The 54328-nt window shown below is 71.8% G+C and carries 57 protein-coding genes and 1 tRNA gene (2 of these 58 cut by a window edge); 33 read left to right on the forward strand and 25 right to left on the reverse strand.

Annotated features, from left to right (window positions below; translation table 11 throughout):
• On the forward strand, positions 1 to 1371 hold the 3' portion of the coding sequence (locus RR3_RS07210) for a sigma 54-interacting transcriptional regulator (protein ID WP_010593030.1). Its footprint begins 15 nt before the window's first position; only the last 1371 of its 1386 coding nucleotides appear in the window; its start codon lies beyond the left edge, outside the window; it ends in the stop codon at positions 1369 to 1371.
• Positions 1371 to 3308 carry a vWA domain-containing protein gene (locus RR3_RS07215; protein ID WP_064065666.1) on the forward strand — a complete coding sequence of 646 codons (1938 nt, stop codon included), beginning with the start codon at positions 1371 to 1373 and terminating at the stop codon, positions 3306 to 3308. The genes RR3_RS07210 and RR3_RS07215 overlap by 1 nt, the downstream gene beginning before the upstream one ends.
• Positions 3309 to 3359: 51 nt before the next feature.
• On the opposite strand, the gene RR3_RS07220 is transcribed toward RR3_RS07215, so the two are convergent.
• From RR3_RS07220 to RR3_RS07230, 3 genes are read right to left on the reverse strand one after another with little or no spacing between them, the layout of a single operon-like run.
• Complete coding sequence (locus tag RR3_RS07220) at positions 3360 to 4526, reverse strand: MFS transporter (RefSeq protein ID WP_017679437.1); 1167 nt, start codon at positions 4524 to 4526, stop codon at positions 3360 to 3362.
• 3 nt (positions 4527 to 4529) lie between these two features.
• Positions 4530 to 4922 (reverse strand): hypothetical protein, encoded by a 393-nt coding sequence (locus RR3_RS07225; RefSeq protein WP_064065665.1) that lies wholly within the window; start codon positions 4920 to 4922, stop codon positions 4530 to 4532.
• A 23-nt stretch (positions 4923 to 4945) separates the two neighbouring features.
• Positions 4946 to 5872 carry an AEC family transporter gene (locus RR3_RS07230; RefSeq protein ID WP_029539917.1) on the reverse strand — a complete coding sequence of 309 codons (927 nt, stop codon included), beginning with the start codon at positions 5870 to 5872 and terminating at the stop codon, positions 4946 to 4948.
• Between the two features lie 170 nt (positions 5873 to 6042).
• Here RR3_RS07230 and RR3_RS24840 point away from each other — a divergent pair, with 170 nt between their 5' ends.
• Entirely contained in the window at positions 6043 to 6201 is a 159-nt protein-coding gene (locus tag RR3_RS24840; RefSeq protein WP_017679440.1) for a hypothetical protein, read from the forward strand.
• A 24-nt stretch (positions 6202 to 6225) separates the two neighbouring features.
• On the opposite strand, the gene RR3_RS07235 is transcribed toward RR3_RS24840, so the two are convergent.
• Complete coding sequence (locus RR3_RS07235) at positions 6226 to 6942, reverse strand: GntR family transcriptional regulator (protein ID WP_064065664.1); 717 nt, start codon at positions 6940 to 6942, stop codon at positions 6226 to 6228.
• A 96-nt stretch (positions 6943 to 7038) separates the two neighbouring features.
• Between RR3_RS07235 and RR3_RS07240 the strand changes: the two genes are divergently transcribed.
• Genes RR3_RS07240 through RR3_RS07265 form a run of 6 tightly spaced genes read left to right on the forward strand, consistent with a single transcriptional unit; the run spans position 7039 to position 13303 of the window.
• Positions 7039 to 8169 carry a TIGR03364 family FAD-dependent oxidoreductase gene (locus tag RR3_RS07240; RefSeq protein ID WP_040274403.1) on the forward strand — a complete coding sequence of 377 codons (1131 nt, stop codon included), beginning with the start codon at positions 7039 to 7041 and terminating at the stop codon, positions 8167 to 8169.
• 32 nt (positions 8170 to 8201) lie between these two features.
• A complete protein-coding gene (locus tag RR3_RS07245) occupies positions 8202 to 8879 on the forward strand; it encodes a phosphonatase-like hydrolase (RefSeq protein WP_048771993.1) in 678 nt (225 codons plus the stop codon).
• A 30-nt stretch (positions 8880 to 8909) separates the two neighbouring features.
• Positions 8910 to 9878, forward strand: coding sequence for a phosphate/phosphite/phosphonate ABC transporter substrate-binding protein (locus tag RR3_RS07250; protein ID WP_048771991.1), 969 nt, complete (start codon positions 8910 to 8912; stop codon positions 9876 to 9878).
• 1 nt (position 9879) lies between these two features.
• Positions 9880 to 10716 carry a phosphonate ABC transporter ATP-binding protein gene (phnC, locus tag RR3_RS07255; protein WP_017679443.1) on the forward strand — a complete coding sequence of 279 codons (837 nt, stop codon included), beginning with the start codon at positions 9880 to 9882 and terminating at the stop codon, positions 10714 to 10716.
• Complete coding sequence (gene phnE, locus RR3_RS07260; protein WP_017679444.1) at positions 10713 to 12314, forward strand: phosphonate ABC transporter, permease protein PhnE; 1602 nt, start codon at positions 10713 to 10715, stop codon at positions 12312 to 12314. The genes phnC and phnE overlap by 4 nt, the downstream gene beginning before the upstream one ends.
• Entirely contained in the window at positions 12290 to 13303 is a 1014-nt protein-coding gene (locus tag RR3_RS07265) for a zinc-binding dehydrogenase (protein WP_040274411.1), read from the forward strand. Before phnE ends, RR3_RS07265 begins: the two co-directional genes overlap by 25 nt.
• Positions 13304 to 13376: 73 nt before the next feature.
• Here the strand turns inward: RR3_RS07265 and RR3_RS07270 are convergent, their stop codons facing one another.
• From RR3_RS07270 to rpmB, 5 genes are all read right to left on the reverse strand, one after another.
• Positions 13377 to 14243 (reverse strand): type IV toxin-antitoxin system AbiEi family antitoxin, encoded by an 867-nt coding sequence (locus tag RR3_RS07270; RefSeq protein ID WP_040274417.1) that lies wholly within the window; start codon positions 14241 to 14243, stop codon positions 13377 to 13379.
• A 193-nt stretch (positions 14244 to 14436) separates the two neighbouring features.
• Complete coding sequence (gene rpsR, locus RR3_RS07275; protein WP_003937779.1) at positions 14437 to 14697, reverse strand: 30S ribosomal protein S18; 261 nt, start codon at positions 14695 to 14697, stop codon at positions 14437 to 14439.
• A 10-nt stretch (positions 14698 to 14707) separates the two neighbouring features.
• Positions 14708 to 15013 carry a 30S ribosomal protein S14 gene (gene rpsN / locus RR3_RS07280; RefSeq protein ID WP_017679447.1) on the reverse strand — a complete coding sequence of 102 codons (306 nt, stop codon included), beginning with the start codon at positions 15011 to 15013 and terminating at the stop codon, positions 14708 to 14710.
• A 3-nt stretch (positions 15014 to 15016) separates the two neighbouring features.
• Positions 15017 to 15181, reverse strand: a complete 165-nt coding sequence (gene rpmG, locus RR3_RS07285; RefSeq protein ID WP_003937781.1) for a 50S ribosomal protein L33 — start codon at positions 15179 to 15181, stop codon at positions 15017 to 15019.
• Positions 15181 to 15417, reverse strand: coding sequence for a 50S ribosomal protein L28 (gene rpmB, locus RR3_RS07290; RefSeq protein ID WP_017679448.1), 237 nt, complete (start codon positions 15415 to 15417; stop codon positions 15181 to 15183). Before rpmB ends, rpmG begins: the two co-directional genes overlap by 1 nt.
• A gap of 117 nt (positions 15418 to 15534) precedes the next feature.
• Between rpmB and mrf the strand changes: the two genes are divergently transcribed.
• From mrf to RR3_RS07335, 9 genes are all read left to right on the forward strand, one after another.
• Positions 15535 to 16749 (forward strand): ribosome hibernation factor-recruiting GTPase MRF, encoded by a 1215-nt coding sequence (gene mrf, locus RR3_RS07295; RefSeq protein ID WP_017679449.1) that lies wholly within the window; start codon positions 15535 to 15537, stop codon positions 16747 to 16749.
• The gene (locus RR3_RS07300) at positions 16746 to 17000 is read left to right on the forward strand and encodes a type B 50S ribosomal protein L31 (protein ID WP_017679450.1); all 255 of its coding nucleotides are present in this window, start codon (positions 16746 to 16748) and stop codon (positions 16998 to 17000) included. The genes mrf and RR3_RS07300 overlap by 4 nt, the downstream gene beginning before the upstream one ends.
• Positions 17001 to 17024: 24 nt before the next feature.
• Positions 17025 to 17198, forward strand: a complete 174-nt coding sequence (rpmF, locus tag RR3_RS07305) for a 50S ribosomal protein L32 (RefSeq protein ID WP_040274431.1) — start codon at positions 17025 to 17027, stop codon at positions 17196 to 17198.
• Between the two features lie 97 nt (positions 17199 to 17295).
• Positions 17296 to 17982 carry a response regulator transcription factor gene (locus RR3_RS07310; RefSeq protein ID WP_017679452.1) on the forward strand — a complete coding sequence of 229 codons (687 nt, stop codon included), beginning with the start codon at positions 17296 to 17298 and terminating at the stop codon, positions 17980 to 17982.
• A gap of 38 nt (positions 17983 to 18020) precedes the next feature.
• The gene (locus tag RR3_RS07315) at positions 18021 to 19409 is read left to right on the forward strand and encodes a HAMP domain-containing sensor histidine kinase (protein ID WP_017679453.1); all 1389 of its coding nucleotides are present in this window, start codon (positions 18021 to 18023) and stop codon (positions 19407 to 19409) included.
• A 102-nt stretch (positions 19410 to 19511) separates the two neighbouring features.
• On the forward strand, positions 19512 to 20759 hold the full coding sequence (locus tag RR3_RS07320) for a S1C family serine protease (RefSeq protein ID WP_010593013.1): 1248 nt from the start codon (positions 19512 to 19514) through the stop codon (positions 20757 to 20759).
• 74 nt (positions 20760 to 20833) lie between these two features.
• The gene (locus RR3_RS07325) at positions 20834 to 21331 is read left to right on the forward strand and encodes a MogA/MoaB family molybdenum cofactor biosynthesis protein (RefSeq protein WP_026137469.1); all 498 of its coding nucleotides are present in this window, start codon (positions 20834 to 20836) and stop codon (positions 21329 to 21331) included.
• A 784-nt stretch (positions 21332 to 22115) separates the two neighbouring features.
• The gene (locus tag RR3_RS07330) at positions 22116 to 22904 is read left to right on the forward strand and encodes an MspA family porin (protein WP_064065663.1); all 789 of its coding nucleotides are present in this window, start codon (positions 22116 to 22118) and stop codon (positions 22902 to 22904) included.
• 52 nt (positions 22905 to 22956) lie between these two features.
• The gene (locus RR3_RS07335; RefSeq protein WP_064065662.1) at positions 22957 to 23595 is read left to right on the forward strand and encodes an MspA family porin; all 639 of its coding nucleotides are present in this window, start codon (positions 22957 to 22959) and stop codon (positions 23593 to 23595) included.
• Between the two features lie 91 nt (positions 23596 to 23686).
• Here RR3_RS07335 and mscL read toward each other — a convergent pair whose 3' ends face one another.
• From mscL to RR3_RS07355, 4 genes are all read right to left on the reverse strand, one after another.
• Positions 23687 to 24118, reverse strand: a complete 432-nt coding sequence (gene mscL / locus RR3_RS07340) for a large conductance mechanosensitive channel protein MscL (RefSeq protein WP_064065661.1) — start codon at positions 24116 to 24118, stop codon at positions 23687 to 23689.
• A 102-nt stretch (positions 24119 to 24220) separates the two neighbouring features.
• Complete coding sequence (locus RR3_RS07345; protein WP_064065660.1) at positions 24221 to 24910, reverse strand: RcpC/CpaB family pilus assembly protein; 690 nt, start codon at positions 24908 to 24910, stop codon at positions 24221 to 24223.
• A 97-nt stretch (positions 24911 to 25007) separates the two neighbouring features.
• Positions 25008 to 25304 carry an FmdB family zinc ribbon protein gene (locus tag RR3_RS07350; RefSeq protein ID WP_017679459.1) on the reverse strand — a complete coding sequence of 99 codons (297 nt, stop codon included), beginning with the start codon at positions 25302 to 25304 and terminating at the stop codon, positions 25008 to 25010.
• 69 nt (positions 25305 to 25373) lie between these two features.
• Positions 25374 to 25979: a 5-formyltetrahydrofolate cyclo-ligase gene (locus RR3_RS07355; RefSeq protein WP_064065659.1), complete on the reverse strand. Its 606-nt coding sequence runs from the start codon at positions 25977 to 25979 to the stop codon at positions 25374 to 25376.
• 61 nt (positions 25980 to 26040) lie between these two features.
• Between RR3_RS07355 and RR3_RS07360 the strand changes: the two genes are divergently transcribed.
• The 4 genes from RR3_RS07360 to sepX all read left to right on the forward strand — a co-directional run bounded on the left by RR3_RS07360 (position 26041) and on the right by sepX (position 29953).
• A complete protein-coding gene (locus RR3_RS07360; protein WP_003937797.1) occupies positions 26041 to 26952 on the forward strand; it encodes a UTP--glucose-1-phosphate uridylyltransferase in 912 nt (303 codons plus the stop codon).
• Between the two features lie 32 nt (positions 26953 to 26984).
• A complete protein-coding gene (gene glp / locus RR3_RS07365) occupies positions 26985 to 28244 on the forward strand; it encodes a molybdotransferase-like divisome protein Glp (RefSeq protein WP_010593006.1) in 1260 nt (419 codons plus the stop codon).
• Positions 28244 to 28879 (forward strand): GNAT family N-acetyltransferase, encoded by a 636-nt coding sequence (locus tag RR3_RS07370; protein WP_010593005.1) that lies wholly within the window; start codon positions 28244 to 28246, stop codon positions 28877 to 28879. Before glp ends, RR3_RS07370 begins: the two co-directional genes overlap by 1 nt.
• A gap of 225 nt (positions 28880 to 29104) precedes the next feature.
• A complete protein-coding gene (sepX, locus tag RR3_RS07375) occupies positions 29105 to 29953 on the forward strand; it encodes a divisome protein SepX/GlpR (RefSeq protein ID WP_064065658.1) in 849 nt (282 codons plus the stop codon).
• 22 nt (positions 29954 to 29975) lie between these two features.
• On the opposite strand, the gene RR3_RS07380 is transcribed toward sepX, so the two are convergent.
• Both RR3_RS07380 and RR3_RS25265 read right to left on the reverse strand, forming a co-directional pair.
• A complete protein-coding gene (locus tag RR3_RS07380; RefSeq protein WP_064065657.1) occupies positions 29976 to 30767 on the reverse strand; it encodes a class I SAM-dependent methyltransferase in 792 nt (263 codons plus the stop codon).
• Entirely contained in the window at positions 30764 to 32413 is a 1650-nt protein-coding gene (locus RR3_RS25265; protein ID WP_282956229.1) for a LuxR C-terminal-related transcriptional regulator, read from the reverse strand. Before RR3_RS25265 ends, RR3_RS07380 begins: the two co-directional genes overlap by 4 nt.
• Positions 32414 to 32512: 99 nt before the next feature.
• Here RR3_RS25265 and RR3_RS07390 point away from each other — a divergent pair.
• The 3 genes from RR3_RS07390 (at position 32513) to RR3_RS07395 (ending at position 33815) form a co-directional block, all read left to right on the forward strand.
• Positions 32513 to 32588 (forward strand) — tRNA-Ala (locus RR3_RS07390).
• A gap of 110 nt (positions 32589 to 32698) precedes the next feature.
• On the forward strand, positions 32699 to 32842 hold the full coding sequence (locus tag RR3_RS24845) for a hypothetical protein (RefSeq protein WP_155621893.1): 144 nt from the start codon (positions 32699 to 32701) through the stop codon (positions 32840 to 32842).
• Between the two features lie 112 nt (positions 32843 to 32954).
• Positions 32955 to 33815 carry an SDR family oxidoreductase gene (locus tag RR3_RS07395; protein WP_064065655.1) on the forward strand — a complete coding sequence of 287 codons (861 nt, stop codon included), beginning with the start codon at positions 32955 to 32957 and terminating at the stop codon, positions 33813 to 33815.
• 3 nt (positions 33816 to 33818) lie between these two features.
• Here RR3_RS07395 and RR3_RS07400 read toward each other — a convergent pair whose 3' ends face one another.
• Both RR3_RS07400 and RR3_RS07405 read right to left on the reverse strand, forming a co-directional pair.
• Positions 33819 to 34481, reverse strand: a complete 663-nt coding sequence (locus tag RR3_RS07400; protein ID WP_010593000.1) for an ABC transporter ATP-binding protein — start codon at positions 34479 to 34481, stop codon at positions 33819 to 33821.
• Between the two features lie 35 nt (positions 34482 to 34516).
• Positions 34517 to 35587, reverse strand: coding sequence for an ABC transporter permease (locus tag RR3_RS07405; protein ID WP_064065654.1), 1071 nt, complete (start codon positions 35585 to 35587; stop codon positions 34517 to 34519).
• 112 nt (positions 35588 to 35699) lie between these two features.
• Here RR3_RS07405 and RR3_RS07410 point away from each other — a divergent pair, with 112 nt between their 5' ends.
• Together RR3_RS07410 and RR3_RS07415 are read left to right on the forward strand one after the other, a co-directional pair.
• Positions 35700 to 36881, forward strand: coding sequence for a sensor histidine kinase (locus tag RR3_RS07410; protein WP_064065653.1), 1182 nt, complete (start codon positions 35700 to 35702; stop codon positions 36879 to 36881).
• Entirely contained in the window at positions 36878 to 37495 is a 618-nt protein-coding gene (locus RR3_RS07415; RefSeq protein ID WP_017679467.1) for a response regulator, read from the forward strand. Before RR3_RS07410 ends, RR3_RS07415 begins: the two co-directional genes overlap by 4 nt.
• Before the next feature lie 3 nt (positions 37496 to 37498).
• On the opposite strand, the gene RR3_RS07420 is transcribed toward RR3_RS07415, so the two are convergent.
• A complete protein-coding gene (locus RR3_RS07420; RefSeq protein ID WP_010592996.1) occupies positions 37499 to 37966 on the reverse strand; it encodes a heme-binding beta-barrel domain-containing protein in 468 nt (155 codons plus the stop codon).
• Between the two features lie 115 nt (positions 37967 to 38081).
• Between RR3_RS07420 and arcA the strand changes: the two genes are divergently transcribed.
• Positions 38082 to 39314 (forward strand): arginine deiminase, encoded by a 1233-nt coding sequence (arcA, locus tag RR3_RS07425; RefSeq protein ID WP_017679468.1) that lies wholly within the window; start codon positions 38082 to 38084, stop codon positions 39312 to 39314.
• Here the strand turns inward: arcA and arsC are convergent.
• The gene (gene arsC / locus RR3_RS07430; protein ID WP_026137470.1) at positions 39311 to 39658 is read right to left on the reverse strand and encodes an arsenate reductase (glutaredoxin); all 348 of its coding nucleotides are present in this window, start codon (positions 39656 to 39658) and stop codon (positions 39311 to 39313) included. The two genes, arcA and arsC, sit on opposite strands and share 4 nt — an antisense overlap.
• A 114-nt stretch (positions 39659 to 39772) precedes the next feature.
• Between arsC and RR3_RS07435 the strand changes: the two genes are divergently transcribed.
• The gene (locus RR3_RS07435) at positions 39773 to 40135 is read left to right on the forward strand and encodes a GntR family transcriptional regulator (RefSeq protein ID WP_017679470.1); all 363 of its coding nucleotides are present in this window, start codon (positions 39773 to 39775) and stop codon (positions 40133 to 40135) included.
• Between the two features lie 36 nt (positions 40136 to 40171).
• Entirely contained in the window at positions 40172 to 40732 is a 561-nt protein-coding gene (locus tag RR3_RS07440; protein WP_017679471.1) for an SAM-dependent methyltransferase, read from the forward strand.
• Here the strand turns inward: RR3_RS07440 and RR3_RS07445 are convergent.
• Positions 40683 to 42191, reverse strand: a complete 1509-nt coding sequence (locus RR3_RS07445) for a dolichyl-phosphate-mannose--protein mannosyltransferase (RefSeq protein WP_174557556.1) — start codon at positions 42189 to 42191, stop codon at positions 40683 to 40685. The genes RR3_RS07440 and RR3_RS07445 overlap by 50 nt on opposite strands.
• Positions 42192 to 42262: 71 nt before the next feature.
• Between RR3_RS07445 and rsmI the strand changes: the two genes are divergently transcribed.
• The 3 genes from rsmI (at position 42263) to RR3_RS07460 (ending at position 48918) form a co-directional block, all read left to right on the forward strand.
• Entirely contained in the window at positions 42263 to 43123 is an 861-nt protein-coding gene (rsmI, locus tag RR3_RS07450) for a 16S rRNA (cytidine(1402)-2'-O)-methyltransferase (RefSeq protein ID WP_017679473.1), read from the forward strand.
• 33 nt (positions 43124 to 43156) lie between these two features.
• Positions 43157 to 44551 carry an alanine/glycine:cation symporter family protein gene (locus tag RR3_RS07455; protein WP_017679474.1) on the forward strand — a complete coding sequence of 465 codons (1395 nt, stop codon included), beginning with the start codon at positions 43157 to 43159 and terminating at the stop codon, positions 44549 to 44551.
• A 383-nt stretch (positions 44552 to 44934) separates the two neighbouring features.
• Entirely contained in the window at positions 44935 to 48918 is a 3984-nt protein-coding gene (locus RR3_RS07460) for an nSTAND1 domain-containing NTPase (protein WP_064065676.1), read from the forward strand.
• Here the strand turns inward: RR3_RS07460 and RR3_RS07465 are convergent.
• From RR3_RS07465 to metG, 5 genes are all read right to left on the reverse strand, one after another.
• The gene (locus RR3_RS07465) at positions 48857 to 50155 is read right to left on the reverse strand and encodes an aminodeoxychorismate synthase component I (RefSeq protein ID WP_010592987.1); all 1299 of its coding nucleotides are present in this window, start codon (positions 50153 to 50155) and stop codon (positions 48857 to 48859) included. The two genes, RR3_RS07460 and RR3_RS07465, sit on opposite strands and share 62 nt — an antisense overlap.
• A gap of 50 nt (positions 50156 to 50205) precedes the next feature.
• Entirely contained in the window at positions 50206 to 51126 is a 921-nt protein-coding gene (locus RR3_RS07470) for an RNA polymerase sigma-70 factor (RefSeq protein WP_010592986.1), read from the reverse strand.
• Positions 51123 to 52268 (reverse strand): NAD(P)/FAD-dependent oxidoreductase, encoded by a 1146-nt coding sequence (locus RR3_RS07475; RefSeq protein WP_234420168.1) that lies wholly within the window; start codon positions 52266 to 52268, stop codon positions 51123 to 51125. The genes RR3_RS07470 and RR3_RS07475 overlap by 4 nt, the downstream gene beginning before the upstream one ends.
• A gap of 93 nt (positions 52269 to 52361) precedes the next feature.
• The gene (locus RR3_RS07480; protein WP_010592984.1) at positions 52362 to 53540 is read right to left on the reverse strand and encodes a DUF2786 domain-containing protein; all 1179 of its coding nucleotides are present in this window, start codon (positions 53538 to 53540) and stop codon (positions 52362 to 52364) included.
• Positions 53541 to 53580: 40 nt separating this feature from the next.
• A protein-coding gene (gene metG, locus RR3_RS07485; protein WP_064065651.1) for a methionine--tRNA ligase crosses the window boundary here: on the reverse strand, positions 53581 to 54328 show its 3' portion. The gene runs 800 nt beyond the window's last position; 748 of the gene's 1548 nt are visible here — the last part of the coding sequence; its start codon lies beyond the right edge, outside the window; the stop codon is at positions 53581 to 53583.

Raw genomic sequence — 54328 nt, forward strand, 5'->3', positions numbered from 1 at the left:
CTCAGGCCGTCCACCGTCGGAGAGCTGCGTGCCTCGGGACACGAGCACCGCTCCGTCAAGGACGAGATCCGGCAGAACCTGCTCGCCGCCCTGCGCGACGGCCTCGACCCGTGGCCGGGCATCGTCGGATTCGACGACACCGTCGTTCCGCAACTCGAACGTGCGCTGCTCGCGGGCCACGACGTGGTGCTGCTCGGTGAACGCGGGCAGGGCAAGACCCGGTTGCTGCGCACCCTGCCGCTGCTGCTCGACGAGTGGACACCGGTGATCGCCGGTTCCGAACTCGGCGAGCACCCCTACGACCCGATCACCCCCGCCTCGATCCGCCGCGCCGCCGAACTCGGCGACGACCTGCCCGTCGCCTGGCGGCACCGCAGCGAACGCTACGCCGAGAAACTCGCCACCCCCGACACCTCCGTCGCCGACCTGGTCGGCGACGTCGACCCCGTCAAGGTCGCCGAGGGCCGCAGCCTCGGCGACCCCGAGACCATCCACTTCGGTCTCGTGCCGCGCGCCCACCGCGGCATCGTCGCCGTCAACGAGCTGCCAGACCTCGCCGAGCGCATCCAGGTCTCGCTGCTCAACGTCATGGAGGAACGCGACATCCAGGTGCGCGGGTACACGCTGCGGCTCCCGCTCGACGTCCTGCTCGTCGCCAGCGCCAATCCGGAGGACTACACCAACCGCGGCCGGATCATCACCCCGCTCAAGGACCGGTTCGGCGCCGAGATCCGCACCCACTACCCGACGCAGCTCGACGACGAGATCGCCGTCATCGAGCAGGAGGCGCAGCTGCAGGCCCGGGTCCCGGACTTCCTGCTCGAGATCCTCGCCCGCTTCACCCGCCTGCTGCGTGAATCCACCTCGGTGGACCAGCGTTCCGGTGTGTCGGCGCGCTTCGCCGTCGCCGGCGCCGAGACCGTCGCCGCCGCGGCGATGCGTCGCGGCGCCGTGCTCGGCGAGGCCGACCCCGTCGCACGTCCCGTCGACCTCGGCACCGTCGTGGAGGTGCTGCGGGGCAAGGTCGAGTTCGAATCCGGCGAGGAGGGAAGGGAATTCGAGGTCCTCGATCACCTCCTGAGGCGGGCCACCGCGGACGCCGCCCGCACCCGGCTCGCCGGGGTGAACCTCGGCCCGCTCGTCACCGCCGTCGAGCAGGGACAGCCGGTGGTGACCGGGGAACGGATCACCGCCAAGGCGCTGCTGGACGAACTGCCCGACCTGCCCGTCCTCGACGTCGTCGCCGAGCGGCTCGGCGCGGAGGACATCGGAACGCGGGCTGCCGCCGCCGAACTCGCGCTCGAGGGCCTCTACCTCGCGCGGCGGATCGCCAAGCACGCCGACGACGACGGCGCCGCGGTGTACTCCTGATGAGCCGGGGCGCGCGGTACGGGCCCTACGACGGCGGCGACCCCCTCGCCCCGCCGGTGGATCTGCGTGAGGCCCTCGCCGCGATCGGCGAGGACGTGCTGGCCGGCAGTTCGCCGCGACGTGCGCTGCGGGAACTGCTGCGCCGCGGTCACGGCTCGATGCGCGGGCTGGACCGCCTTGCGGCGCAGGCGAATCGGCGTCGGCGGGAGCTGCTGGACCGGACGAACCTCGACGGCACGCTGCGCGAGGTGCGTGAGCTGCTCGACCGGGCCGTCCTCGAGGAACGCAAGGCCCTCGCACGCGCACTCGACGACGACGCCCGGTTCGCGGAGATGCGGATCGAGGAACTGCCCGCCTCCACCGCGCAGGCCGTGCAGGAGCTCGCCGACTACGACTGGCGCAGCCCGCAGGCCCGGGAGGACTACGAGAAGATCCGTGACCTGCTGGGCCGCGAGGTGCTCGACCAGCGGTTCGCCGGGATGAAGCAGGCCCTCGAAGGTGCCACCGACGAGGACCGTGAGCGCGTGAACCGCATGCTCGAGGATCTGAACGATCTGCTGGACAAGCATTCCCGCGGGGAGGACACCCAGGAGGACTTCGAGCGGTTCATGGCCGAACACGGCGACTTCTTCCCGGAGAATCCCGGCAACGTGGAGGAACTGCTCGACTCGCTGGCCCAGCGCGCGGCGGCGGCGCAGCGCCTGCGCAACTCGCTCAGCCAGGAACAGCGCGACGAGCTCGACGCCCTCGCTCAGCAGGCGTTCGGTTCGCCGAGCCTGATGTCGCAGCTCGACCGTCTCGACTCGCACCTGCGTGCCGCCCGCCCGGGGGAGGACTGGACCGGGTCGGAGCGGTTCCGAGGGGACCGGGGAATGGGCCTGGGCGAAGCGACGGGGGCGCTGCAGGACGTCGCCGAACTCGACGCACTCGCCGAGCAGCTCTCCCAGCAGTACGCCGGCGCCTCCCTCGACGACATCGACCTCGACGCGCTGGCCCGCCAGCTCGGCGACGACGCCGCGGCCGATGCGCGCACGCTCGCCCAGCTCGAGAAGGAACTGCAGCGGCAGGGGTTCTTCGACCGGGGCGCCGACGGGCAGTGGCGCCTGTCGCCCAAGGCGATGCGCGAACTCGGCCGGACCGCGCTGCGCGACGTCATGGACCAGCTGTCCACCCGGGGCGGGCAGCGCGAGACCCGCCGGGCGGGGGCCACCGGTGAGCCCACCGGGGCGTCGCGCCCGTGGGAGTTCGGCGACACCGAGCCGTGGGACGTGGTGCGCACCCTCACCAACGCGACCCTGCGCGCCCCCGCGCAGATCCCGGTGCGGATGGATGTCACCGACGTCGAGGTCGTCGAGACCGAGCAGCGCACCCAGGCGGCGGTGGCGCTGCTGGTGGACACGTCGTTCTCGATGGTGATGGACGGCCGGTGGGTGCCGATGAAGCGCACGGCCCTGGCCCTCAACCACCTGGTCTCGACCCGGTTCCGCGGCGACGCGCTGCAGCTGATCGCGTTCGGCCGGCACGCCCGCGTCGTCACCGCCTCCGAACTCGCCGGACTGGACGGGGTGTACGAGCAGGGCACGAACCTGCACCACGCGCTCATGCTGGCCGGCCGGCACCTGCGCCGGCATTCCAATGCCCAGCCGGTGGTGCTGGTGGTCACCGACGGTGAGCCCACCGCGCATCTCGAGGCGGACGGCTACGCGGCGTTCGACTATCCGCCCAGCGCCCGCACGCTCGGCATGACGGTCCGTGAGCTCGACCATCTCGCCCGCGTCGGGGCGCACGTGACGATCTTCCGGCTCGGCGACGATCCCGGGCTGGCGCGGATCGTCGACCGGATGGCCCGCCGGGTCGGTGGCCGGGTCGTCGCGCCGGACGTCGACGGCCTCGGGGCCGCCGTCGTAGGCGACTACGTGCGGCTGCGCCGCCGCTGACCCGCCCCGTGCGCGATTCTGGTAGCGGGAACTACCGGAAACGCGCACGGGCTACCGGCGCAGCGCCCGCCAGGTGCTCACCGCGGCGGTCGAGAGCAGTCCCGCGGTCACCAGGAACACCGACGCCGTGCCGGCGACGCCGGCGATCGCGCCGGCTGCCAACGGCACCGACACCTGGCCGAGACGGTTGCCGGTGAGGCGCACGGCCAGCGCCGACGCCCGGTCCGCCGGTGCCACCAGCTCGACGACCCACGTCATGGTCAGTGGCTGCCCGAACCCCCAGAAGGCACCGCAGATCGCCAGGAGTATCCCCAGCGCCCACGGGTTCGGCAGGAACGGCAGCGCCGCGACGGGCAGGGCCGTGCACGCCGTCGCCGACAGCAGCAGACGTCGCCGCGGAATCGTCCGCAGTGCCCACGGCAGCACCGCACGCGAGACGATCGACGCGACGGTGCGGGCGGTGAGCAGGGCCGACACCAACAGCACCCCGAAGCCGAACTCCTCCCCGAGCAGCGGCAGGTACGCGACCACGATGTCGACGGACGCCAGCACGACGAGGCTCGAGAACATCGCGGGCTTCATCCCGCGTGTGCCCAGCATCGACCGCACCGACTGCGGTGGCGCGTCGCCCGGGGCGCGACCGGAGCCGGGCGGTTCGCGCAGGCCGACGACGAACGGCAGGGCTGCCGCGGCGAGGACCGTCATCACCAGCAACGCCGGGGTGGTCTCGACGGTGTCCCCGTTGCTCGCCGCGGCGATCACGCCGGCGAGCGGCACCCCGATCGCCTGACCCACCGACACTCCCAGGGTGATGCCCGCGAAGCCGCGGTCGAGTTCACCCGGTGGCGACAGGATCGACACGAACGCCTGTCCGGACACCGTCACCAGAAGCTGACCGAGACCCAGGACGGTGTTGCCGAGGCCGAGGACCCACAGGTCCGGGCTGACCGCGATGATCAGCGCACCGGCCACCGACACCACGACACCGCCCCGGAGAATCCCCGCCGCGTGCCGGCGGTCGACGGCCCGGCCCAGCTGCACCGCCAGGACCAGCGGGACGAGGGCGAACAGGGCCGTCACCACGCCGATCACGGCCGCGTCGCCGCCGAGGGCGAGCACGCGGTAGGAGACGAGGACGCGCACCGACTGGAACGTCGCATGCAGCAGCGCCGTCGCCGTGCACAGGAGCAGCAGCCAGTGCCGGGGGATGCGGGACATCGGTCAGCCGGCCGTCACGATCCGGTCGGCCAGCGGTGCCTGCAGCGTCAGCTCGAGCACACCGGTGACGGCGATCATGATGCACGCCCGGTCCACCGCCTCCGGCAGGGTGCCGCCACGCAACGCCACCGTCACGGCGGAGTCGGACTCGCCGACGGTGACGTCGACTCCGAAACACGCGGGTGTGCCGGTCTCGAAGTGGACGGCGATGCGGTCGTCGTCCACTCGGGTCCACGAGCGCAGCGGGATCGGGTGCGGCTCGACGAGGTCGTCGCGGGCGGTGAAGACCGTCGCCCCCACCGGTGTCGGTTCCTCCGGTAGGGCGGGGACGTCGGCGCCGCCCGGACCGCACGCGCCGGCCAGGACGCAGCACACGGCGAGCACCGGCAATCGCATGGCTCTCAACCTAGCCGCGCCCGTCATGCGAGGAGCGCGGCGACGACGCCGATCGCGGGGATCGAGGCGAGGGTGGTGACCAGCGCGGCGTCGCGGGCGAGCACCATGCCGCGGCCGTAGCGGCTCGCGTAGACGAACACGTTCTGTGCGGTCGGCAGCGTCGCCACCACGACGATCGCGAAGAGTTCGTGCCCGTCCAGGCCCATCAGGTGCCGGGCCATGACGTAGGCGAGGACGGGCTGCACCACGATCTTGAGCACCGATGCGAGCGCGACGTCGCGGCGCGGGCTGGTGCCCTTCTCGAGCACCCGCACCCCCTGGAGCGACAGGCCGAATGCGAGCAGGGCACCCGGTACGGAGGCGCCACCGAGGAGGTGGAACGGCTGCATCAGCGCGGCAGGCGGCGTCCAGCCGGCGACGGCGACGGCGAGTCCGGCCGCGCCCGCCAGCACGATCGGGTTCTTGAACGGGGCGGTGATCGTCTCCCGTCGTGACGCGCCGGGGCGCATCGTCGACAGGTCCAGCATCGTCAAGGCGATGGGGGAGAACAGCACGATCTGGAACAGCAGCAGCGGCGCGACGAACGAGGCGTCGCCGAGGACGAACACAGCGATCGGAATGCCGAGATTGGCGGAGTTGACGTACGAGGCGGCAAGCGCGCCGATCGTCAGCTCCGGCAGGGGCCGGCGCAGCCACAGCTTCGCGACGACGAGGTAGAGCGCGGCGACGGCGAACGCGGTGGCTGCGGCGACGTACAGGGTGGGGGAGAAGATCACCGACAGGTCGGAGGTGGCCAGCGAGTCGAACAGCAGCGCGGGGGTGGCGACGAAGAACACCATCCGGCTGAGCACGAACTGGGCCTCGGGCCCGAGCGTGCCCGTCCGGCCGAGTACGAATCCGATCGCGATGATCACGAAGATGACGCTGAATCCCGCGATCACGCCCGACACCGACACAACCCTTCGAAAGCACACGATATGCAGGCGCTGCACGCCAGACCGAGAACCTTACCGGCGGTAACGGCACGGGGCACATTCCGCCCTTGTCGCCCCGCCCGGTGAGACGCCCGTGAACGGACGCCGACCGGGCACCGGGGCCGGGAATCTGCGATGCTGAAAAAATGCCGACCGACCCGATTGTTCATCCCCCGGCCAACGTCATCGCGCTGGCCCAGCATCCGCGGTATCAGCACGCGGACTGGACGCTCTCGGAGCGGCTCGTACGGCGGCAGGAACTGGTCCTGCAGCATCTCGGCGTCTGGGGCGACGACGGTTCGTGAGGTCTGCCGGGCCCCGGGAACGGCTCAGGGCGTCACCGTGGCGACGAACGTCATCCGGTCCCCACGGTAGAGCGAGCGCCGCTGCTCGATCGGTGCCTCGTGCCGATCGTAGGAAACGCGGTTGAGCAGGAGCATGGGCGTGCGGATGTCGGCGTCGAGGAGCGCCGCCTCGCGTGCGTCGGGCAGGGTGGTCTCGATGTACTCGACCGCGCGCGCGAAGGCGATGCCGCGTGCGCGGATCGCCGCGTACAGCGACGACGTGGCGTCGAAGCTGTCGGCGAGTCCCGGGAAGCGGGCGGCGGGCAGGCGGGTCCGTTCCAGTCCGACGCGGACGCCGTCGGTGAGCAGGACGCGTTCGAGTTCGAGGACGGGATCGCCGACGGCGATCGCGAGGACCGCGGCGAGGTCGGGGTCGGCGGCGAGGTCGGTCCAGCCGACGAGGATGCGTCCCGCGCTCCGGCCCTCCGCGAGGGCCGCCTCGGTGTAGGAACCGATGATCAGCGGTTGCAGGATCTTGGGCTTCGCGACGACGGTGCCCCGGCCGCGGCGTTCGATGCGGCCGTCGACGAGGAGCTCGCGCAGCGCCTGGCGGACGGTTTCCCGGGCCACGTCGAACCGGCTGGCGAGTTCACGCTCGGAGGGCACCGGGTCGCCGACGGAGAGCTCGTCGAGCAGGGCGGTGACCTGATGCCGCACGATCTGGTGCTTGGGGACCCGGGTCTCGCGAGCGGTTTCTGGCACGGTCGAATCGTACCGGATTCTGGTCTATACCAATTGTTCACCGGGCGTTCGCCTGCCGTCCCATTATTGGTCTAGACCATCACTCAGGCTCGGGTCATGCGAATCCTGATCATCGGCGGCGGCATCCTGGGCACCGCCCACGCCGACGCCGCCGTCCGCCGCGGACACGACGTCGTCCACCTCGAACGCGAGCCGGAAGCCCGGGGCGCCACCGTCCGCAACTTCGGCCTCGTGTGGGTCTCCGGGCGCACCGAGGACGAACTGGCCGCCACCCTGCGCTCCCGCGAGCTGTGGGCCGACCTCGGCGCCCGCGTCCCCGGCATCGGTTTCCGGGAGAACGGTTCGATCACCCTTCTCCGCAGCGACGCCGAGGTGGCCGTCGCCCGGGCGGCCGCCGACCGCGCCGACGCCCGCGACCGGGGTTTCACCCTGCTCGAGGCCGAAGCGATCCGCCGGCTCAACCCCGCCCTCCGGGGCAAGTTCGCCGCCGGCCTGCACTGCAGCACCGACGCCGCCGTCGAATCCCGCGTCGCTCTGCCCGCGATCCGGTGGCACCTCGCCACCTCCGGGCGGTACCGCTTCCGGCCGGAGACCGAGGCCCGCAGCGTGACCCGCACCGCCCACGGCACGGTGCAGGTGCGCGACGACCACGGCACCGTCCACGAGACCGACCTCGTGCTCGTGTGCCCCGGGGCGACCCTGTCCGGTCTCGCCCGCGAACTCGGCGGCGACCTGCCCCTGCGCCGCGTGCGTCTGCAGATGATGCAGACCGCACCGCTCGGCGAAAAGCTCACCACGTCCGTCGCCGACGGCGACAGCCTGCGCTACTACCCGGGATTCGCCGGGGCCGCGCTGGACGAGCTGAAGGCGCGCGAACCGCAGGCGCTCACCGCCGAGCAGCACCGCATGCAGTTGCTGTGCGTGCAGCGCCTCGACGGCGGGCTCACCCTCGGCGACACGCACGAGTACGACGAACCGTTCGCGTTCGACGTCGACGAGGCCCCGTACGAGCACCTCGTCACCGTCACCGAGGAGCTGCTCGGACGCCGGCTCCCGCCCGTGGTGCGCCGGTGGGCCGGGGTCTACAGCCAGTGCCTCGATCCCACCGAACTCGTCCACCGTGCCCGCGTCGACGACGACGTCTGGATCATCGCCGGACCGGGCGGCCGCGGCATGACCCTCGGCCCCTACCTCGGTGAGTGCACCGCCGACCTCCTGAGTCTCTGAACATCCTCTCTCGCAACCATTCCGGAGTACCGATGACTGTCATCCGACTGGCCGTGCTCGACATGGCCGGCACCACCGTCGCCGACGGTGGCCTCGTCCTGCGCGCCTTCGACGCGGCCGCCACCGGCGTCGGACTGCCCACCGACGGACCCGAACGCGACGCCGCCCGGCGCTACGTACTCGACACGATGGGCCGGTCCAAGATCGTCGTCTTCCGGTCCCTGTTCGGCTCCGAGGAGCGCGCCCGCGCCGCCAACGCCGCCTTCGAACGTGCCTACGACGACTTCGTCGACGCCGGCGAGGTCGAGCCGATCCCCGGAGCCGCGGACGCGATCACCCGGCTGCGCGACGCCGGGCTCGTCGTGGCGCTCACCACCGGCTTCAGCCGCGCCACCCAGGACCGGCTGCTTTCGGCGCTCGGCTGGCAGGACCTCGCCGACCTCACCCTCGCACCGTCCGACGCCGGTCGCGGCCGGCCGTACCCCGACCTGGTGCTCACCGCGCTGCTGCGCGCCGAGATCGACGACGTGCGCGAGGTCGCCGTGGTCGGCGACACCGTGGGCGACATTCTCTCCGGGCGCCGCGCCGGCGCCTCCGTCGTCGTCGGCACCCGCACCGGCGCCCACGACGAACAGACGCTGCGCGACGCCGGGGCCACCCACATCGTCGGTTCCGTCGCCGACCTGCCCGATCTGCTCCTGCAGTCCTGACCGACACCTCCGACCCCGAGGACTCCCGACATGCACCCGTACTTCTCCCGCCGCACGGTCGCCGCGACCGCGCTCGCGACCGGCCTCGCTCTCACCCTCACCGCCTGCGGCGGCTCCGATCCCGACGCCGTCAATGCTCAGGGCTTCCCCGAGAAGCTCACCCTGGCCGCGATTCCCGCGGAGAACTCGGCGGATCTGCAGGCCAGTTACGATCCGCTCCTCGCGCTCCTCGAGCGCGAGACCGGCGCCGAGGTCGAGTTCGTGCAGGCCTCCGACTACGCCGGCGTGGTCGAGGGCATCATCGCCGACAACGTCGACCTCGCCTTCTTCGGTCCGTTCGCCTACGTCGTGGCCGGCGTCAACGGCGCCGCCGTCAGCCCGCTCGGCGCCGTCGTCCAGGAACCCGGCGGAGAGCCGGGTTACCGGTCCTACGGCCTCACCCGCTCCGACAACACCGAGATCGACGGCATCGACGACTTCGCCGGCAAGGACGTGTGCTTCGTGGATCCGGGCTCCACGTCCGGATTCCTGTACCCCTCCGCGGGACTCATCGAGGCCGGCGTCGTCGAATCCGGCACCGAGCAGGCCGTCGCCGCCGGTGTGAACCCGGTCTACGCGGGCGGCCACGACGCGTCGGCCCTCGCGATCGCCGCCGGCGACTGCGATGCGGGCTTCGCCTTCGACACCATGGTCGACGAGACCATGATCGCCAGCGGTGACCTGGAGGAAGGCGAACTGAAGAAGGTCTGGGAGTCCGAGACGATCGCCGGCTCGCTGTTCGTGGCGAGCAACTCGCTCGGTGCCGACGTCGTCGACCGGCTCCGCGCGATCTTCGTCGACAAGGCCAACGCCGATCACATGCGCGGCGCGGGACTGTGCGAGGGCGAGTGCCGTATCACCGACGAACGGGCATGGGGCGTCGTCCCCGCGACCGACGCCGACTACGAGGGCGTGCGCGAGGTGTGCGCCCTGACCGAATCCGACAAGTGCAAGGGCTGAATTGAACAGCGATCACACCGTCGTGGGCGACGACGCCCCGACCGTCGCGGGCGACGACGTCGTCGTCTCCGCCCGTCGCGTCACGAAGAAGTTCGGCGGCACCGTGGCTCTCGACGGTGTCGACCTCGCCGTGCACCGCAGCGAACTCGTCGTGCTGCTGGGCCTGTCCGGCTCCGGCAAGTCGACGCTGCTGCGCTGCCTCAACGGCCTGCACAGCGTCACCGACGGGGCCGTGGAGGTGGCCGGCACCCGCGTCGATCTGGCGTCGCGCGCCGAGCTACGCAACCTGCGCCGGGACGTGGGGTTCGTCTTCCAGCACTTCAACCTCGTCGGCCGGCTCAGCTGCCTCGAGAACGTCCTCGTCGGCGGACTCGGACGGCTGCGCGTTCCCCGCTACGGCGCCGCGACGTACCCGAGGCGGATGCGCACCGAGGCCCTCGCCCATCTCGACCGCGTCGGGTTGGCCGACCTCGCGGACCGTCGCGCCGACACCCTCTCCGGTGGGCAGCAGCAGCGAGTCGCGATCGCGCGGACGCTGATGCAGCGCCCCACCGTCCTGCTCGCCGACGAACCGGTCGCGTCCCTCGACCCCGAGAACGCCGGGGTGGTGATGGACCTGCTCTTCCGGGTGTGCATGGAGGACACGCTCACCGTCGTGTGCACCCTGCACCAGGTGGACCTTGCGCTGGGCTGGGCCCATCGGATCGTCGGCCTGCGCGGCGGGCGGAAGGTGCTCGACCGGCCCGCCGTGGAACTGAGCCGGGCCGACGCCATGGACATCTATCGACGGGTCGACCCGGCCGCCCAGCCGGCCTCGGCGCCGACGGGACCGTCGTGAGCACCGCCCTCGCGCCCGCGCCGCCCGACCGCGTCGGGCGGCACCTGCCGGGGTCGGCCGTCCGCCGCCGGCGTCTGCTGGGGACGTGCGGGGCTGTCGCGTTCCTCGCCGTCCTGGCCTCCGCCCGCTACATCGACTTCGCCCCCGCGGCGCTGCTCGACGGGCTCGACGACGTCGCCGGCCTGCTCGGCCGCATGCTGCCCCCCACCCTTGACGATCCGGGCCGGATCTGGAAGCTCGCCCTCGACACCCTGCTGATGGCGGTGCTCGGCACGGTGCTCGCGACCGTCGCGTCGGTGCCGCTGGCCTTCCTGGCCGCCCGCAACACCACCCCGCACCCCGCCGTGTACACGGTGGCGCGCGCGGTGATCACCTTCTGCCGGGCGGTGCCGGACCTGCTGTTCGCGGTGCTGTTCGTCCGCGCCCTCGGGATCGGCGTCCTACCCGGCGTGCTCGCGCTCGCCCTGCACTCCATCGGCATGCTCGGCAAGCTGTTCGCCGACGCCGTCGAGCAGACCGAGCCCGGGCCCCGGGAGGCGGTCCGCAGCACGGGGGCCGGGTACGTCCGCGAGATGATCAATGCCGTGTTGCCCCAGGTGGTTCCCGCCTGGCTGGGGACGTTCGTCTACCGCATCGACATCAACCTGCGTACCTCCGTCGTGCTCGGATTCGTCGGCGCCGGCGGCATCGGGTTCGCGCTCCAGGACGCCCTGCGCGGTCTGGTGTATCCGCGGGCGCTGGGCATCGTGTGCGTGATCCTCGCGATCATCGCCGCGATGGAGGTGCTCGCGGTCCTCGTCCGGCGGACCCTGCTGGCACCCACCGATCCGGATCCGCGCCGCGAGAAGGCCGCGCGACTCATCTTCTCCGGCGCGGTCGCCGCCGCCACCGTCGGTGCGCTGATCAGCCTGCGTATCGACCCGCGCGCGCTGCTCACGTGGATCGGCCCCTCGCTCGAGGTGTTCACCCGTCTGCTCCCGCCGGACTTCACCGCGGTCGGCGGCAAGCTGGTCGACGCCGTGCTCCAAACCCTCGCGATCGGTGCGGTCGCCACGGCCGCCGGCATCGTGCTCTCGCTGCCGTTCGGGATACTCGCCGCCCGCAACGTGTCCCCGCATCCGGCCGTGTACTGGTCGGCGCGCTCGGTGATCCTGTTCGTCCGCGCGGTGCCCGAACTGATCCTCGCGGTGATCTTCGTCGCCGCGATCGGACTCGGCCCCGTCGCCGGGGCGTGCGCGCTCGCTCTCGGATCCGTGGGATTCCTCGGCAAGCTCGTGGCGGACGCCGTCGAGGAGATCGACCCCGGTCCCGTCGAGGCGGCGCGGGCCGTGGGCTGCGGTTGGTGGAAGACGTTGTTCGCGGCGGTGATTCCGCAGGCGGTGCCGTCCGTGATCGGCTCGAGCCTCTACCTGCTCGACGTCAACATCCGCACCTCGACGGTGCTCGGCATCGTCGGCGCCGGCGGCGTCGGCTTCCTGCTCTTCGAGGCGATCCGGACCCTGAACTTCGAGTTCGCCGGAGCGATCGTGCTCGTCGTGTTCGCCGTCGTCTACCTGATCGAAAGGGTGTCGGGATGGATCCGGTCGCTGGTGGTCTGACGCGCGCGGCCGTGTGGACGGGCACCGGCGTCGACGTGCGCGACGTGCCCGTCCCGCGCCTCGGTGACCGGGAACTGCTGGTACGGATCCGGCTCGCGACGGTGTGCGGCAGCGACCTGCACACCGTCGCCGGACGACGGGCCGGGCCCCAGCCGTCGGTGCTCGGACACGAGGCCGTCGGCGAGGTCGTCGCGGCCGGACCCGGTGCGGGGACCGTCGTCGGCACGCGGGTCGTGTGGACCGTCACGGCCTCGTGCGGTGCGTGCGACAGGTGCGGGTCCGGCCGGACCGCCAAGTGCCGGACCCTGCGCAAGGTGGGTCACGAACCTTTCGACGGCGCCTGGGGGTTGTCCGGCACCTACGCCCGGCACATCGTGCTGCCGGCCGGAGTGGGCGTGGTCCGGGTGCCGGACACGGTGCCGGACGTCGTCGCGGCCCCGGCGGCATGTGCGACGGCGACGGCGCTCGCCGCAGTCGAGGCGGCCGGTGACGTCGCCGGACGGCGGGTCCTGGTGTGCGGCGCGGGCATGCTCGGGGTCACCGCGACCGCGTTGTGCGCGGAGGCCGGCGCCGATGTGCGCGTCGCCGACCCGGACGCGGAGCGGGTCGCGGTCGCCGAGCGGTTCGGGGGCGTCGGCGACGAAGGCGGCTCCGTCGACGTCGCGCTCGACTTCTCGGGATCCGTCGTCGCGGTGGGGGAGTGCCTGCACCGGCTCGACGTCGGCGGCCGCCTCGTCCTGGCGGGATCCGTGACGCCCGGCCCTTCGGTGCCCGTCGACCCCGAGGCCGTCGTGCGCGGGTGGCTCACCGTCACCGGAGTCCACAACTACGAGCCCGCCCACCTGCGTCGTGCCGTGGCCTTCCTGACCCGCACCGCGGGTACGTACCCGTGGGACGAGCTCGTCGCGGCACCGGTCCGGCTCGACGACGTCGCGCACGCCCTGCGTCGGCCCGCCGCGCCTGCCCTGCGGGCGTCCGTCGTCCCGTGAGGTCAAGTCCCGTGAGCGCGCACTTCTCGTGGCGACACGCCGGGCAGTGGCACGAGAAGTGCGCACTCGGCGGTCAGACCGGAGCGCCCGCCGATCGAAGTCGCGCCCGCACGCGTGCCACGATCGACGCGGGGCGCAGGCGAAGCTGCTCGGAGTTGACGCGGACGACGGACCAGCCCAGCGCCGCGAAGGCCTCGTATCGTTCGATGTCCTTGGTGCGCTGGCGCTCGTCCGTCCAGTGATGGATGCCGTCGTACTCGACGACGGTGCGCCATTGCTTCCAGCCCAGGTCGGCCCAGCCCAGAATGCGTCCGTCCACCCCTACGACCGGGACCTGGGTGCTGGGGCGGGGGAGGCCGCCGCGCACGAGAAGCAGCCGCACCCGCGTTTCCGGAAGCGACTCGGCTCCTGGGTCCACCAGCGCCAGGGCCTCCCGCAACCGCTGCACGCCACGGGCGCCGCTGTGCCGATCGGCCAGTTCGGCGACACACGCAGGATCGGAGCGAGTGGCACGACACAGTGCGTCGAGCTGTTCGACCGCGGCATCCAGGGCGAGGCGACGGCCGAGGTCGAACGCGGTGCGAGCCGGTGACGTCACTCGCATGTCTGCCAACTCGCACACCTCGTCGTCGGGGAGCGTCCCGGCGTGCACGACGACCCCTGCGGTGCCCCGGCGGCTACCGCGCCGGATCAGCTCCGCGGGCGCGGTCGCATCGATCCACCGGCTGCCGAACAGGGCCGCAGCCGAGTAGCCGGCCAGCACTCCGTCGCCCCCTGCCCAGAGCCATGCCGCTCGCGCGCGGCCGCTCGGTGTGACGGCCGCGTCCCGGTGGATGTACACATTCCGATGGACGCGCCGGAATCGCCGGAGCTGATGCGGCGTCAGAATGCCCGCCTGGACGGCGTGCGTCCCCAGGAACGGTTCGTCGAATTCCCCCATGATCGCCGAGAATGCCCGGTGGCCGTACCGGAGGGAACCGAGGTCACGGGGGCCTGTGGACAACTCGCGCGAGTGTGCACTTCTCGTGGCGACACGCCGGGCAGTGGCACGAGAACTGCGCACTCGACGGTCCACGAATGCGGCGAGGGCCGCGCGGGCACGTGCCCGCGCGGCCCTCGCCGCGAGTGGAGCTCTACTTGCTGGTGGTGGTGAAGGGCAGCAGGGCCATCTCGCGGGCGTTCTTCACCGCGGTGGCCACCTGACGCTGCTGCTGCGGGGTCAGGCCGGTCACGCGACGGCTGCGGATCTTGCCGCGATCGGAGATGAACGTGCGGAGCAGGTTCACGTCCTTGTAGTCGACGTACTCGATCTTCGCCGCGAACAGCGGGTTCTTCTTGGGCTTGCGGCCTTCCACGGCACGCGACTTCTTCGACGGGCCCCTCTTGACTGCCATGACTCGCTCCTCACCAGCTCGACTTGTGGACGCCGGGCAGCTCGCCGCGGTGCGCGAGCTCCCTCACGCGCACGCGTGAGAGCCCGAACTTCCGCAGGTGGCCGCGCGGACGTCCATCCGCAGCGTCTCGATTGCGCAATCGTACCGGACTGGCGTCGCGCGGCAGACGCTGCAGGGCGGTCTGTGCGGCGAGGCGCTGCGCGTCGGTGCTCGACGGTCGCCGCACGATCTCCTTCAGCTCCGCGCGACGTTCGGCGTAGCGGGCGACGACGAGCGCCCGCTGCTCGTTGCGTGCGATCTTCGACTTCTTGGCCATGACCTACTTCTCCTCGCGGAAGTCGATGTGGCGGCGCAGCACGGGATCGTACTTGCGCAGGACGAGCCGGTCGGGATCGTTGCGCCGGTTCTTGCGGGTGACGTACGTGTAGCCGGTGCCGCCGGTGGAGCGGAGCTTGACGATGGGCCGGATCTCGTTGCGGGCCATCAGAGCTTCACTCCCCGGGCGCGGAGACGGGCGACGACGGCCTCGATGCCGTCGCGGTCGACGGTCTTGATGCCCTTCGCGGAGAGCGTCAGGGTGACGCGGCGTCCCTCGGACGGCAGGTAGTAGGTCTTGCGCTGGATGTTCGGGTCCCAGCGCCGGTTGGTGCGGACGTGGGAATGGGAGACGGATTTCCCGAAGCCGGGCTTGCGTCCGGTCACCTGGCAGTGCGCCGACACGGCGGGCTCCCTTCTGTCGGCGCCCCGTGGGCGTAACGACAATCGTTTTCGACAAATGGCCCGAGCGACTGTACGCTCTCGGCGAGCTAATGACAATCGTTATCGAAAGGGGCTCCGGTGGACACCAGAACGCCGCTGATCGTCGTCTCCGGCCGGCGCGGACCCACCGAACGGACCGCGCGGGCCCTGCTGCGTCCGGGGACCGTCGTGGTGCATCACGACCTCGTCCACGTCGGTGAGGGCGTCGTGCGCCGCACCCTCACCACCGAGCACGATCACCGCCTCGACGTGCTCGAACTGGCCCACGGCTGCGTCTCCTGCACCCTCCGCGAGGATCTGCTCCCGCTGCTGCGCCGCCTGCATGCCCGCAGCAACGTCGACCGCATCGTCCTGCTGCTCGACCCGCTGCTCGAACCCGAGGCGTTGTGCTGGGCCGTCGAGCACGTCGTCGTCTCCGGCATCGTCGGGCAGATCGACGGACCCGCCGCCCACGACGTGCGGATCGAGGCCACCGTCACCTGCATCGACGCCGCCACCTGGCTCGCCGACGCCACCGGCGACGAGGAACTCGACGACGACCGCACCGTCGCCCAGGTCGTCGTGGGCCAGGTCGAATTCGCCGACGCTCTCGTCGTCCGGCCCGGCGCCGACGGCTGGCACCAGGCGAAGCTGCATGCGGTGCTCGCCCGGCTCGCGCCCGACGCCCCCGTCGCGTGGGGTGAGGACGTCGACGTCGAACACCTGCTCCGGCAGATCCCCGCCGGGGCGCGGCGCGGGACGGTCTCCGACGCCCACTCGCCGCTGCTGCGCGGCCAGCCACCGCTCGGCGAGGACTGCGGCGTGCGGCTGCTCGAGTTCGGTGCCCGCCGGCCCTTCCACCCGCAGCGCCTGCACGAGGCGATCGACGTCCTCCTCGACGGCGTCGTCCGGGCTCGCGGGCGGGCCTGGGTCGCGACACAACCGGACACCGCGCTGCTGATCGAGTCCGCCGGGGAAGGGCTGCGCGTCGCCCACGCCGGACCGTGGCTCGCCGCGATGACTCCCGAGCAGCAGCAACGAGTCTCCGGCGAACGGCGCGTCATGGCGGCGCTGCGCTGGGACGACACCTACGGAGACCGCGACACCTCGATGGTGATCCTCACCCACGACGCCGACCCCGACGAGATCCGTCGCGCCCTGGAGTGGGCGCTGCTCACCGACGAGGAGTTCGCCGACCCGGCGGCCTGGCCGACATGGGACGACCCGTTCGGCGACTACCACGAAGACCCGTGCGACGACCTCCCGGCACCCACAGCCGACGCCGCACCGACAGAAGGAGAAGGACGAGCATGAAGCCCGGCATCCACCCCGACTACCACCCCGTGGTGTTCCAGGACGCGAACACCGGATCGACGTTCCTCACCCGCTCCACCGTCACCTCCGACCGCACGGTCGAATGGTCCGACGGCAACACCTACCCGCTGATCGTCGTGGACGTCACCAGCGAGTCCCACCCCTTCTGGACGGGAACTGCCCGGGTGCTCGACGCCGCGGGCCGCGTCGAGAAGTTCGAACGCAAGTACGGCAAGCGCCGCCGTCCCTGACCGACCCACCCGAGGAGAACCACGATGGCAGTACCCAAGCGCCGGATGTCCCGGTCCAACACCCGCAGCCGACGCTCGCAGTGGAACGCGCAGGCCCCGGCCCTGGTGCCGGTCACCGTCGCCGGTGTCACCCACCACGTGCCGCGACGGCTCGTCAAGGCCGTGCGGCTCGGAGTGATCGACCCCAACGAGGTGTGACGGCCGGCGAGGGGATCGCAACCCCCCGCGATTCCCTCGCCGGACACGCCGCCCTCCTCTCAGACACCTCTCAGCGGTCGGGTCCACACTGGAAGCCATGCGCATTCTGGTGGTCGACGACGACCGGGCGGTGCGGGAGTCCCTGCGCCGATCACTGAGCTTCAACGGATACAGCGTCGAGCTCGCCACGGACGGGCAGGACGCCCTCGAACACGTCGCGGCCGAACGGCCCGACGCGATGGTCCTCGACGTGATGATGCCGCGGGTCGACGGCCTCGAGGTGTGCCGCCGACTGCGCAGCACCGGCGACGACCTCCCCATCCTCGTGCTCACCGCCCGGGATTCCGTCTCCGAGCGCGTCGCGGGCCTGGACGCCGGCGCCGACGACTACCTGCCCAAGCCGTTCGCGCTCGAGGAACTGCTCGCCCGGCTGCGCGCGCTGCTCCGTCGCGCCTCACCCGACCCGGCCGAGTCGGAGGAGACGCTGCGGTTCGCGGACCTGACCCTGAACCCGTCCACCCGGGAGGTCACCCGCGGTGCCCGGTCGATCAGTCTCACCCGCACCGAGTTCGCCCTCATGGAAATGCTCATGGCGAACCCCCGCCGCGTCCTGAGCCGCAGCCGGATCCTCGAGGAGGTGTGGGGCTACGACTTTCCCACCTCGGGCAACGCCCTCGAGGTCTACGTGGGGTACCTGCGCCGCAAGACCGAAGCCGAGGGTGAGCCGCGCCTGATCCACACGGTGCGCGGCGTCGGCTACGTCCTGCGGGAAACCCCGCCGTGACCCGACTCGAAGGCACCGACCCGGATTCCGGGCGCCCGATGCGGCCCCCGCTGCTGCTGACCCGGTCGGTGCCGCTGCGCCGTCGTGTCACGCTGCTGGCGGCCGGCGCCGTGGCGATCGCCGTCGCGGTCACCTCCATCGCGGCGTATGCGGTGGTCGCGCGCGCTCTCTACGCCGACGTCGACAAGCAGTTGCGGGCGCGAGCCGCCGCGCTCGTCGAGAGCAGCACCCTCATCACCTACGACCCCCGCTACATCGGTGGCGCCCAGCTCTACAGCTCCGACATCAGCGTGGCGCTCGTCTATCCCGACCTGGGGCAGTACGTGCCGCCCGGATCCTCCGTCCCGATCGGCAGCGCCGAGTTCGCCGTCGCGAAGGGCGAACGGGAGTCGTCGCTGCGCACCGTCGGTCATCAGCGGGTGCTCGCGCAGCGCATCCCCGACGGCAGCACCATCGTCATCTCGCAGCGACTGCAGCCCACCGCGGACATCCTGAAACGGCTCGCGAGCGTGCTGTTCGTCGTCGGCGGGTGCGGGGTGGTGCTCGCCGCGGCCGCCGGTGCGACGGTCGGACGCACTGGTCTGCGCCCCGTCGCGCGTCTCACCGCGGCGGCCGAGCGGGTCGCCCGCACCGACGACCTGCGGCCGATCCGCGTGACCGGGCACGACGAGCTGGCCCGCCTCACCGAGAGCTTCAACACGATGCTGCGCGCGCTCGCCGAGTCGCGGGAGCGGCAGAGCCGGCTCGTCGCCGATGCCGGCCACGAGCTGCGCACCCCGCTGACGTCGTTGCGCACGAACATGGAACTGCTCATCGCGGCGAGCCGGCCGGACGCCCCGAACCTGCCCGAGGAGGACATGGCGGAACTGCGCGCCGACGTCGTGGCGCAGATAGAGGAGCTGTCCACCCTGGTGGGGGACCTCGTCGACCTCGCCCGCGAGGACGCACCCGAGACGGTGTTCGAGCCGGTCGACATCTCCGACGTCGTCGAGCGCAGCCTCGAACGGGCCCGGCGGCGCCGCTCCGACCTCGACTTCACGGCCCACACGGAACCGTGGTTCGTCTACGGCGACCAGGCCGCGCTCTCGCGGGCGGTGCTCAACGTCCTCGACAACGCCGCCAAATGGAGTCCCGCCGACGCCGAGGTGCTCGTGTCGATGCGCCAGCTCGGGCCCGGCCTGATGGAACTGACCGTCGACGACGCCGGCCCCGGCATCCCGGAGGAGGACCGCGAGCTGGTGTTCGAGCGGTTCTACCGTTCGACCGCGTCGCGGTCGATGCCCGGATCCGGCCTGGGCCTCGCGATCGTGCGGCAGGTCGTGATGAAGCACGGCGGCACCATCGCGGTCGACGCCTCGTCGCGCGGGGGCGCCCTCGTCCGGATCGTGCTGCCCGGCGCGCCGCACCTCGAACACCCGGCGGATTGACAGGAAAATCGGCGTCGGGTCTAAGCGGACTCTCAGCCGCCGCGGGCATGCTGGAAGCCGACGAGCCACCGACCCGGCGGCCGTGTACACGAAAGCGATGAGATGAGCGAGGACCCCACCCAGGGTGGCGGCCACCGAGAGCCCCACCAGCCGATACCGCCCCAGCCGAATCCCTACCAAGCCCCCTCCGGTCCGGGGTACGGGCACACCGCGCCGTTCGGCGCCCCGCCCCAGCCCGCGCCGGGACCCCAGGGCGCACCGCGGTCCGCGCGGGGCCTGCTCGCCCTCGGCGCCGTCGCGCTGGCACTGGTCAGCGGCGGCATCGGCGGCGCGGTCGGCGCGTGGACCACGCAACAGTCGACCGGCGGTGCGTCCGTCACCAATGCTCTCGACGCGCCGAGGCCGTCCACGACGACGGTCGCCGCCGCGCCCGCGGGGTCGGTGCAGGCCGTCGCGCAGAAGGTCGTGCCGAGCGTCGTGCGCATCGAGGTGGTCGGCCGCACGGCACAGGGCGAGGGCTCGGGGGTGATCCTGTCCTCCGACGGCCTGATCCTCACCAACAACCACGTCGTCGCCGGCGGCGGCGCCGGCGCGCAGCTCACCGCATACTTCTCCGACGGAAGTTCCGCTCCGGCGACCGTCGTGGGGACCGATCCGATCTCCGACATCGCCGTGATCCGGGCCGAGGGCCGCACCGACCTCACGCCGATCGAGCTCGGCGATTCCGCCGCCGTGCAGGTGGGCCAGCAGGTCGTCGCGGTCGGCTCACCGCTCGGGCTCGAGAGCACGGTGACCACGGGGATCGTCTCGGCCCTCGACCGGCCGGTGTCGACCAGCGGGGAGACCGGGAACCAGAACACCGTCATCGACGCGCTGCAGACCGACGCCGCGATCAACCCCGGCAACTCCGGTGGCGCGCTCGTGGACATGGACGGCCGGCTGATCGGCGTCAACACGGCGATCGCCACCGCCGGTGGACAGTCCGGATCCATTGGTCTCGGCTTCGCCATCCCGGTCGATCAGGCCCGTCGCATCGCCGACCAGCTCGTCGACACCGGGAAGGCCACCCACGCCATCATCGGCGTGCAGGTGCCGTCGCAGAGCGACGTGCGTGGCGCCCGGGTCATGGAGGTCACCGCGGGCGGACCGGCGGAACGGGCCGGAATTCCGAGTGGCGTGGTCATCACCAAGGTCGACGACCGGCTCGTCACGGACGGGGACTCCCTGATCGCGGCCGTGCGCTCGTACGCGCCCGGCGATACCGTCCGCATCACCTACACCGACGCTCAGGGTGGCGGCGAGAAGACCGTCGAGGTGCAGCTCGCGGAGGCGGAGGCGGGTGGCCGATGAGAGCAGAATCGACCGCCGGGTTCATTCTCGGACATACAGCTCGTTCGACGGACAGGGGAACTACGGTGGGCATCATGGAATTCGAAACCCCCAGGACCGGACGAGCCCTCGTGGTGATCGTGGACGACCGGGTAGCGCACGGCGACAACCCGGACTCCGCCGGACCGCTGGTGACCGAACTGCTCGCCGAGGCGGGGTTCGCCGTCGACGGTGTCGTCACCGTGTCGGCCGACGAGGTGGAGATCCGCAACGCCCTCAACACCGCCGTCATCGGCGGTGTGGACCTGGTGATCTCCGTCGGTGGGACCGGGGTGTCGCCGCGCGACGTGACGCCGGACGCCACGTCCGACGTGCTCGACCGGGAGCTCCAGGGGATCGGCGAGGCGTTGCGCTCCTCGGGTTTCTCCGCCGGCGCGATGGATGCCGGCCTGTCCCGCGGTCTGGTCGGGCTGTCGGGGTCCACGCTGGTCGCCAACCTGGCGTCGTCGCGCGCCGCGATCCGCGACGGCATGGCCACACTGTTGCCGCTCGCCTCGCACGTGATCGAGGAACTGTCGCGAGTGGAGGGATAGCCATCACAGGCACGGACGAGAGTGCTGCCGGTGCGTCGCCGGACGACGCACCGCAGCGCGGCGACGCCGGCCGGGCCCGGATCGACCGGGCCCGGCTCCGCCGCGTCTTCGGTGACGTGCTCCCCGAGACGACTCGCGACGAGCGCTCGCCGGGCGACGAGTCGTCCGACTCGGACGAGTGGCTGCGACGGCAGGTCCCGCCCCACCACGGCAGTGTGTGATCTACCCCACTTACAGTTGTTTCCCGAGGGGCGGTCGTTCATTTCTCGGCCGACCGTTCGAAATCTCTTCGTAACCCTTCCGCTCGGCGTTTCACCTTGATCATCGGCACCCTTTCAGGTGAGGTCGATCACCGTCGCACCGGGCGGATGCACCGCATCACACCCCGGTTTGCGGGTGTCACCTGTGGGTATGCACGAATGCGGATAAGCCGGACCTAAGATTTGACATCGCGCGGCCTCTGTGTGCCGCCGTGGGTGCTGGTCACCCGTTGTTTCACTGGGCCGAAACATTTCCGTCCCGGCGGGGCTCTGCGCGCCGACGTAGCCGTTGCTGGGGTTCGAGGTCACGGTCTAGTCTCTGTCGTGGTTCGCTGAGGTCAAGATCAACGGCACACGTCGCGGTCTTCATCACGAATCGGAAACGCAACCGTGCGGATGACGCACACGTCGCACCGGCGGGCGGGTGCCCGCCGGTGTTCATGGTGTGGCATGCCTCGCGGGCGACAGGGCAGTTGTCGGACGCGTGTGCGTGACCCGGCACGCAGAGAATGGATGAGGCATTCATGAAGATGCAGACGCGACGCGGTGTGAAGGCCGCCCGCAACGTCACGGTGGCCGCCGCCGCCGTGTTCGGCCTGGTTCTGGGATCGACCGGGACCGCCGGCGCTGTGGTCGACGACCAGAACCGGATCGTGTCGGACGGTCACGAGGTCGTCGTGACCCAGGAGGACACCTTCATCCAGGGTGTCCCCCCGATCGGCGGTAGCCCGCTCAGCCGTGAGTGGTTCCACAACGGTCGTGGCATCGCCAACATCGTCGGCCCCGACGCCGCGGACTTCGAGGGCTCGACGTTCCAGTTCGGCTACCAGTTCGCGTGGTCGGCCGCGGTCGACGGCTCGATCGGCATCGCGTGGTCGAGCCCGCAGGCTGAGCTCGAGGTCGCGGCATCGCCCGGCAAGGTGTACGTGCCCGTTACGGAACCGGATCCGAACAACCCGGATCAGACTCGACCGGTGCTGATCGACGATCCGAACTCGGACAACCCGGACGACAAGATCCCGGCGTACACCATCGATCCGAACGCTAGTGCGGTCGACGTCGAGAACACCCTCACCGTCGACAGCATCCTGCCCCAGTTCACTGCCGGCATCGAGCTGACCCCGGCCCCGGGCATCGAGGAGCTCGTCGTCGCCGAGGGTGAGTTCGACGGCGATTACAAGCACGTGCAGTTCGCCAACGTGCACGGCGCCGCGACCGGCGTCATCGGCGCGGTCTCGGTCCGCCCCTTCGTCCGCGTGATCACCGCGAACGGCGACAACGTCACCACCTACGGCAAGGTCTGGACGATCTAGTCCTGCTCCGCCTCACCCCGCAGTAATCCCCACCAAGAAATACGGAGAAATCATGGGAATCAAGTCGCGTGGCTTCAAGGCCGCACGTAACGCCGCGGTGTCCGGTGCCGCCGTCCTGGGCCTGGTCCTCGGTGCGACCGGCTCCGCGCAGGCTGCGGTCGACGATCAGAACCGGATCGTCTCGGACGGCCTCGAGGTCGTCGTGACCCAGGAGGATACCCACATCCACGGCGTGCCGGCCCTGGGTGGCAGCCCCTTCAACCGTGAGTGGTTCCACAACGGCCGCGGCACCGCGAACCTGATCGGCGCGGACGCCGCCGACGCCGAGGGCACCACGTTCCAGTTCGGCTACCAGTTCGCGTGGGCCGGCAGCATCGACGGAGCCATCGGCGTCACCTACTCCACCCCGGGCCTGGAGCTGGAGCTCTCGGCTTCGGACGGTGCGACCGCCACCGTGACCGACATCCTCCCGCAGGCCTACGCCGAGCTCGAGCTGACCCCGGCTCCGGGCATCGAGGAGCTCGTCGTCGCCGAGGGCGAGTTCGACGGTGATTTCAAGACCGTCCAGTTCTCCAACGTCCACGGCACCGCCTCCGGCGTCATCGGCGCCGTCCAGGTCCGTCCGTTCGTCCGCGCCATCACCGCGAACGGCGACAACGTGACCACCTACGGCAAGCCCTGGACCGTCTGACACGACGTTCCGGCCACAGGCTGAAACGGGTTGGGCCCGCTCGGAATTCCGAGTGGGCCCAATCTTTTTCGGTGCAGCGGGGTGGCCGTGCCTACCGCTCCCGCTCCTCGAGGCTGGGCTTGGCGTGTGCGCCGCTCTGGCCGGCCTGCAGCTCGAGGATGTCGCGGATCTGGATGAGCAGGTCTTCGGCGCTCGCCTTGGTGTCGTCCTTCTCGGTGGCGAACTTCCTCTTGGCGGCGTTCGCCGGGACGATCAGCACGAAGTAGACGACGGCGGCGATGATGAGGAAGTTGATGATCGCCGACACCACGGCGCCGAAGTTGAGGAAGGTCTCGGGGTTGTCGGGCAGGATCTGGACGCCCCAGCCCATCTCGTTGTCACCGCCGATCGCCGCGATGAGCGGTTCGATGATGTTGCTGGTGAAGGCGGTGACGATGGCCGTGAACGCGGTGCCGACGACGACTGCGACGGCGAGGTCGAGCACGTTTCCGCGGAGCAGGAAATCCTTGAAGCCCTTCAGCATGGTGCGTCTCCTAGACAGGTGTTGTCGTCATGCTCGCAGTCGCACCATAAACCAGCGGGTGTGACGTTCAACCCGAAATGCGGGGACGGCGTCCGACTCAGCTCAGTGCAAGGTCACCGTCAGTGCGCTGACGAGTGAGGCCGCGGCCACGGCTGTCGCCGGCTCGGGCGGCAGCGCGAGCAGCACCACCTTCTCTCCGCGGTTGTTCGTCTCGTCCGTTCCCTGAGCCAGCACGACCGTCGCCCCCGTCGCCAGCACCCGTACCTCCGGTGCCGACGGGGCAGAGGCCTCGGCGACGGTGAGGACGTCGACGAGGTCGCCTTCGCGGAGCAGATCCCCGACGCCGGGGTCGGCCAGGCGGACCGGCACCACGCGGGCCGCGCTGTCGCCGGTGGTGGCCGCCGCGAGGCGCGGCCCGAGCATCCGCACCCCGACGAGGGCTTCGCCGGCGGGCACCGGTCCGGCCAGGGTGTGACCGAGGGCCTCGGCGGGATCGGTGAGGGCCCCGGACGGGAGCTGGGACGCGTCGCGCTCGACGACGGTGACGTCGTCGACGGTGAGGGTCTGCCCGGGCCGCAGGTCGCGGGCGGCGACGACCGTGCGGGTCCGGTCGTCCGACGCGCCGCCGGTGACGGCGGAGACCGCCGCGACCCCGACGAGACCGGCCGCGATCGCGCGGCGCACGGCGACGGTGCGCGCCCAGCCGGGTCGTGTCAGCGCCGTGAGCCGGTCGGCCAGGGTAGGGTCGAGCGGATTGCGCAGGGGCAGGAACGAGAACGGGCCGGCGGGCATGGCCCGAACCCTAGGGGTTCGGTCGTGCCCGCCGGCCCGTCGAAGCGCCGATCAGGGGCGGACTGTGGATGAATCGTCCGCTTGTGGATGAACGGTGTCAGCTCGCGGCTGCGGCCGGAGCCGAGGTGCTCGACGACGTGCTGGAGGACGAGCTGCTCGACGACGATGCGGCCGGCGACGAGTCGGACTTCGCCGGCTCGCTGGCGGTGCTGCCGCCGCTGCGGGAATCGGTGCGGTAGAAGCCGCTGCCTTTGAAGACGATGCCGACCGAATTGAACAGCTTGCGCAGCTTGCCCGAGCACTCGTTGCATTCCGTCAGGGCGTCGTCGGTGAACGACTGCACGATGTCGAAACGGTTGTCGCAGGACGTACAGGCATAGGAGTAAGTGGGCACCGGTGGATCCTCCGCGAGTTGGTTGGCGACCGCAGCGTTAGCACTCTACAGCCGACAGTGCCAACATCGCTACCTGGGCTCTCTATTCCCCGTCCCGGCCGACCCGTTCAGCGGCACCAGGCCGCGGCCGGGCGTCAGGGCCCAGCCCATCCGGATGTCGTGGGGATCCTCGGGCAGTTCCGGTACGAGTTCCTCGTCGCGGACCACTGCCACGAGGACGGTGTCGGCGGCCGCCAGATGCAGCGTCCGATCGTAGAAGCCGGCCCCGCGGCCGAGTCGCACGCCGCGCTCGTCCACTGCGAGCGCCGGCACCAGCACGGTGTGCGCGCGGCGCACCTCCTCCGGTCCCAGGGCCGGCCCGGTAGGTTCGAGCAGTCCGTACCCGGCCGGTGCGAGCCCACCGGCCCCGGTGTACTGCGCCCAGTCCAGGGTGCTGTCCGCCCGGGTGAGCGGCAGCAGCACCCGGTTTCCGGCCTCGCAGAGCGCGTCGAGCAGGGACAGCGCGCCGGGCTCGGACCCGACCGGGACGTAGGCGCACACCGTCGCCCGGTCGGGGGCCAGGGACCGTGCCGCCGCGGCGAGGGCGGCGTCCTCCCCGCGGCGCTCCTCGTCGTCACGGGCCCGTCGCGCGGCAACGATTCGGGCCCGCCATTGTGACTTGGAGAGTGCGCTCATACCCGTCACCTTAGGATCTGACCTATCTACCGGGTGGTAGCCGAAAGTTAGGGTGGGATCTATGACGAACAATGCGACCGGTGCAGCGGGCCACTTCCGCACGGCAGTGGTTCCCGCGGCCGGCCTCGGTACGCGCTTTCTGCCCGCGACCAAGACCGTGCCGAAGGAACTCCTCCCGGTGGTGGACACGCCGGGAATCGAGCTCGTGGCGGGGGAGGCCGCGGACTCGGGTGCCGAGCGACTGGTGATCGTGACGGCGCCGGGCAAGGACGGCGTCGTCGCGCATTTCGTCGAGGACCTGGTCCTCGAGTCGAAACTGAAGGAGAGCGGCAAGTACCACCTGCTCGAGAAGGTCCGCAAGGCGCCGGGGCTGCTCGAGGTGGAGTCGGTGGTGCAGGAGCAGCCGCTCGGACTCGGGCACGCCGTCGCGTGCGCCGAGGCCGCCCTCGATCCCGACGAGGACTCCGTCGCCGTCCTCCTGCCGGACGACCTCGTGTTGCCGCGCGGAGTCCTCGAGACCATGCAGCGGGTGCGGGCCAAGCGCGGCGGCACGGTGCTGTGCGCGATCGACGTGCCCAAGGACCAGGTGAGCGCCTACGGTGTCTTCGACGTCGAAGAGGTGCCCGACGCCGTGAACCCGGACGTGCTGAAGGTCGTGGGCATGGTCGAGAAGCCGGCGCCCGAGAATGCGCCGTCCACGTTCGCCGCCGCCGGGCGCTATCTGCTCGATCGGGCGATCTTCGACGCGCTGCGCCGGATCACTCCCGGTGCGGGCGGTGAACTGCAGCTCACCGACGCAATCGCCCTGCTCATCGAGGAGGGTCACCCCGTGCACGTGGTGGTCCATCGGGGCACTCGACACGACCTCGGAAATCCCGGCGGCTATCTGCGCGCTGCGGTTGACTCTGCGTTGAACAGCGAGGAGTACGGCCCCTCCCTGCGGGAGTGGCTCGTCGAGCGCCTGAAGCACTGACGGCGCGACAGGTCGGGAGGACGAGAAGCGGTATGCGGTCGGTCGAGGATCAACAGGCCAGGGTCACGGCGGCAGCGGTGGCGCCCCGGCCGGTCCGGGTCGCCATCTCCGAGGCGCAGGGCCTGCTCTGTGCGGAGGAGGTCGTCACCGAGCGGCCCCTGCCCGGCTTCGATCAGGCCGCGATCGACGGCTACGCGGTGCGCAGCGTCGACGTCCAGGGTGCGGGCACCGATGCGATCGGCGACGACGGCGAACCGATCGAGTTGACGCTGCCCGTGGTGGGCGAGGTCTCGGCCGGGTCGCGTCAGCCGATCCGGCTGCAGCCGCGGCAGGCGGTGCGGGTGGACACCGGGGCGCCGCTGCCGACCCTCGCCGACGCCGTCCTTCCGCTCGACCGCACCGACGGTGGCCGCGCGCGTATCAAGGTCCTGCGTCCCGTCCGGTCGGGTGAGTACGTCCGCCGGGCGGGCGACGACGTCCAGCCCGGCGATGTCGCGGTCCGGGCCGGCACGATCATCGGCGCCGCCCAGGTCGGTCTGCTCGCGGCGGTCGGCCGCGACAAGGTGCTGGTCCATCCGCGTCCCCGGCTGTCGGTGATCTCCGTCGGCGGCGAGCTCGTGGACGTGGACCGCACCCCGGGTCCCGGCCAGGTGTACGACGTCAACTCGTACGCCCTGGCGGCGGCCGCCCGCGACGCAGGCGCGGACGTCAACCGCGTGGGGATCGCCAGCACCGACCCGAAGCGCCTGCGGGAGGTGGTCGAGGGCCAGCTGATCCGGTCCGAGATCGTCGTGGTCGCGGGAGCCGTCGGCGGTGGTGCGCTCGAGGAGGTGCGCGAGGCGCTGGCCGACCTCGGCAAGCTCGAGGTGGAGCGGGTGGCGATGCACCCCGGCTCGGTGCAGGGATTCGGCCAGCTCGGCCGCGACGAGGTGCCCACCTTCCTGCTCCCGGGGAATCCGGTCAGCGCGCTGGTCGTGTTCGAGGTGATGGTGCGGCCGCTGATCCGTATCGCGCTCGGGCGCCGGCAGCCGATGCGACGCGTCGTCACGGCCCGCACCGTCACGCCGATCACCTCGATCCCGGATCGCAAGGGATTCCTGCGGGGGCAGCTGATGCGCGACGAGGCGACGGGCGAGTACATGGTCCAGGCGCTCGGTGGTGCGGCGGGCGCGTCGTCGCACCTGCTGGCGACGCTGGCCGAGGCGAACTGTCTGGTGCTGATCGATCCGGAGGTGACCGAGGTGCGCACCGGCGATCCGGTGGACGTCGCTTTCCTCGGACAGCGCGGCTGATGAGCCGTCATCCGGGATGGCCGGCGGAGCTGGGTCCGCTGCGGGTTGCCGGTGGACTGGTCACGGTGCGGCCGATCCGGTTGCGCGACGCGGCGGTGTGGAGCCGGCTGCGGATCCGGGACCGGGCGCACCTCGAGCCGTGGGAGCCCACCGGGGACGTGCCCTGGGAGATGCGCCATCACATCACGGTGTGGCCCGGGCTGTACCGCAGCCTGCGGGCGGAGGCCCGCCGGGGTCACATGCTGCCGATGGCGATCGAGCTCGATGGGGAGTTCTGTGGACAGATCACCGTGGGCAACGTCGTGCGCGGTGCGCTGCGGTCGGCGTGGATCGGCTACTGGGTGGCCAAGCACGTCAACGGCCTGGGTGTGGCCACGGCCGCGGTGGCGCTCGGGTTGGACCACTGCTTCGGCCCGGCCGGGTTGCACCGGGTCGAGGCCACGGTGCGGCCGGAGAACGTCGCGAGCCGCGCGGTGCTGCGCAATGTGGGTTTCCGCGAGGAGGGCCTGCTGCGGCGCTACCTCGACGTCGACGGGCGCTTCCGCGACCATCTGCTGGTCGCCATGACGGTCGAGGAGGTACCCGGCAGCGTGTCCGACGTGCTGATCCGGGGCGGCCGGGCCGGCTGGGCCTGACGGCTGTAACGCAGATTACGTGTAGCGATGCGTAGTAATACCCACACGTGGGTATATGCGTGTGACTAGAGTGAAGAGAGTGTCACATGGTTCGCGTGACTCGTGTGACAGCTGTAGTCATCTGAGTCGGCGTTTCTGTCCTGGTGACGGCCTCCGGGCCGCTAACCTGACGGGGTCAGTGGCGTCGACGGACTGGTAGGCGACGACTGGGAGGAGGGCCGCCGAATGCCGAACTCGCTCCTGTGGATCGGGTTGGTCGCCGTGTGGTTGTTCGTTCTGGTGCCGATGCTGGTCACGAAGCGCCCCCGTATCCGTCAGACGACCGACGCCGCACTCGCAACCCGGGTTCTGCACCGAGGTGACGACGAGCCACTCGCCCCGCGCGGGCCGGCCGCAGGTCATCGCCGCGATCCCCACTGGCGTCCGAGTCGGGATTCCGCCCGTCCCACTGCCGGCGACGACTCCGGTCGCGTCCGCACGGTGGACGACCGCAGACACCGCCACCCAGCGGAGGACCGCATGGACACACAGCTCGACACCGACCACGACACCGACTTCGACGACCGTCCCGAACGTGCTCCCGCCCGGGAGTTCGTGCCTCAGCGCCGCGGACGCGGCGGATTCGATCCCCAGGCCGACGCCATGGCCCGCGCCGCGCGCTACGAGTTCCGGCAGCGCACCGTGCTCGGCCTGCTGTTCGCAGCGATCATGACCGCCGCCCTCGCCCTCGTCGTCTCGTCGGCGCTGTGGTGGCTGTGCACGGTGGCGACGGCCGCCCTCGCCGGCTACCTCGTCTACCTTCGTCGTCAGGTGCGCGTCGAACAGGAGATCCGTCGTCGTCGCATGGCCCGCCTGAACCGCTCGCGCCTGGGCGTCGAGTCGCACAGCGACGACGAGTTACGTCTCGTCCCGGCGCGGCTGCGCCGTCCCGGCGCGGTCGTGCTCGAGGCCGACGACGAGGACCCGGTGTTCGAGCACCTGGACCGCTACGCGGACGACGAACCCGCCTACGAGGCGTACGAACCCCGCTACGACGCCGACGACTACCCGGTGCGCCGGGCATCCGGCGAGTAGCCGTCGATCCGCTCGGGAGTATTCAGCGCCCGATGACGATGTGTGCCACGAGAGGCGCCGACACCGAGCCGTCCGGGTCGGTGAACCGGGCCAGCACCGATCGGGCCTCCGAGGTGATCGCCTCGTACGTGCCGGCGTCGATCCGTTCGATCAACGGGCTGCCCTCGACCTCGGTCGCCACCATCGCATCCACGGACGGGAACCGCGCGCTTCCGGTGTGCGTGGTGAACCGATCGACGGTGAGTCCGGCGTCGCGGAACCATCCCCGCAGTTCGTCGCGGTCCCCACAACTCCAGTAGGTGCCCAGGAGAGACGCCGCGGGCGGACCGGCGTGCCGGACCGCGACGTCGACGAAGTCCCGGTAGGCCGGTTGCTCGTCCAACGCGGCCGGCACACACACGGCGACCACCTCCGTCGCCACGCGTCGCATCTCGCGCAGCGCCCGGGCACGATCGGGAAAGAACATCAGCGCCATCTGGCACAGCGCCGCATCGAACGAACCGTCCGCGAACGGCAGCGCGCCGGCGTCACCCCGGCGCCATTCGACGTCGGGACACATCCGGCGTGCCACCGCCAGCATGGCCTCGCTGACATCGACACCGACGACCCGGCCCGACGGCCCTACCCGGTCGGCGGCCACGCGCGCGACGATCCCGGTTCCGCATGCCACGTCCAGCACCCGTGTGCCCGTCGTGATCGCAGCCTGGTCCAGCAGCCGTGGCGCCCACTGCGCGAAGAGCGCGGGTACGAAGCGTGACTCGTACACCTCCGCGGCCGCCGGTGAAATCCCGAAGTTCTCGGTCGTGTTCGTCATACCCCGAGGTTGGCCCTGCGCCCGGGTGCGGCGCATCGGGCAGCTGACCCATCTTCCGGGTGGGCGGCGGCATACGCGGCGGCCTCCGAGCGGTTCCGCATGTCGAGCTTGCGGAGGATGTGGCTCACGTGGTGCGCCACCGTCTTGCGGGAGACGAACAGCCGGCCGGCGATCTCCGGATTCGTCAGGCCCACCGCGAGCAGGTCCAGCACCTCGCGTTCGCGGGCGGTGAGGCCGCTGTCGAGGCCCGGGGCGGTGCGAGCGGTGGCGCGGATGCCGGGGCCGCGCACCCCGAGACGCCGCAACAGGGCCGCGGAGCGGTCCGCGGCGGCGACGGCTCCGAGTTCCCGGAAGATCGTCACCGCCGTTCGCCCCCGTGCGGCCGCGAGGGTGGGATCGTCGTTCATCGCCGATTCGGCCAGTTCGAGCAGGCAGCGGGCCGCCTCGAACGGCGCCGCGCGGTCCGCCCAGCGAGCAGCGGCCGTCTCGAAGGCATCGACTGCGGCCACCACGCGGCCCCGCGCCGCGGCGGTCAGCCCCGCCGCCTCCACCGCCTCGGGACCGTCGGGGTCGAGCGCCGCCGCGGTGGCCGTCGCCGCGTCCAGGTCGCCCGTGGCCGCCTGGGCCCGGGCGCACAGCAGGGACGTGGCGCCGCGACGTTCGAGCAGCCGCCGGGCGGTTGCGGGGTCACCGTCGGCGAGGGCGACCTCGGCGCGGGCGGTGTCCAACTCCGCGGTCGGGCGGGGGGATCGGTCCAGCATCGCCCGGGCCTCGTCGAGCCGCCCCTGCCGGACCCGGAGCGTGGCGAGGGCCGCGACGGCGCGCGCGTGGACAGCGGGGCAGACCTTCTCGTCGAGCGTGAGCACCGCCGTCAGCAGACGGTCCGCCTCCGCCCAGCGGCCCGCGGTGAGCAGCAGTGCCCCGTAGAGGGTGCGGCACTCGACGTACAGGAAGGGGCACCCCCGGCGGGAGGTGAAGTCCTCGGCGACGCGGCACCACTCGCCGGCGCGACGGGTGTCGCCGGCGAGCGCACACGCGCCGAGCATGTCGCAGCAGACGAACACGACGGTGTCGAATCGGCGGTCCGCATCGCCCAGGGCGGCCGCCGCGGCCTCGTCCAGCAGCGCGAATCCGGGTTCCAGGTCGCCCCGGGCCACAGCCACGTGTCCGGACTGGGCGAGTGCCACCAGTTCGAGATCCCGGTCGCCGCATCGGCGTGCGGCGTCCAGGGCGCGCGCCACCCACGGCGCGGCCGCCGCGGCGTCCGGGAGCAGGCGGTGGGCGTGTGCCACCCACACCAGGGCGTGCAACGCGCCCGGTGCCCCCTCGGGCAGCAGTCGCTGCGCCCGGCGGACCCAACCGTGGGCCACCGACCGATTGCCGAAATCGGACGTGTAGCTGATGCTCAGCCACGCCGCGCAGCGAACCGCGCTCTCCCGGTCGCCGCTCCGGAGAGCCGTCGTGTAGGCCCTGCGACAGGCGGCGACGCTGTCGTCGAGGCGCCCGAGCCACCACGACGCCTCGCCGATGCCGAGCCACGCCGCCGGATCGTCGGTCGCGGCCGCCACCGACGTCAGGTCGGCCAGCGCGGCGGCCCACCGACCCTCCCGCAGGGCCTGGTCCCCACGTAGGCGCACTGCATCCACAGGTCGATTGTCCGCCGCCGTGACCTGTGCCGATACCTCAATTTCGTCTCCGGCGCGCACGTTTGCTACAGTTTGCGGGCGGTTCCGAACGGAACCCGCGGGGCTGTGGCGCAGTTGGTAGCGCGCTTCGTTCGCATCGAAGAGGTCAGGGGTTCGATTCCCCTCAGCTCCACCACCGAAGGGCGTCTCCCGGGCCGGGAGGCGCCTTTCGTCGTCGATGTCGTGCCGCCGATTGCGGGCCGAACAGCCGCGCGGTCGGGGAGACTGTGTGACATGGAACACAGGATGAGTGACGACGAGTTGCGGCGCGCTATTCGAGTGCTCCGCGAACGTGCCGACAGCGCCCGCAGCGAAGGCCGCGACGCCGACGCCGACGGCATCGAGGAGACGATCCGCAAGTACCAGGAGGAAATGGCCCAGCGCCTCTGACTCACCCCGCGGACGCGAAGACGAACGCTCCTTGCACCACGGCGCCTGCGCGGCGCTGCGGCGGTAGACGTCGCGCTAAGGTGACCCGCAGACGACGAGAGCGGGGGCGGGCATGGCGATCAAGGACCTGCGGGGCAGGAAGTTCCTCGTGACCGGAGCGGCCAGCGGTATCGGCCGGGCACTGGCCCTGGCCGCCGCCGCGGAGGGCGCCGAACTGGTGCTCACCGACCTCGCCGCCGACGGTCTCGACGACACGGTCCGCACCGTGCGCGAACGTGGGGGCTCGGTGCTGCACGCCGCGGCGCTCGACGTCTCCGACTACGACGCCGTCACCGCCTTCGCCGCCGACGTCCACGAGCGCGCCGGCGCCCTCGACGTCGTCGCCAACGTCGCCGGAACGTCGGTGTGGGGCACGGTCGACGCGCTCGAGCACCGGCACTGGAAGCAGATGGTCGACGTCAACCTCATGGGCCCGATCCACGTCATCGAGAACTTCGTGCCGCCGATGATCGAGGCCGGCCGCGGTGGGCATCTCGTCAACGTCTCCTCCGCGGCGGGACTGCTGGCCCTGCCGTGGCACGCGGCGTACAGCGCGAGCAAGTTCGGTCTGCGCGGCGTGTCCGAGGTGCTGCGGTTCGACCTGCACCGGCATCGCATCGGGGTCTCGCTCGTCGTGCCCGGTGCGGTCCGCACCCCGCTGGTGAACTCCGTGCAGATCGTCGGCGTGGACCGCGACCATCCGGCCGCCCGCAAGCTCACCGCCCGGTTCGAGCGGCACGCCGCGTCGCCGGAGAAGGTCGCCGGGTGCATCCTCGCCGGGATCCGGAAGAACCGCTTCCTGGTGTACACGTCGTTCGACGTGCGTTTCGGCTACTGGTGGGCCCGCAAGTTCGCCCCGCCGTACAACGTGGTGATGCAACTGGCCAACAACTACTTCTCCCGCACCCTCGAGGCCGTCCGCACCCGCCGGTGACGCTCAGGCCGAGGTCTTGTCGAGGGCGAACTCGCGTAACCGCGTTCCCGCCCGCAGCGCTTCCCGATCGTGCGTGACCATCACGACGGCGACGTCGCGCTCGCGCGCCGTGCGTTCGAGCAGTTCGACGATCTCGCGGCTGCGGTCGGCGTCCAGCGCCGACGTCGGTTCGTCGACCAGCAGGACCGCCGGATCGTTGACGAGACTGCGGGCGATCGCGACCCGCTGCCGCTGCCCGCCGGAGAGCTGGTGGGGACGGCGGTCGGCCTGCTGCGTCAGCCCCACCGCCGCGAGCAGGTCGCGGGCGCGGGCCCGGTCGATCCGGCGCCCGCTCAGGTGCGCGACCAGCGCGAGCTGCTCCGTAGCGGTCAGCGAGGGCAGCAGGTTCGCCTGCTGGAACACGAAGCCGATCCGGTCCCGCCGCAGCCGGGTCCGCGTCGCCGCGTCGAGATCCGTGGTGTCCACGCCGTCGAGGACCACTCGGCCGGAATCGGGCACGGTGAGCAGTCCCGCGACGGCGAGCAGGCTCGACTTGCCGGATCCGGACGGGCCGGTGACGGCGACCGTCTCGCCGGCCTCGGCGTGGAAGTTCAGGCCGTCGAGGACGCGCAGGGTGGCGTCGCCGTCGGGATAGGTGAGGACGATGTCGGTGAGCCGCACGCTCATGGTGGTGCCTTTCTCGAACGGATCTCTCGAACAGCTCAGTGGGCCGCGGCGAGCGCGGTCAGCGGGTCGACGGAGCCGATGCGGGCGACGGCCGCCGCGGCACCGAGGAGGCCGATCCCGACCAGCGCGACGAACGGCAGGACGGTCGTGGCCGCGCTCAGCGTGAACGGAACGACGGTGGCGGCGGCCGCCCCGGCGGCGGTGGCGGCGACGGTGCCCAGCCCGGTTCCGAGCACGAGCACCACGGCGGCCTGTCCGAGGGCGTCGCGCAGCAGGTAGGAGGTGGAGGCACCGATCGCGCGCAGCACCGCGATGTCCCGGCTGCGCTGGACGGTCCACACCGTGAAGAACGCCCCCACGACGAGGGCGCCGACGACGAGCAGCATGGCCTGCATCAGCAGCAGCGACCCGCGTTCGGAGGTGTACGACCCGATGGTGTCCAGGGTCGCGGAGGTGTCGAGCACGCTCGTGCCGGTCGCGGTCGCGACCGTGGGCGCGTCGAACCCGGGTCCGGTCCGCAGCGCGATCACGGTCCCGTCGGCGCCGGCCGTCGCGGGCAGGTCGCGCCAGGTGCCGAGGTCGAGCCACACGACGGGCTGATGGCTGTAGTAGGAGTCCTCGACGAGGGCGGCGACGGTGACCTCCCGGCCGCCGACGGTCAGGATCGTGCCCGGCGACCAGCCGTTGTCTGCGGCGAGTTGCGCGTCGACGGCCGCCGTCGCCGGGCGCAGGCCTGCCGGTGCCGCGAAGGACCCGGGAGCGACCCCGAACAGGGCCGCCGCCACCTCGCGTCCGCCCGACCCGACGCGACCGGGCGCGACCCCGAGCACGGCGGTGTCGGCCACACCGGGCTGCGCGGCGAGTGCGGCGCGTTGCGAGTCGGTGACGGTGGACTCGCCGAACGACACGTCGGACGGATCGGTGCCGCCGCCGTCGAGGGCGAAGTGCTCGGCGCCGATGCCGCGGATCGCGGCGATCGACTGGTTGCCCAGGCCCGCGGTGAGGCCGGAGAGCATGACGACGAGGAACGAGACCAGGACGAGCACCGCCGTCATGACGGCGAAGCGCCCCGTGGCGAAGCGCAGATCGCGCAGTGCGAGGAACATGAGTTCCACCGTGCCCGGCGCGACGGTGCCCGCGCATCGCTCGGCGGATGGGTTCGCGGATCAATCGAAAGTAGGAGGCGGCGGCGTGGTCGGCGGTGTTAGCGTCGGTGCAATGCAGACCGCCCGACCGCACCCTCCCGAGGGGACGGTCCCGGTGCTGCGTGCGATGCAGCTGGGCCAGCACGCGCTGTTCGTGCTGCTGCTGCTGGTCGGGGCACTGCGCGGTGCCGGCTCGGCGGGGGTGCTGGTCCTCGCGGGCGCCGAATTCGCCTGGTACGTCTCGGGGCTGTGGTTCGCCCGGCGCGGATCCCGCGGCGGAATCTGGCTGGCGGTGCTGCTGGCCGGGTGGCTGGCGCTGGTGCTGCTCGCGCCGGATTTCGTGTGGCTCGCCTTCGCGCTGTTCTTCCTGTGCTTCCATCTGCTGCCCACGGTCGCCGCGATCGCGGCCACCGCGGCGCTGACGGCCGTCGCGATCGCCGGGAGCATCGGGCACGGCACCGCCAACCCGACGGCCGCCGTGCTCGGGCCCCTGTTCGGGGCGCTCGTGGCGTCCGGCACGGCCCTGATCTACCGCCAGCTCGTGCGCGACGCGGAGCAACGCGACGCGCTGCTCACCGAACTCACCGCGGCGCACCGCGAACTGCTCGACGCCCAGGACGAGCTGGTGCGGTTGCAGCGGGAGACCGGCGCCACCGCCGAACGGGCCCGCCTCGCCCGCGACATCCACGACACGCTGGCCCAGGGCTTCTCGTCGATCCTGCTGCTCGCCCGCGCCGGGTTGCGGACCGGCGGCGACACCGCGGCGCTGCTCGGCCGGATCGAGGAGACCGCGCGGCGCAATCTCGTCGAGGCCCGCCGGGTCGTGGACAAGCTGCGTCCGTCCGACCTCGACGACGCGCCGCTGGCGGCAGCCCTCGGCCGCGTCCTGGACCGGTTGCGCGGTGACACCGGCATCGACGCCGAACTGCGCGTGGACGGTGAACCGCTGCCGCTGCCCACGGGATTCGACGTGGCGTTGCTGCGGGTGGCGCAGAGCGCGCTGGCGAACGTCCGGCTGCATGCGCGGGCCCGCCGCGTGCGGGTGACCCTCGCCTACGCCCCGGACGAGGTCCGGCTCGACGTGGTCGACGACGGAGCCGGTTTCGACGTCGACGCGGCCGGTTCGGGCGGGGGCTTCGGGCTCACCGCCATGCGGGATCGGCTCGCCGAACTCGGCGGCGCGGTCGTCGTCGAGTCGGCGCCCGGCGACGGAACCGCCGTGGCCGCAACGCTGCCCGTGCGGATGCTGCCGTGATCCGGGTGCTGCTCGTCGACGACCATCCCGTCGTGCGGGCGGGCCTGCGCGCGCTGCTCGCGTCGGAGCCCGGGCTCGAGGTGGTGGCCGAGGCCGCGTCCGGGCAGGAGGCCGTCGCCCAGAACGCCGCGCACCGCCCGGACGTGGTGCTGATGGACCTGCGGCTCGGACCCGGGATGGACGGGGCGGACGCGACGGCCGAACTCGCGGCCGCGCCGGATCCGCCGAAGGTGCTGGTGCTGACCACGTACGACACCGACTCCGACATTCTGCGCGCGGTCGAGGCGGGGGCGGCCGGCTACCTGCTCAAGGACGCCGACCCCGCCGTGCTCGTCGACGCGGTGACCCGGGCGGCGCGGGGCGAAACCGTGCTGGATCCCGGTGTGGCGCAACGTCTCTACCGCAGCATGCAGACACCCCGGGTGGAGCTGAGCGCCCGCGAGATCGAGGTGCTCGCCGCGGTGGCGCGCGGCCTGTCCAACCGGGCCGTCGCCAAGGAACTGTTCGTGAGCGAAGCCACCGTCAAGTCCCATCTGGTGCACGCGTTCTCGAAGCTGGGTGTGGACTCGCGCACCGCGGCGGTCGCCGCGGCACGCGAGCGCGGCCTGCTCTGAGGGTCAGCCGGCGCGTCGCAGCGTCGCGTGCAGATGGTGCGTGAGCGGGGTCTGCGCGTGCGCCATCCACAGGTCGTAGGACAGGTCGTCGCCGTCGAGTACGAACCGCCGCCGCAGCTCGTGCACCGGCTTGGCGTGCGGAGAGCGCTCGAGGTGGACGGGCGTGAAGTCGAGGACGCCCTGGGTGAGCCGGGAGCGCTGGATCTCGACGAATCCGGTCGGCTGGGAGACCAGCAGCTCCACGTCGTGGTCGGCGAGACGGAGGTAGCCGTTCTCGGTGTGCATGGGCTGACCGGTGCCGGGGTTCTTCGTGCGGCTGACGTACATCAGGAACGGCTTCCCCGGGACGGCGGTGAAGTCGATGGTCTCGTCGTAGGTGAAGTCCTCGATGGTGGGGTAGTGGCCTTCGCCGCCGCCCACCCAGCGGCCGGCGAAGTCGGCGAGGTCACCGAGCGGGTCGGTGTCGGTCATGAATGTCTCCTCGGTCGTCGGGCACCGCCGATCCTGCCACCGCGGATGGACGCCGGGTCGGGTTCGGGGAGTTTCGGCGCACCGTGAGGCGGCCCGCGGCATTACGGTCTATTCCATGAACGCTGCGCTGGGTGTGGACTCCGAGGTGGGGGCGCTGAGAGCGGTGCTCATGCACCGGCCGGGCGCGGAACTCGAACGCCTGACTCCCCGCAACAACGACCAGTTGCTGTTCGACGCGCTGCCCTGGGTGGCGCGGGCGCAGGAGGAACACGACGCGTTCGTCGAGCTGCTGCGGGGGCGGGGCGTGGAGGTGCTGCTCCTGTCCGACCTGCTCACCGAGACCCTCGAGGTCAGCGGCGCCGCCCGCGTCCAGGGGGTGTCGTCCGCGGTGGACCCGCGCCGGCTCGGGCACGGGCTGGCGCACGAACTCGCCGCCCACCTGCGCGCGATGTCCGCCGCGGACCTCACCCGCGTCCTCGTCGCGGGCATGACGTTCGACGAACTGCCCGCCGCGGGACTCGGGGCCGCGCCGTCGCTGGTGCGGTTGATGCACCACGGTGCCGACTTCGTGATCGAGCCGCTGCCGAACCTGCTGTTCACCCGGGACTCGTCGTTCTGGGTCGGTCCCCGGGTCGCGATCCCCACCCTGGCCCTGCCGGCCCGGCGCCGGGAGGCGGCGCTCACCGACCTGATCTACGCGTTCCACCCGCGGTTCCTGGGGGTGCGGCGGGCCTACGAATCGCACACCGCGCCGGTCGAGGGCGGGGACGTGCTGCTGCTCGCTCCGGGCGTCGTGGCCGTGGGCGTGGGGGAGCGCACGACCCCGGCGGGTGCGGAAGCGCTCGCTCGGAGCGTCTTCGAGGACGGTCTCGCGCACACCGTGCTGGCGGTGCCGATCGCGCAGCAGCGGGCCTCGATGCATCTGGACACCGTGTGCACGATGGTGGACGTCGACGCCGTGGTGATGTACCCGGCGGTGCGGGAGACGTTGCAGGCCTTCACTCTCCGCCGGGAGAACGGTGACGTCCGGATCAGTGGGCCGCGCGGGTTCCTCGAGGCGGCCGCCGACGCGATGGGGATCGAGAAGCTCCGCGTCATCGACACCGGCCTCGATCCGGTCGTCGCCGAACGGGAACAGTGGGACGACGGCAACAACACCCTGGCCCTCGCGCCCGGCGTGGTGGTGGCCTACGAACGCAACCTCGAGACCAACACGCGCCTCGAGGACGCGGGCATCGAGGTGCTGCGCATCGCCGGGTCCGAGCTGGGCTCCGGACGCGGCGGGCCCCGCTGCATGTCCTGCCCGCTCGCCCGCGCCCGGCCGACCGCGGGCGAGGCGGGGACCTAGAGGATCTCGCGCACCTTCTCGACGGGCCGGGCCAGGACGGTGCCCTTGTCGGTGACCACGATCGGGCGCTCGATGAGGATCGGATGGGCCACCATCGCGTCGAGCAACTCGTCCTCGGAGGCATCCGCCAGGTTCAGCTCGCCGAACAGCGACTCCTTCCGCCGGATCGCCTGGCTCGGGACCAGGCCGGCGTCGTCGAGCAGCTTGCGCAGCCCGTCGCGCGACGGCGGGGTCTCGAGGTACTTGACGACGGTCGGTTCGAGGCCCGCCTCCTGCAACACCTTCAGGGTGTTGCGGGACGTGCTGCACCGGGGGTTGTGGTAGATCGTCGCGGTCGTTGCCATGGCCACATTCTGCCGTGCGGCACGGGCGAGTGCGGGGGTGCCGCGGCGCATTCGGGAACGGTCGGCCGGCACTGTTAGCCTCGACGCACCATCAGCCCACCTGAGGACGCCCCGATGCTCGACATCGTCATCGACCCCGGCTCGCCGGTCCCGCCGTACGAGCAGTTGCGCCAGCGGATCGTCACGATGGTGCGGCGCGACGAACTGATCGCCGGCACCAAGCTGCCCACCGTCCGCGGGCTGGCCGAACACCTCGGCATCGCCCCGAACACCGTGGCCAAGACCTACCGTGAGCTCGAGCAGCTCGGCATCATCGAGACGCGGGGCCGGGCGGGCACGTTCGTCGCGGATTCCGGTGACCCGACCCGCACGCTCGCCCAGCGCGCCGCCACCGGCTACGTCCGCGAACTGCGCACCCTCGGCATGTCCGACGACGAGGTGCTCGAGTTCGTCGTCGCGGCGCTGCGCGGCGCCTGAAACCACCGACACCCACCCGTCCACGAGGAGTTTCCCATGAGTGGCACCGTGCCGGCGCGCATCGCGTTCGCGGTCGAGGCCATGGATCCGCAACCGGGCAGCGACGTGCTCGAGATCGGCTGCGGAGGGGGCGTCGCGCTCGCGCTCGTGTGCGAGCGGCTGCGCCGCCGCGGCTGCGTCGTGGGGGTGGACCGCTCGGCGACGCAGATCGACCGGGCGCGTCGCCGCATCCGGGACGGACTCGACGCCGGGCTCGCCGAACTGCGTGTCGGCGAGTTCCCCGGCGTCGACCTGCCGGGGTCGTTCGATCTCGTCTTCGCCGTCAACGTCCCCAGTTTCCGCAGCGACGACCCCGCCGCGCCGACGGCTGTCGCGTCGCTGCTGCGACCCACCGGCGAGCTGTGGGTGTTCGACGAACCCCCTCCGGGGCTGGCCGTCGGACCGGTGTCGATGCGGATCAGCGCGCTGCTCTCGCGCTGCGGTTACGCGATCGTCGACATCGTCGAGGGCGGCCGGACCGTCGGCGTGCGGGCCGCGCCCGCGGACGTCACCGCCAGCTCGGCAGCCACAGCTGCTGGTGCCACGTCTCCACGGTGATCGGCGCGGCCGTCAGGATCGGCCACAACCACACGAAGTTCGCCACCACCAGGCCGACGTAGAGGCACACGACCAGCAGACCGGTCGACCGCCGCTCGGTCGAGGCCCGCGGCGATCCGAGCACGTCGCCGAGCACCAGTGTCAGCCCCATGACCAGGAACGGCGCGAGCGGAACCGCGTAGAAGTAGTACATCTGCCGGTCGAGCGTGGCGAACCACGGCAGCAACGTCGCCGCGTACCCGGTGAGCACCGCGGCCCACCGCCAGTCCCGCCGCACCAGCAGTTGCCATCCGCCCCACACGAGCATCGGCAGTGCCAGCCACCACATCGCCGGGGTGCCCACCAGCATGACGGCCTTGACGCACTGCTCACCGCCGCACCCACGGATCTGCTCGCCGTCGGCGAAGTAGTACAGCATCGGACGCAACCCCATCGGCCACGTCCACGGCTTGGACTCCCACGGATGCACGTTGCCGGCCGAGTTCGTCAGACCCGAGTGGAACTCGAGCACGGAGGCGCTGTAGTACCACAGCGAGCGCAGCGCGTCCGGCACGAACGAGAACGCCCCGTCCGTGCCGATCTGCCGGCCCACCGCATGCCGGTACACCCCGGTCTCGCCCGCGAACCACGCCCAGAACGTCGCCAGATACACGGCCAGCGGCACCACCACGAGCGCGTAGAGGGCCGGGCCGACGTCACGCAGACCGGTCCCGAGCCACGGTCGTCGCACGCCGTAGGCGCGGCGCGCGGCGACGTCGAACGCCACCGACATCAACCCGAAGAACGCGATCAGATACAGCCCCGACCACTTCGTGCCCACCGCCAGGCCCAGCAGCACACCGGCCCCGAACCGCCACCACCGCACGCCCAGCCGGGGACCCCACACCGTGTCGGCGATGCGTCCCTCGGCGTGCACGCGCGCCATCCGCGCCCGCACCTCGTCCCGGTCGACGATCAGGCACCCGAACGCGGCGACCGCGAACAGCGCCAGGAAGATGTCCAGCATCCCGAGGCGCGACGAGACGAAGGTGACGCCGTCGGCGATCAGGAGAATCCCGGCCAGACCGCCGAGCAGGGTCGAGCGGGTCAACCGCCGCACGATCCGCACCACCAGCAGGACCAGCAACGTCCCGGCGACGGCGGCCGAGAACCGCCATCCCCACCCGTTGTAACCGAACAACGCCTCGCCGAGCGCGATGAGCTGCTTGCCCACCGGTGGGTGCACGACGAGGCCGTAGCCGGGGTTGTCCTCGATCCCGCCGCCGGTGAGCACCTGCCAGCCCTGCGGGGCGTAGTGCTTCTCGTCGAACACCGGCGTCTTCGCGTCGGTGGGGTAGTGCAGCATCGTGAACCGGGTGATCGCCGCGATCGCGGTGACGAACAGCGTCACCACCCAGCCCCGGCCGCGGTCGACCGGACCGAAATCCGATGCCGGCACCGTCGGACCCGGGCTGTGCATCCGGCGACGGTCCGATGCCTCGGCAGGGCGCTCGTCCGTCACGGTCACGTCCCGATCGTAGGCTGAGGCGCATGCAGCCAGACAATCCGGGACAGGGCCGGCTCGTGCTCGCCGCCACCCCCATGGGCGACATCGGCGACGCCTCCAAACGGCTCTGCGACGCGCTCGGCACCGCCGACGTCGTCGCGGCCGAGGACACCCGTCGGACCCGGTCGCTCGCCGCCGCGCTGGGGGTCACCGTCACCGGGCGGGTGGTCAGCTTCTACGACCAGGTGGAGTCCGCCCGGACCCCGGCGCTGGTCGCCGACATCGAGGCGGGCCGGACGGTGCTGCTGGTCACCGACGCCGGGATGCCGTCCGTCAGCGATCCCGGCTACCGGCTGGTGGCGGCGTGCGTCGCGGCCGGGCTGCCCGTCACGTGCCTGCCCGGTCCCTCCGCGGTGACCACCGCGCTCGCGCTGTCCGGTCTGCCGGTCGAGCGGTTCTGCTTCGAGGGCTTCCCGCCCCGCAAGGCCGGCGCGCGTCGCGCGTGGCTGCAGACCCTGACCGCCGAGCCGCGCGCGGTGGTGTTCTTCGAGGCCCCGCACCGCCTCGCCGCGTGCCTGGCCGACGCGGTCGACGTGCTCGGCGGGCAGCGACGCGCCGCGGTGTGCCGGGAACTGACCAAGACCTACGAGGAGGTGCGGCGCGGCACGCTCGCGGAGCTGGCGCAGTGGGCCGCCGAGAGTGCCCGCGGCGAGATCACCGTCGTGCTCGAGGGCGCCTCGGCGCAGGTGGCGGAGCCTGCCGACCTGGTCGACGCGGTCGAACAGCTCGTGGCGGACGGGGTGCGGCTGAAGGACGCGTGCGCCCAGGTCGCGACCGCCGGGGTCTCCAAACGCGAACTGTACGACGCGGTACTGGCCGCGCGGCAGGACGAGTCGTCGTCGTAGACTCTGCCCCTTACCGCGCAGCAGGAGGTACGGATGGAGTCGGTGAACGAATTCCTCGTCGAGGTCGCGTCGGTGGTATGGGGCCCGTACATGCTCATACCGCTGCTGCTGGGCACCGGCGTGATCCTGACGGTGCGGCTGCGGGGGGTGCAGTTCCGCAAGCTGTGGCCGGCCCTGCGGCTGGGGCTGATCATCCGGAAGGACCCGGACGCCACCGAAGGTGACATCTCTCAGTACCAGGCACTGACGACCGCCCTGGCCGCCACCGTGGGCGTCGGCAACATCGCCGGTGTCGCCACCGCCATCTACTTCGGCGGGCCGGGGGCTCTGTTCTGGATGTGGATCACCGGCCTCGTCGGCATGGCCAGCAAGTACTCCGAGGCGTTCCTCGGTGTCAAGTATCGCGTCACCGACGCCAAGGGCGAGCAGTCCGGCGGCCCGCAGTACTACCTGGCCCGCGCCATCCCCAACAAGTTCGGTCTGGTGCTGAGCCTGATGTTCGCGGTGTTCGCGGTGCTCGCCAGCTTCGGCATCGGCAACATGACGCAGGCCAACACCGTCGCCACCCAGATGGACTCCACGTTCGGGGTACCGACCTGGCTGTCCGGGATCGTCATGACGGTGCTCGCCGCCGCGGTGCTGCTCGGCGGCATCAAGTCCATCGGCAGGGTCACCGCCGGATTCGTGCCCGCGATGATCCTGCTGTACGTCGGCGCCGGGATCATCGTCCTCGCGGTCAACATCACCGACATCCCCGAGGCGTTCGCCCTCGTGTTCACCGACGCATTCACCGGCACCGCCGCGACCGGCGGCTTCATCGGTTCGGTGTTCATGATCGCCCTGCGCTACGGCGTGGCCCGCGGCATCTTCTCCAACGAGTCCGGCATGGGCAGCGCCGCGATCGCCGCTGCCGCCGCGCAGACCACCCACCCGGTCCGGCAGGGCCTGGTGTCGATGACCCAGACCTTCATCGACACGATCATCGTCGTGACCTTCACGGGCATGGTCATCATCACCACCGGAGCCTGGACATCCGGGGAGCAGGGCGCGGCGATGACCTCCCTCGCCTTCTCGGACGGCCTCGGCGGTGACTGGGGCAGCTGGATCGTCACGATCTCCGTGGTGTTCTTCGCCTTCTCGACGATTCTCGGGTGGTCGTACTACGGCGACCGCTGCGTCGAACGTCTCGTCGGCCGCGGCGGCGTCCTCCCGTACCGGGCGATCTTCGTACTCGTCGTCTACGTCGGCGCCACCACCGAGCTCGAGGTGGTGTGGAACTTCTCCGATGTGATGAACGGCCTGATGGCACTGCCCAACCTGATCGGGCTGCTCATCCTCTCGGGACTCATCGCCCGCGAGACGAAGGAGTACCTCGCCCGGGATCCGTACCTGCTCGGCGCGAAGGACAGCCGCACGCCGACGCGGTAGCCGCGGCCGGGCGTTACGGCGCGGCCGAGGAGAGCGCGACGATCAGCAGCACGGCGACCGCGACGATCAGGGCCGCGACCAACGTGGGCGGAACGCCGTGGACGATCCGGTCGACGAGCTTGTACACGGTCCCTCGGTTCGGGTCGCGCGCCGCCTTCCCTCCGCACCGGGCGGAACCACCCCTCGTCGGGTTCCGGCCGGTGTGGAGGTGCAGCGCGTCGCGGGGTCTTCCCGCTCGGGAACAACTCTGTCGGGGATATCCCGGGTGACCAACCGGTTCGCGTCCCGCTCGCGATATCATCCCAGGTCAGGACCGGTGAGGAGTTTTTCCGCAGCGGACGATCCGGGCCCTCGGGGGGTGCGGAGCAGGGAGGATGCGGGAGATGGAACCGGTCGACGAGCGAACCGCGGCGGAGCCCCGGCAGCTGTTCGCCGACCAGCTCCGGACTCTGTTCGCGGCGGCGGGACGTCCCGCGCTCAAGAAGGTCGCCTCCGAGGCGTCGGCCGTCGCCCGCTCCGTGGGCAGCGAGCGCACCGTGTCCGTGCAGCGGATCAGCGACTGGCGATCCGGTGCCCGGGTACCCGCCACGTTCGAGACGATCCGTCCGGTCCTGGTGGTGCTGATCCGCTCCGCCCGGGCCCTGCACGCGCAGCCGCCGACGCCCGGCCTCTACTCGATCAAGCAGTGGGAGCGGTGGTGGGAACACGCCCGGGGACCGGCCGGGCGGGCCCGGACGGAGCCCACCGAGCCGCCCGCCGCGGCACTGCCCCCCGGCGTGCGGCCCTACCGCGGTCTCGAGGCGTACCGCGATCGGGACGCGCAGCTGTTCTTCGGCCGGGCCCGGAGCGTGCGCGAACTCGCCGAGACCGTCGTCGCCGCCCACGGTCACGGCATCGTGGTGGTGACCGGTGCCTCCGGCGTCGGCAAGTCCTCCCTCGTGCAGGCCGGCCTGGTCCCGGAACTGTGCCGTGACGACCGTTGGCGGCCGGTGGTCCTGACCCCGGGACGGCACCCGGTGGCGCAGCTCGTCGAGTGCGTACCCGAACTCGCCGACATCTCGGATGCGGACGAGCCGACCGCGGTGGCGCGGCTGCACGCCGCCGCCGCCCGAGAGGGCGGCGCGGGCCTGCTGATCGTCGTCGACCAGATCGAGGAGCTGTTCACCCACTGCGAGGACGCGGCCGAACGCTCGGCGTTCCTCGCGCTGCTCGATCAGGCCGCGACCGTCGGTGACGGCGACACACCGGTCTCGGTGGTGGCCACGCTGAGATCGGACTTCTACGAGCGGGCCGTGACCTATCCCGTGCTGGCCCGGGCGCTGGAGCGGCACAGCAAGACGGTCCAGCCCCTGACCCGGGACGACCTGGTCGAGGTGATCACCGCGCCGGCGCGGTTGCTCGGTCTGCGGTTCGAGCCGGGCCTGGTCGAACTGATCCTGCACGACCTCGGAGTGCTGACCGACGACGACGTCGGCGGGGCCGAACTGCCCCTGCTGTCACACCTGCTCGACGCCCTGTGGGAACGCCGGCGCGGCGGTCACCTGACCGTGGCCGGGTACCGCGCTACCGGCGGGGTACGCGGATCGATCGCGGCGAGCGCGGAACGTGCGTGGGAAGAGCTCGACGACCGCGGCCGCCGACTCGCGCGCGCGATGCTCGTCCACCTGGTCTACGTGACCGGCACCGGCACCGACGTGAAGATCCGGCGCCCGCTGGATCGGCTGCTCGCCGCCGCCGGCGACGACGCCGAGGCGGGACGCCGGGTGGTCGACCACTTCGTCACCGCCCGCGTCCTCGTCGTCGACGACGGCAGCGTCGAGCTGGTTCACGACACGGTCATCGACGCCTGGCCGCGCCTGAAGTCGTGGATCCGGGCCGACCGCTCGTACGCTGCGCTGCGCCAGCAGATCGAGGCGGACGCGGCAGGCTGGGTCGCGGGCCGCCGGCACGCGGACCTGCTGTACCAACGGGGCCGGATGGACCTCGTCGCCGAGCACGAGGATCGGGAGCTCGTGGGGCGGGCCCCGGCCGGCGGTGTCGAGACCGCGCTCAGCCCGACAGCGGTGGCCTTTCTCCGGGAGTCGCGACGGCAGATCCGTCGCCGGACCCGCGTCCGCAACGGTGCCATCGCCGCCCTCGTGCTCTCCACCGTCGTCGCGGTGGTGATGGGGACGCTGGCCTGGGCCGGCAAGAGCCGCGCCGAGGCCGAGCGCAGTGCCGCCCAGTTCCAGCAGGTCGTCGCGCTCGCCGACTCCATGCAGGAGCGGGACCCGTCCACCGCGGCCCAGCTGGCGCTCGCGGCGTGGCGCCTGCGTCCGGACAGCGAGGTCGCGTATTCGCGGCTCGTCGCGACCGAGCAGATGCCGCTGGCACTGCCCGTGGAGGGTCACAGCGGTCCGGTCTACGGGCTGGCGATCGCCCCGGACGGCACGACCCTGGCCTCGGCGAGCGACGACGGCAGTGTCCGCCTGTGGGATCTGTCCGACCGGGGCGCGCCGCGGCCGCTCGGAGCGCTGGTGTCCGACGAGCCCGAGTATCTGGCCTCGGTCGCCTTCAGCCCGGACGGCACCCTGCTCGCGGCGGGTGGTGCAACAGGTGCGGTGTGGATCTGGGACGTCACCGACCGGGACCGGCCCGTCGCGCTGCTGACCGGCGAGGTGTTCGTGCCGGAGGTCGTCCACAATGTGCGGTTCGGCCCGGACGGCCGGTCGCTCGCGGTGCCGTACGACAACGGATCGGTCGTGCTCGTCGACACGAGCGAGCCCCGGACGCGGGGATTTCCCCGCACCGTCCTGCCCGCGCACGGCGCGGCGGTGCGCACCGTGGCGTTCCACCCCGGCGGTACCGTGCTGGCCACGTCGAGCGACGATCGGTCGGTGCGGCTGTGGGATGTGACCGACCCGGCCGCCGCCGTGCCCGTCGGCGCTGCGCTGACCGGTTTCCGCGACGTGGCGCACTCCGTCGCGTTCGCCCCCGACGGCCGGACCCTCGCGGTCAGCAGCGACGACGGTGTCGTCACGATGTTCGACACCACGGACCCGGCGGCGGTGCGCCCGACCGGCCCTCCCGTGCAGGCGCACACCGGCGGGGTGTGGACCGTCGCGTTCGCACCCGACGGCCGCACCCTGGCGAGCGCGTCGTGGGACGGGACCGCGAAGCTGTGGGCGGTCGACCCGAAGACGCGGACGATCGACGAGATGCGGCCGGCCCTCGCAGGCAACGGCGGCGGCGTCCCCGCGCTCGCGTTCACCCCCGACGGCGCCGCGTTGGTCACCGGCGGGCACGACGGCAACATCCGGATCTGGACGCTGCCGCGCGGACGCGTCGCGGTCGCGGACTCTGCGCTGACGCTGCCCGCGATCGATCGCTCCGGCTCGTTCGTCGCCACCGGCGGGTACAACTCCTCCGTGCCGCTGTGGCGGATCGGCTCCGACGGGCACTGGGCGCCGCTCGGCGTCGTGGATCGTCCCAGACCGGTGGGCGGCGCGGTGACCACCGCCCTGTCGCCCTCCGCCGCGACTCTGGTCACCGCCTCGACGACCGACGGCGAGATCCACCTGTGGGATGTCCGCGACCCCACGGCCCCGCGGCTGTGGGTGGACCCGATCGTGACCGAGACCCGGTTCACGTCCGAACTCGACTTCGGCCCCGGGGGCACCACCCTCGTCACCGGCCACGACGACCACTCTCTCGTGCTGTGGGACGTGTCGGATCCGGCGCGTCCGGTGCGCCGGGGAGCACCGCTGCGGGGCCCGACGAATCTCGTGCGGGCGGCCGCGTTCACGCCGGACGGCCGGCATCTGGTCGTGACCAGCGCGGACGGCTCGCTCTATGCGTGGGACGTCACCGATCCGTCCGCCCCCGTCGCGCTGCCGGTGTCGGACGGTCACACCGCCGGCGTCAACGCCCTCGCGTTCAGCGCCGACGGCAACGTCCTCGCCACCGGCGGCGACGACCACACGGTCCGCGTGTGGGACCGCGGACCCGACGGATCGTTCACCGTCCGGCCCGACGCGCTGCACGGCCACACCGGCACCGTCTACTCGGTGTCCGTCACCCCGAACGGCGGCGAGGTGGTCAGCGGCAGCGACGACGGCACGGTACGACTGTGGCACGTCGCCGACTCGGAGCACATGCACCCGGTGGGCGGCCCGATCACCGAGATCGGTGTCGGACGGTGGCAGGTCGGCTTCCTGCCGGGCCGCAACGCCGTGATCGCGGCGGGCGGCGACGGGACGGTGCGCACCTGGAGCCTGGACGTCGAGTCGATCGTCGCGCGGATCTGCGCCTCGACGACGGGCCGGATCACCGAGACGCTGCCACAGTCCGATCTGCCGGTGGCCGGCCGGACGGTGTGCGAGGGCTGAGCCCCAGGATGCTGGCGGCCTTGTCGAGGCACTCCTGCCATTCGGCGTCCGGATCGGAATCGATGGTGATGCCGCCGCCGACGCCGAGCCCGCACGAGCCCGGCGTGTCCGCGTCCCCGCGGCCGAACTCGACGGTGCGGATCGCCACGTTCAGTTCCACCCCGGCGACGGGACTAGCCATGCCCACCGTGCCGCAGTACACGCCCCGCGGGTGCGGCTCCCAGACCTGCAGGAACTCCCGCGCCCGGATCTTGGGGCAGCCGGTCACCGACGCCGGGGGGAATGCCGCATCGAGCAACCGCGCGGTGTCCACCCCGATCCGCAACGAGGCCGCGACGGTGGACACCAGGTGCCAGACCCCGGGGGCCGGATGCACCCCGAGCAGGTCCGGCACGGTGACGCTCCCCGTCTCGGCAACGCGCCCCAGGTCGTTGCGCACGAGGTCCACGATCATCACGTTCTCCGCGACGTCCTTGACGGACGCGCGCAACCGGGCCGGATCGGCGCCGATCGGGAGCGTGCCCTTGATCGGGCTCGACGTCACCCGGTCGCCGTGGCGCGCGAGGAACAACTCCGGTGACAGGGACGCGACCGCACCCCAGTCGCCCGCGACGTACGCCGCCCGGGCCGGGGCGGTGCGCTCGATCCCGTCGGCGAAGAAGTGCAGCGGACTGCCGGACCAGGCACCGGTGAAACGAGTGCACACGCACGCCTGGTAGACCTCGCCGGCGCGGATCGCCTCGAGGCATTGCCGCACGCCGCGGCGGTGGGCGTCGCGATCGGGCGGTGTCCAGTCGATGCGCCACGGTGCCCGAGCGGAGGCGTCGGGCGCCTCGCGGACGGCGGCGGCGAGCCCGGCCGGGCACGCCGCGTCGGTGAGGCTCTCGTACCACCAGCAGCCGTCGTGGTCGAGCCGCAGGACGGTGTCCGTCCATCCTCCGGCCGCGCGAGGCAGCGCCGGGTGGGTGGGCGTGCGGTCCGGATATGCGAGATAGCCGATCCACCCCCCGCCGACGACCGGTTCGCCGCGGCCCGGGGCCGAGCGGCCGCGCAGGACGAAGGCGTCGGCCGGTGGGGTGGCGACGGCACGCACGTGGGGCGCGAGGACCGCAGCTGCGCCGAACCACGTTCCGGTCAGTGCAGCCGGTGGCGGGGCGCCCGCCGCCTCGGCCCGGGCGCCCAGCAGTCGCAGCACCTGCGCCGGGCTGCCCCCGGTGCCGAGCCGTTCCATCCGCATGGGCACAGCTTCCCACGCGGCCCCGGAACGGACCGAATCCCGCCGGGCGGTCAGCGGACGAGCGGCATCACCCGGTCCGCCGCACCGAGCTTGTCCGGGTTCCGCACCACATACAGGCCGGTGACCAGGCCCGCGTCCATCTCGATCAGCATGACCAGATCGAGTCGCTCGCCCGAGTACACGGCCAGCGCGGGCAGGCCGTTGAACGCGGCGAACTCCACTCGCATGTCGGGCAGCGGCCGGCGGCTCAGGCCGCTCAGCACGCGTGCGACCTTCCGCGCTCCGCTCACCGGGACCCGCGCGGCCGTCACCTTGCCGCCGCCGTCGGCGACGTAGACGACGTCCGGTGCGAGTACCGCCATGAGTGCCTCCACGTCCCCGCCGGCAGCGGCGGACAGCAGCTCCGTCACGACCCGGCGCGCCTGCTCGTCGGACGCGGCGTACCGCCGGCGCCGCGCCTGCACGTGGCTGCGGGCGCGGTGCGCGATCTGCCGCACCGTCGCCTCCTGCCTGCCGACGGCCGCGGCGATCTGGGCGTGGTCGAAGCCGAACACCTCGCGCAGCACGAACACCGCTCGTTCGAGCGGGCCGAGTGTCTCGAGCACCAGCATCATCGCCATCGACACCGATTCGGCGAGCAGCACGTCCTCGGCGGCGTCGGGGGCGGTCCGCACCGGTTCGGGCAGCCACGGCCCGACGTAGTCCTCCCGGCGCCGCTGCGCCGTGCGCAGCGAGTTCAGCGCCTGCCGGGTGACCACGCGGCTCAGATAAGCACGCGGGTTCGCCACCTCGTCGAGCTCCACCTCGGCCCAGCGCAGGTAGCTGTCCTGCAGGATGTCCTCGCTGTCGGCGACGCTGCCGGTGATCTCGTACGCGATGCCGAACAGCAGGCCTCGGTGCCGGGTGAACAGTTCATCGTGGGTCGTCTTGTCGTGCGTCGTCTCGTCGCGAGGCGTGTCGTCGGGGGTCATCGACGGACCGCGATCGGCTCGGACGCGGGGGCCGGACCCGCGGGGAACGGGTAGCTGTGCCCTCGCGCCTGCCGTCGCAGCATCCAGACCGTCCCGCGCACCACCGCCTCCTTGCCGAACGACCCCAACGTACCGCGCAGCGCGAGGGAGCGGGGCGTGTCGTCGGGACGGGTGCGCTGCACGACGCCGGAGGAGCGGCCCAGCGAGATGCACTGCGCCGCGAACCCCAGCGACAGCGGCCGCGGATCCGTACCCGTCAGCAGTGCCCAGGTGGTGTCGGCGCCGTGGGCGCCGAGCGGCAGCGCCGCCTGGCAGCTCATCCGGATGTGATCCTGGCCGTCGACGGTCACGGCGTCGCCCACGCCCACGACGTTCGCTCCGTCCGCGCTCCGCAGGGTAGCGTCGACCCGCAGCCGGCCCGTCTCGTCGACGGGCAGACCACTGCGCCGGGCCAGGTCCGGCACCGTGAATCCGCCCGCCCAGACGGCGAGCTCGGCCGGCACCGCGTCGCCGTCGGCGAGCAGCACCGCGCCGTCCTCGACGGCGACGACCCGGCCCGGCCGGATCCGGACACCGAGCCGTCGCAGCCGCGCGGCGACGAACCGCCGGGTGGACCCGGGCAGATGTGCGACGGGATCCCCGACGAGGGTGACCGACAGGCGTGGATGCGCCTCGGCGATCTCGGCGGCCGACTCGACGCCGGTGAGCCCGCCGCCGACGACCACCACGCCCGCCCCGTCGCCGAGTTCCCCGAGCGCGGCGGCCGTGTCCAGGGCGCGTTCGAGCTCGGCCGTCGAGTGCAGCCGGCCGGCGCCCGGGATCGCGGGTACGGCGGCGCCGCTGCCGACGGCGTAGATCGCGACGTGGAACGGCAACGTCGTCCCGTCGGCGAGCAGCACCCGGTCCGCTCCGATGTGCACTGCGGTGCCGACGTGCACGGCCGCCGCCGGATGCAGCACGTCGGCGAGGTCGTGTGTGGCCGCACCGGAGCCGGCGGCGACCTGATGCAACCGCACCCTCTCGACGAACACCGGTCGCGGCGCGACGACCGTCACCGATACCCCCGGATGCGTGGCGAGCAGACGGTTCGCTGCCATCACTCCCGCGTACCCGGCTCCGAGCACCACCACATCGGTTGTCATCCTGACCACCCCTTCTGTTGTCGACGATGTCCGCGGTCGCACATGGGACACCGCTCGGCCCCCGAACGTGACAGGCGGCGACCGGGGCAGTGCTCACCCGGGCGGGGATGCGAGGAAGGCGGTCTCGGCGGCGTCGCGGCCGGCGAACCATCCCTCGGCATCGACGCTGCGTGTACGGGTCGACCGGGTCGTCGGGAACAGGCGGCGGAACTCCGAGTCCACGGCCTCGGAGCGACGGGCCAGCAGCGGCGCGAGTTGTGTGACGGACATGCTCGCGTCGGCCGCGGCGGTCGCGGTCGCGCATGCGTCCGCCTGCCGCAGCCGTTCGCCGACCCGATATGCGTATCCGGTCAGGAAGGCACGGCGGAACGCCGTCGCCGCGCCGCCGGTGCGGCCACCCGTCCCGGCGGCACGCACGGCCCGGGCGGCCTGCACCGAGAGCGACGCGAACAGCAGCTCCACCTGCTGCAGGTCGACGTCGGCGCCGACGATCGTGGCGATTCCGACCTTGGTGAACCACACCGTGCGCGTGCGGTTCGCGTTCCCGATCGCGGTGAGCAGCAGAACCTTCTCCTTCGCGTACGGATTGTCGACGTGCACGCGGCGTCCTCGCGCAGTGTCCGCGCCCGCACGAGTGACCAGGGCCGTGCCGATCGCGTACCGGGTCATCAGTTCCTGGGCCTTGGCGGTGAGGGTCTCGGCCTCTTCCGGATAGTCCGTGGACTCGGCCTTCGCCAGGAGGCCGCGGATCCGGGCGAGCACCCGCGGATCCGGGGTCGCGGCCTCGCCGGCCGCAGGGACCGGTCGCAGCGGCGGCCACTGCGAGGGCAGCGGCAGGAGTGGGGAGAACTGCGGCAGGTACTTCCAGGCGAACGCCAGCCCCATCACCTGGAAGCGGGACAGGCCGGGCAGCTCGCGCAGCAGTTCCGCGCCCAACTGGCGGGCGGGCGCGTCGGGTGGCACCCGGTCGGCGATCCGCGCGGCGGCGGGACAGCGTTGCGCGATCGCACCGAGCTGGCGCACCCAGTCGAGGGGTGCCCGGTCGGCCGCGCCGCTGCGGCGGGCGTCGAAAAGCACCGCGGCGGCCGCCAGTGGGACGTCCGTGGTGTCGCCGGAACGGGCCGTCACGTGCAGGACGTCGACCGGTTGCCAGCCGCGCTCGTACGCGGCGCCCAGTTCGTCGAGTAGCGGCCGGATTCCGAGGTGGAAGACCTCCTCGGATGCGCCGGACCCGGTCGCCGCCTGTCGAAAGTGTGTTCTATCTCGCCCCATGCGCGGAGTGTGCACGAGGCCACCGACAGGCGGCGTGGCGCTATTCGTAGCGCGGGAACACCGGGGCCGGGGCCGGCAACTGCGTGCCCGGCGCGAGGCGCGTGGCGATGTCCGCGAACTGCCGCGCCTGCGGATCCTGCCCCACCAGATCCAGGATCTTGGCGGCGGAGTCCGGCATCACCGGCTGCACGAGCAGGCCGACGATCCGCACGACTTCGAGCGTCACGTACAGCACCGTGGCCATCCGGGCGGGATCGGTCTTGCGCAGCACCCACGGCGCCTGTGCGGAGAAGTACCGGTTGGTCTCGCCGAGGACGTGCCAGATCGACTCGAGCGCGAGGTGCAGCGCCTGCACGTCGAACTCCGCCCGGACCTTGTCGAGCAGCGCGTCGGCCTGCGCGAGCAACGCTCGGTCGTCCTCGGTGAACTCACCGGGCTCCGAGACCACACCGTCGAGGTTCTTGGCGACCATCGTCAGCGAGCGCTGCGCGAGGTTGCCGAGTTCGTTCGCCAGGTCCGCGTTGATGCGGGTCACGATCGCCTCGTGGCTGTAGCTGCCGTCCTGACCGTAGGAGATCTCCCGCAGCAGGAAGAAGCGCAGCGGATCGAGGCCGTACTGCTCGACCATCTCGAGCGGGTCGACGACGTTGCCGACCGACTTGGACATCTTCTCGCCCTTGTTGAACAGGAAGCCGTGTACGAACACCCGCTCGGGCAGCTCGATTCCCGCCGACATCAGGAACGCCGGCCAGTACACGGTGTGGAAGCGGGTGATGTCCTTGCCGATG

This window comes from Rhodococcus ruber NBRC 15591 (assembly GCF_001894945.1).
In the GTDB taxonomy this organism is placed as follows: domain Bacteria; phylum Actinomycetota; class Actinomycetes; order Mycobacteriales; family Mycobacteriaceae; genus Rhodococcus; species Rhodococcus ruber.

What these genes read in the sequence shown, in the direction of transcription:
- rpmF (WP_040274431.1), top strand. Translation starts at nt 17,025, where the DNA reads ATGGCAGTACCCAAGCGCCGGATGTCCCGGTCCAACACCCGCAGCCGA.
- rpsN (WP_017679447.1), bottom strand. Translation starts at nt 15,013, where the DNA reads ATGGCCAAGAAGTCGAAGATCGCACGCAACGAGCAGCGGGCGCTCGTC.
- RR3_RS07265 (WP_040274411.1), top strand. Translation starts at nt 12,290, where the DNA reads ATGGATCCGGTCGCTGGTGGTCTGACGCGCGCGGCCGTGTGGACGGGC.
- RR3_RS07250 (WP_048771991.1), top strand. Translation starts at nt 8,910, where the DNA reads ATGCACCCGTACTTCTCCCGCCGCACGGTCGCCGCGACCGCGCTCGCG.
- RR3_RS07355 (WP_064065659.1), bottom strand. Translation starts at nt 25,979, where the DNA reads ATGAGCGCACTCTCCAAGTCACAATGGCGGGCCCGAATCGTTGCCGCG.
- arsC (WP_026137470.1), bottom strand. Translation starts at nt 39,658, where the DNA reads ATGGCAACGACCGCGACGATCTACCACAACCCCCGGTGCAGCACGTCC.
- RR3_RS07345 (WP_064065660.1), bottom strand. Translation starts at nt 24,910, where the DNA reads ATGCCCGCCGGCCCGTTCTCGTTCCTGCCCCTGCGCAATCCGCTCGAC.
- arcA (WP_017679468.1), top strand. Translation starts at nt 38,082, where the DNA reads ATGAACGCTGCGCTGGGTGTGGACTCCGAGGTGGGGGCGCTGAGAGCG.
- RR3_RS07220 (WP_017679437.1), bottom strand. Translation starts at nt 4,526, where the DNA reads ATGTCCCGCATCCCCCGGCACTGGCTGCTGCTCCTGTGCACGGCGACG.
- RR3_RS07460 (WP_064065676.1), top strand. Translation starts at nt 44,935, where the DNA reads ATGGAACCGGTCGACGAGCGAACCGCGGCGGAGCCCCGGCAGCTGTTC.
- RR3_RS07475 (WP_234420168.1), bottom strand. Translation starts at nt 52,268, where the DNA reads ATGACAACCGATGTGGTGGTGCTCGGAGCCGGGTACGCGGGAGTGATG.
- RR3_RS07245 (WP_048771993.1), top strand. Translation starts at nt 8,202, where the DNA reads ATGACTGTCATCCGACTGGCCGTGCTCGACATGGCCGGCACCACCGTC.
- RR3_RS07470 (WP_010592986.1), bottom strand. Translation starts at nt 51,126, where the DNA reads ATGACCCCCGACGACACGCCTCGCGACGAGACGACGCACGACAAGACG.
- RR3_RS07360 (WP_003937797.1), top strand. Translation starts at nt 26,041, where the DNA reads ATGACGAACAATGCGACCGGTGCAGCGGGCCACTTCCGCACGGCAGTG.
- RR3_RS07395 (WP_064065655.1), top strand. Translation starts at nt 32,955, where the DNA reads ATGGCGATCAAGGACCTGCGGGGCAGGAAGTTCCTCGTGACCGGAGCG.
- RR3_RS07455 (WP_017679474.1), top strand. Translation starts at nt 43,157, where the DNA reads ATGGAGTCGGTGAACGAATTCCTCGTCGAGGTCGCGTCGGTGGTATGG.
- RR3_RS07330 (WP_064065663.1), top strand. Translation starts at nt 22,116, where the DNA reads ATGAAGATGCAGACGCGACGCGGTGTGAAGGCCGCCCGCAACGTCACG.
- RR3_RS07465 (WP_010592987.1), bottom strand. Translation starts at nt 50,155, where the DNA reads ATGCGGATGGAACGGCTCGGCACCGGGGGCAGCCCGGCGCAGGTGCTG.
- RR3_RS07225 (WP_064065665.1), bottom strand. Translation starts at nt 4,922, where the DNA reads ATGCGATTGCCGGTGCTCGCCGTGTGCTGCGTCCTGGCCGGCGCGTGC.
- RR3_RS07410 (WP_064065653.1), top strand. Translation starts at nt 35,700, where the DNA reads ATGCAGACCGCCCGACCGCACCCTCCCGAGGGGACGGTCCCGGTGCTG.
- RR3_RS07310 (WP_017679452.1), top strand. Translation starts at nt 17,296, where the DNA reads ATGCGCATTCTGGTGGTCGACGACGACCGGGCGGTGCGGGAGTCCCTG.
- RR3_RS07445 (WP_174557556.1), bottom strand. Translation starts at nt 42,191, where the DNA reads ATGCACAGCCCGGGTCCGACGGTGCCGGCATCGGATTTCGGTCCGGTC.
- RR3_RS07400 (WP_010593000.1), bottom strand. Translation starts at nt 34,481, where the DNA reads ATGAGCGTGCGGCTCACCGACATCGTCCTCACCTATCCCGACGGCGAC.
- RR3_RS07480 (WP_010592984.1), bottom strand. Translation starts at nt 53,540, where the DNA reads ATGGGGCGAGATAGAACACACTTTCGACAGGCGGCGACCGGGTCCGGC.
- RR3_RS07240 (WP_040274403.1), top strand. Translation starts at nt 7,039, where the DNA reads ATGCGAATCCTGATCATCGGCGGCGGCATCCTGGGCACCGCCCACGCC.
- RR3_RS07320 (WP_010593013.1), top strand. Translation starts at nt 19,512, where the DNA reads ATGAGCGAGGACCCCACCCAGGGTGGCGGCCACCGAGAGCCCCACCAG.
- glp (WP_010593006.1), top strand. Translation starts at nt 26,985, where the DNA reads ATGCGGTCGGTCGAGGATCAACAGGCCAGGGTCACGGCGGCAGCGGTG.
- RR3_RS07315 (WP_017679453.1), top strand. Translation starts at nt 18,021, where the DNA reads ATGCGGCCCCCGCTGCTGCTGACCCGGTCGGTGCCGCTGCGCCGTCGT.
- sepX (WP_064065658.1), top strand. Translation starts at nt 29,105, where the DNA reads ATGCCGAACTCGCTCCTGTGGATCGGGTTGGTCGCCGTGTGGTTGTTC.
- RR3_RS07325 (WP_026137469.1), top strand. Translation starts at nt 20,834, where the DNA reads ATGGAATTCGAAACCCCCAGGACCGGACGAGCCCTCGTGGTGATCGTG.
- RR3_RS24840 (WP_017679440.1), top strand. Translation starts at nt 6,043, where the DNA reads ATGCCGACCGACCCGATTGTTCATCCCCCGGCCAACGTCATCGCGCTG.
- RR3_RS07435 (WP_017679470.1), top strand. Translation starts at nt 39,773, where the DNA reads ATGCTCGACATCGTCATCGACCCCGGCTCGCCGGTCCCGCCGTACGAG.
- RR3_RS07405 (WP_064065654.1), bottom strand. Translation starts at nt 35,587, where the DNA reads ATGTTCCTCGCACTGCGCGATCTGCGCTTCGCCACGGGGCGCTTCGCC.
- RR3_RS07270 (WP_040274417.1), bottom strand. Translation starts at nt 14,243, where the DNA reads ATGGGGGAATTCGACGAACCGTTCCTGGGGACGCACGCCGTCCAGGCG.
- RR3_RS07335 (WP_064065662.1), top strand. Translation starts at nt 22,957, where the DNA reads ATGGGAATCAAGTCGCGTGGCTTCAAGGCCGCACGTAACGCCGCGGTG.
- rsmI (WP_017679473.1), top strand. Translation starts at nt 42,263, where the DNA reads ATGCAGCCAGACAATCCGGGACAGGGCCGGCTCGTGCTCGCCGCCACC.
- mscL (WP_064065661.1), bottom strand. Translation starts at nt 24,118, where the DNA reads ATGCTGAAGGGCTTCAAGGATTTCCTGCTCCGCGGAAACGTGCTCGAC.
- rpmG (WP_003937781.1), bottom strand. Translation starts at nt 15,181, where the DNA reads ATGGCCCGCAACGAGATCCGGCCCATCGTCAAGCTCCGCTCCACCGGC.
- RR3_RS07440 (WP_017679471.1), top strand. Translation starts at nt 40,172, where the DNA reads ATGAGTGGCACCGTGCCGGCGCGCATCGCGTTCGCGGTCGAGGCCATG.
- RR3_RS07300 (WP_017679450.1), top strand. Translation starts at nt 16,746, where the DNA reads ATGAAGCCCGGCATCCACCCCGACTACCACCCCGTGGTGTTCCAGGAC.
- RR3_RS07420 (WP_010592996.1), bottom strand. Translation starts at nt 37,966, where the DNA reads ATGACCGACACCGACCCGCTCGGTGACCTCGCCGACTTCGCCGGCCGC.
- RR3_RS07370 (WP_010593005.1), top strand. Translation starts at nt 28,244, where the DNA reads ATGAGCCGTCATCCGGGATGGCCGGCGGAGCTGGGTCCGCTGCGGGTT.
- RR3_RS07380 (WP_064065657.1), bottom strand. Translation starts at nt 30,767, where the DNA reads ATGACGAACACGACCGAGAACTTCGGGATTTCACCGGCGGCCGCGGAG.
- RR3_RS07215 (WP_064065666.1), top strand. Translation starts at nt 1,371, where the DNA reads ATGAGCCGGGGCGCGCGGTACGGGCCCTACGACGGCGGCGACCCCCTC.
- RR3_RS24845 (WP_155621893.1), top strand. Translation starts at nt 32,699, where the DNA reads ATGAGTGACGACGAGTTGCGGCGCGCTATTCGAGTGCTCCGCGAACGT.
- rpsR (WP_003937779.1), bottom strand. Translation starts at nt 14,697, where the DNA reads ATGGCAGTCAAGAGGGGCCCGTCGAAGAAGTCGCGTGCCGTGGAAGGC.